Source organism: Phycisphaeraceae bacterium (assembly GCA_020639155.1).
Taxonomy (GTDB): Bacteria; Planctomycetota; Phycisphaerae; order Phycisphaerales; family UBA1924; genus JACKHF01.
Genome location: JACKHF010000001.1, coordinates 865,073 through 922,743, shown reverse-complemented (window position 1 = coordinate 922,743; position 57,671 = coordinate 865,073). Strand labels below are relative to the sequence as shown.

The 57,671-nt window shown below is 56.0% G+C and carries 49 protein-coding genes (1 of these 49 cut by a window edge); 34 read left to right on the top strand and 15 right to left on the bottom strand.

The genetic code is table 11. The features are described from left to right. The 3 genes from H6815_03990 to H6815_03980 all read left to right on the top strand — a co-directional run. Positions 1–1,839, top strand: partial view of a VCBS repeat-containing protein gene (locus tag H6815_03990; GenBank protein MCB9859591.1) — the 3' portion only. The gene continues 474 nt to the left of window position 1, outside the view; 1,839 of the gene's 2,313 nt are visible here — the last part of the coding sequence; its start codon lies off the left edge, out of view; its stop codon occupies positions 1,837–1,839. Positions 1,840–1,911: 72 nt separating this feature from the next. Continuing rightward, complete coding sequence (locus tag H6815_03985) at positions 1,912–2,814, top strand: hypothetical protein (protein ID MCB9859590.1); 903 nt, start codon at positions 1,912–1,914, stop codon at positions 2,812–2,814. A gap of 64 nt (positions 2,815–2,878) precedes the next feature. Then, the gene (locus tag H6815_03980) at positions 2,879–3,670 is read left to right on the top strand and encodes a hypothetical protein (GenBank protein MCB9859589.1); all 792 of its coding nucleotides are present in this window, start codon (positions 2,879–2,881) and stop codon (positions 3,668–3,670) included. Between the two features lie 118 nt (positions 3,671–3,788). Here H6815_03980 and H6815_03975 read toward each other — a convergent pair whose 3' ends face one another. Continuing rightward, positions 3,789–4,724: a PQQ-binding-like beta-propeller repeat protein gene (locus H6815_03975; GenBank protein MCB9859588.1), complete on the bottom strand. Its 936-nt coding sequence runs from the start codon at positions 4,722–4,724 to the stop codon at positions 3,789–3,791. 228 nt (positions 4,725–4,952) lie between these two features. On the opposite strand from H6815_03975, the gene H6815_03970 reads away from it, so the two are divergent. After that, positions 4,953–5,378 carry a hypothetical protein gene (locus H6815_03970; protein ID MCB9859587.1) on the top strand — a complete coding sequence of 142 codons (426 nt, stop codon included), beginning with the start codon at positions 4,953–4,955 and terminating at the stop codon, positions 5,376–5,378. On the opposite strand, the gene H6815_03965 is transcribed toward H6815_03970, so the two are convergent. Further along, a complete protein-coding gene (locus H6815_03965) occupies positions 5,367–6,173 on the bottom strand; it encodes a helix-turn-helix transcriptional regulator (protein MCB9859586.1) in 807 nt (268 codons plus the stop codon). The two genes, H6815_03970 and H6815_03965, sit on opposite strands and share 12 nt — an antisense overlap. A 480-nt stretch (positions 6,174–6,653) precedes the next feature. Here H6815_03965 and H6815_03960 point away from each other — a divergent pair, with 480 nt between their 5' ends. The 7 genes from H6815_03960 (at position 6,654) to H6815_03930 (ending at position 17,783) form a co-directional block, all read left to right on the top strand. After that, positions 6,654–6,971 carry a DUF3467 domain-containing protein gene (locus tag H6815_03960; protein MCB9859585.1) on the top strand — a complete coding sequence of 106 codons (318 nt, stop codon included), beginning with the start codon at positions 6,654–6,656 and terminating at the stop codon, positions 6,969–6,971. A gap of 134 nt (positions 6,972–7,105) precedes the next feature. After that, a complete protein-coding gene (locus H6815_03955) occupies positions 7,106–7,963 on the top strand; it encodes a hypothetical protein (GenBank protein MCB9859584.1) in 858 nt (285 codons plus the stop codon). Positions 7,964–8,200: 237 nt separating this feature from the next. Then, positions 8,201–9,652, top strand: coding sequence for a hypothetical protein (locus H6815_03950; GenBank protein ID MCB9859583.1), 1,452 nt, complete (start codon positions 8,201–8,203; stop codon positions 9,650–9,652). Positions 9,653–9,777: 125 nt separating this feature from the next. Further along, a complete protein-coding gene (locus tag H6815_03945) occupies positions 9,778–11,151 on the top strand; it encodes a hypothetical protein (protein ID MCB9859582.1) in 1,374 nt (457 codons plus the stop codon). A 307-nt stretch (positions 11,152–11,458) separates the two neighbouring features. Then, the gene (locus tag H6815_03940) at positions 11,459–13,438 is read left to right on the top strand and encodes an efflux RND transporter periplasmic adaptor subunit (GenBank protein ID MCB9859581.1); all 1,980 of its coding nucleotides are present in this window, start codon (positions 11,459–11,461) and stop codon (positions 13,436–13,438) included. Next, entirely contained in the window at positions 13,432–15,657 is a 2,226-nt protein-coding gene (locus H6815_03935) for a PqqD family peptide modification chaperone (protein MCB9859580.1), read from the top strand. The genes H6815_03940 and H6815_03935 overlap by 7 nt, the downstream gene beginning before the upstream one ends. Positions 15,658–15,683: 26 nt before the next feature. Then, positions 15,684–17,783, top strand: coding sequence for a prepilin peptidase (locus tag H6815_03930; GenBank protein MCB9859579.1), 2,100 nt, complete (start codon positions 15,684–15,686; stop codon positions 17,781–17,783). Positions 17,784–17,799: 16 nt separating this feature from the next. On the opposite strand, the gene H6815_03925 is transcribed toward H6815_03930, so the two are convergent. Further along, positions 17,800–19,008, bottom strand: coding sequence for an ABC transporter ATP-binding protein (locus H6815_03925; protein MCB9859578.1), 1,209 nt, complete (start codon positions 19,006–19,008; stop codon positions 17,800–17,802). A gap of 114 nt (positions 19,009–19,122) precedes the next feature. Here H6815_03925 and H6815_03920 point away from each other — a divergent pair, with 114 nt between their 5' ends. The 7 genes from H6815_03920 to H6815_03890 all read left to right on the top strand — a co-directional run bounded on the left by H6815_03920 (position 19,123) and on the right by H6815_03890 (position 26,852). Beyond that, complete coding sequence (locus H6815_03920; GenBank protein ID MCB9859577.1) at positions 19,123–19,437, top strand: hypothetical protein; 315 nt, start codon at positions 19,123–19,125, stop codon at positions 19,435–19,437. A gap of 35 nt (positions 19,438–19,472) precedes the next feature. Beyond that, complete coding sequence (locus H6815_03915; protein ID MCB9859576.1) at positions 19,473–19,775, top strand: FmdB family transcriptional regulator; 303 nt, start codon at positions 19,473–19,475, stop codon at positions 19,773–19,775. Positions 19,776–19,825: 50 nt separating this feature from the next. Further along, positions 19,826–21,253: a hypothetical protein gene (locus tag H6815_03910; GenBank protein MCB9859575.1), complete on the top strand. Its 1,428-nt coding sequence runs from the start codon at positions 19,826–19,828 to the stop codon at positions 21,251–21,253. Between the two features lie 120 nt (positions 21,254–21,373). Beyond that, positions 21,374–22,900: a hypothetical protein gene (locus tag H6815_03905; protein ID MCB9859574.1), complete on the top strand. Its 1,527-nt coding sequence runs from the start codon at positions 21,374–21,376 to the stop codon at positions 22,898–22,900. A gap of 5 nt (positions 22,901–22,905) precedes the next feature. Next, positions 22,906–24,468, top strand: a complete 1,563-nt coding sequence (locus tag H6815_03900) for a hypothetical protein (GenBank protein MCB9859573.1) — start codon at positions 22,906–22,908, stop codon at positions 24,466–24,468. A gap of 22 nt (positions 24,469–24,490) precedes the next feature. Beyond that, the gene (gene holA / locus H6815_03895; GenBank protein ID MCB9859572.1) at positions 24,491–25,498 is read left to right on the top strand and encodes a DNA polymerase III subunit delta; all 1,008 of its coding nucleotides are present in this window, start codon (positions 24,491–24,493) and stop codon (positions 25,496–25,498) included. A gap of 118 nt (positions 25,499–25,616) precedes the next feature. Then, the gene (locus H6815_03890) at positions 25,617–26,852 is read left to right on the top strand and encodes a hypothetical protein (GenBank protein MCB9859571.1); all 1,236 of its coding nucleotides are present in this window, start codon (positions 25,617–25,619) and stop codon (positions 26,850–26,852) included. A gap of 7 nt (positions 26,853–26,859) precedes the next feature. Here the strand turns inward: H6815_03890 and H6815_03885 are convergent, their stop codons facing one another. Beyond that, entirely contained in the window at positions 26,860–27,120 is a 261-nt protein-coding gene (locus H6815_03885) for a nicotinamide mononucleotide transporter (GenBank protein ID MCB9859570.1), read from the bottom strand. Between the two features lie 103 nt (positions 27,121–27,223). Continuing rightward, positions 27,224–29,275: a metallophosphoesterase gene (locus tag H6815_03880; GenBank protein MCB9859569.1), complete on the bottom strand. Its 2,052-nt coding sequence runs from the start codon at positions 29,273–29,275 to the stop codon at positions 27,224–27,226. A gap of 195 nt (positions 29,276–29,470) precedes the next feature. Here H6815_03880 and H6815_03875 point away from each other — a divergent pair, with 195 nt between their 5' ends. The 5 genes from H6815_03875 to H6815_03855 are packed head-to-tail and all read left to right on the top strand — an operon-like array spanning position 29,471 to position 32,903. After that, the gene (locus H6815_03875) at positions 29,471–30,616 is read left to right on the top strand and encodes a class I fructose-bisphosphate aldolase (protein ID MCB9859568.1); all 1,146 of its coding nucleotides are present in this window, start codon (positions 29,471–29,473) and stop codon (positions 30,614–30,616) included. Then, on the top strand, positions 30,616–31,695 hold the full coding sequence (locus tag H6815_03870) for an FRG domain-containing protein (GenBank protein MCB9859567.1): 1,080 nt from the start codon (positions 30,616–30,618) through the stop codon (positions 31,693–31,695). Before H6815_03875 ends, H6815_03870 begins: the two co-directional genes overlap by 1 nt. 30 nt (positions 31,696–31,725) lie before the next feature. After that, positions 31,726–32,160, top strand: a complete 435-nt coding sequence (locus tag H6815_03865) for a hypothetical protein (GenBank protein ID MCB9859566.1) — start codon at positions 31,726–31,728, stop codon at positions 32,158–32,160. 28 nt (positions 32,161–32,188) lie between these two features. Further along, a complete protein-coding gene (locus tag H6815_03860) occupies positions 32,189–32,677 on the top strand; it encodes a DUF1579 domain-containing protein (GenBank protein MCB9859565.1) in 489 nt (162 codons plus the stop codon). Between the two features lie 4 nt (positions 32,678–32,681). Further along, entirely contained in the window at positions 32,682–32,903 is a 222-nt protein-coding gene (locus H6815_03855) for a hypothetical protein (GenBank protein ID MCB9859564.1), read from the top strand. Between the two features lie 82 nt (positions 32,904–32,985). Here H6815_03855 and H6815_03850 read toward each other — a convergent pair whose 3' ends face one another. Further along, positions 32,986–34,182: a hypothetical protein gene (locus H6815_03850; GenBank protein ID MCB9859563.1), complete on the bottom strand. Its 1,197-nt coding sequence runs from the start codon at positions 34,180–34,182 to the stop codon at positions 32,986–32,988. A gap of 416 nt (positions 34,183–34,598) precedes the next feature. Between H6815_03850 and H6815_03845 the strand changes: the two genes are divergently transcribed. Then, positions 34,599–36,281: a trypsin-like peptidase domain-containing protein gene (locus H6815_03845; protein MCB9859562.1), complete on the top strand. Its 1,683-nt coding sequence runs from the start codon at positions 34,599–34,601 to the stop codon at positions 36,279–36,281. 98 nt (positions 36,282–36,379) lie between these two features. Here the strand turns inward: H6815_03845 and H6815_03840 are convergent, their stop codons facing one another. Together H6815_03840 and H6815_03835 are read right to left on the bottom strand one after the other, a co-directional pair. Then, positions 36,380–37,609: a PEP-CTERM sorting domain-containing protein gene (locus H6815_03840; GenBank protein MCB9859561.1), complete on the bottom strand. Its 1,230-nt coding sequence runs from the start codon at positions 37,607–37,609 to the stop codon at positions 36,380–36,382. A 265-nt stretch (positions 37,610–37,874) separates the two neighbouring features. After that, positions 37,875–38,123, bottom strand: a complete 249-nt coding sequence (locus tag H6815_03835) for a hypothetical protein (GenBank protein MCB9859560.1) — start codon at positions 38,121–38,123, stop codon at positions 37,875–37,877. 32 nt (positions 38,124–38,155) lie between these two features. Here H6815_03835 and H6815_03830 point away from each other — a divergent pair, with 32 nt between their 5' ends. The 4 genes from H6815_03830 (at position 38,156) to H6815_03815 (ending at position 40,860) form a co-directional block, all read left to right on the top strand. After that, complete coding sequence (locus H6815_03830; protein MCB9859559.1) at positions 38,156–38,731, top strand: shikimate kinase; 576 nt, start codon at positions 38,156–38,158, stop codon at positions 38,729–38,731. Beyond that, positions 38,731–39,813: an aspartate carbamoyltransferase catalytic subunit gene (locus H6815_03825; protein MCB9859558.1), complete on the top strand. Its 1,083-nt coding sequence runs from the start codon at positions 38,731–38,733 to the stop codon at positions 39,811–39,813. Before H6815_03830 ends, H6815_03825 begins: the two co-directional genes overlap by 1 nt. A gap of 62 nt (positions 39,814–39,875) precedes the next feature. Beyond that, a complete protein-coding gene (locus H6815_03820; GenBank protein ID MCB9859557.1) occupies positions 39,876–40,274 on the top strand; it encodes a hypothetical protein in 399 nt (132 codons plus the stop codon). A gap of 79 nt (positions 40,275–40,353) precedes the next feature. Continuing rightward, positions 40,354–40,860: a hypothetical protein gene (locus H6815_03815; GenBank protein ID MCB9859556.1), complete on the top strand. Its 507-nt coding sequence runs from the start codon at positions 40,354–40,356 to the stop codon at positions 40,858–40,860. 2 nt (positions 40,861–40,862) lie between these two features. Here the strand turns inward: H6815_03815 and H6815_03810 are convergent, their stop codons facing one another. From H6815_03810 to H6815_03800, 3 genes are all read right to left on the bottom strand, one after another. Next, positions 40,863–41,684 (bottom strand): pyridoxine 5'-phosphate synthase, encoded by an 822-nt coding sequence (locus tag H6815_03810; protein ID MCB9859555.1) that lies wholly within the window; start codon positions 41,682–41,684, stop codon positions 40,863–40,865. An 11-nt stretch (positions 41,685–41,695) separates the two neighbouring features. Then, a complete protein-coding gene (gene rny, locus H6815_03805) occupies positions 41,696–43,252 on the bottom strand; it encodes a ribonuclease Y (GenBank protein ID MCB9859554.1) in 1,557 nt (518 codons plus the stop codon). 488 nt (positions 43,253–43,740) lie between these two features. Then, positions 43,741–43,944, bottom strand: coding sequence for a hypothetical protein (locus tag H6815_03800; GenBank protein MCB9859553.1), 204 nt, complete (start codon positions 43,942–43,944; stop codon positions 43,741–43,743). 169 nt (positions 43,945–44,113) lie between these two features. Here H6815_03800 and H6815_03795 point away from each other — a divergent pair, with 169 nt between their 5' ends. The 5 genes from H6815_03795 to H6815_03775 all read left to right on the top strand — a co-directional run bounded on the left by H6815_03795 (position 44,114) and on the right by H6815_03775 (position 50,289). After that, positions 44,114–44,941, top strand: coding sequence for a hypothetical protein (locus H6815_03795; protein MCB9859552.1), 828 nt, complete (start codon positions 44,114–44,116; stop codon positions 44,939–44,941). A 196-nt stretch (positions 44,942–45,137) separates the two neighbouring features. Next, the gene (locus H6815_03790; protein MCB9859551.1) at positions 45,138–46,454 is read left to right on the top strand and encodes an efflux RND transporter periplasmic adaptor subunit; all 1,317 of its coding nucleotides are present in this window, start codon (positions 45,138–45,140) and stop codon (positions 46,452–46,454) included. A 9-nt stretch (positions 46,455–46,463) separates the two neighbouring features. After that, a complete protein-coding gene (locus H6815_03785) occupies positions 46,464–47,312 on the top strand; it encodes an ABC transporter ATP-binding protein (GenBank protein MCB9859550.1) in 849 nt (282 codons plus the stop codon). Further along, positions 47,309–48,547 (top strand): ABC transporter permease, encoded by a 1,239-nt coding sequence (locus H6815_03780; GenBank protein MCB9859549.1) that lies wholly within the window; start codon positions 47,309–47,311, stop codon positions 48,545–48,547. Before H6815_03785 ends, H6815_03780 begins: the two co-directional genes overlap by 4 nt. A 38-nt stretch (positions 48,548–48,585) precedes the next feature. Continuing rightward, entirely contained in the window at positions 48,586–50,289 is a 1,704-nt protein-coding gene (locus H6815_03775) for a TolC family protein (protein ID MCB9859548.1), read from the top strand. A 2-nt stretch (positions 50,290–50,291) separates the two neighbouring features. Here H6815_03775 and H6815_03770 read toward each other — a convergent pair whose 3' ends face one another. The 4 genes from H6815_03770 to H6815_03755 all read right to left on the bottom strand — a co-directional run bounded on the left by H6815_03770 (position 50,292) and on the right by H6815_03755 (position 55,997). Beyond that, positions 50,292–51,206: a hypothetical protein gene (locus H6815_03770; protein ID MCB9859547.1), complete on the bottom strand. Its 915-nt coding sequence runs from the start codon at positions 51,204–51,206 to the stop codon at positions 50,292–50,294. 292 nt (positions 51,207–51,498) lie between these two features. Then, positions 51,499–52,782 (bottom strand): hypothetical protein, encoded by a 1,284-nt coding sequence (locus H6815_03765; protein ID MCB9859546.1) that lies wholly within the window; start codon positions 52,780–52,782, stop codon positions 51,499–51,501. A gap of 35 nt (positions 52,783–52,817) precedes the next feature. Then, entirely contained in the window at positions 52,818–53,258 is a 441-nt protein-coding gene (locus H6815_03760; protein ID MCB9859545.1) for a hypothetical protein, read from the bottom strand. Positions 53,259–53,309: 51 nt separating this feature from the next. Next, positions 53,310–55,997, bottom strand: a complete 2,688-nt coding sequence (locus H6815_03755; protein MCB9859544.1) for a DNA gyrase subunit B — start codon at positions 55,995–55,997, stop codon at positions 53,310–53,312. Between the two features lie 485 nt (positions 55,998–56,482). Here H6815_03755 and H6815_03750 point away from each other — a divergent pair, with 485 nt between their 5' ends. Beyond that, on the top strand, positions 56,483–57,637 hold the full coding sequence (locus H6815_03750) for a response regulator (GenBank protein MCB9859543.1): 1,155 nt from the start codon (positions 56,483–56,485) through the stop codon (positions 57,635–57,637). Positions 57,638–57,671 lie beyond the last annotated feature (34 nt).

Here is a 57,671-nt window from a genome sequence, read left to right as displayed (position 1 = left end):
CTTGTTGTTGCACAAGGCACAGATACGTCCGGCTCTGTGACCGTGCTTGTGAACACAGGCGCGGGCAACTTTGGTACGCCGGTGACGTACTCTGGCGATGTTGGTACAACATATGCAATGCTTGATGACATCAACGGCGATGGCTTTGATGACCTTGTTTCGGTGAGTTCGGTACAGGATCGAGTACGAGTTCGTGTCAATAACGGCAGCGGCGTGTTTTCCCAGCAGACCACCTGGGACATCGGCGACAGTCTCTACTTTGTTGACACCGCGGATTTCAATGATGATGGCATAGTTGATATTGCAACAGCGGGTGAGCTGGGTCTGTACGTGAGCCATGGCCTCTTTGGCACCGGGTTATTTGCAGCTCCTGTGCAGGTGCCGGGTTTTGGGTATGCGACCGTTGCTGATCTGAATAATGACAGTCTGCCCGATCTGAGCTCTGTTGGGGTCGAGATCAACTTCAACAATCAGGGCGCGGGATTCCTGGCGCAAAAAACATACCTTGCTGGTGACAATCAACTCTCAATGGTTGCGGTCGATCTGAACAACGACGGGTGGAAGGACATCGTAACCGCGGATTTCGATGATGTTGGTCTGAGCGTGCTGATGGGCAAGGGCGATGGAGTGTTCACGGGTGTGACAAAGTGCTGTGAAGATCTTCTCATTGGCGGAAAGCTGCACGTTGTGGACATAAACAGTGATGGTCTTCTTGATATTGTAACGAGTCGGACAGATCCCTGGGGTGTTGTGGTGAAGTATGCAACCGATGAGTTAACATATGGAACGGAGTTGTTCATCCCAACATCTCAGGTATCCTATATGGATACAGGCGATATTGATAGTGACGGAGATATCGATGTTGTTGTCTCGCTTGTGGATGAAGGCCGAGTTGGTGTGTTGAAAAACACAGACGGAGTTCTTGCCTTTGATGACTCATATCCTTTGATTAATGGCATCAAGGATATACGTCCTTCACTGATTAGTATTGCAGACTACAATAATGACGGCTTACCAGATGTTTCAACGATTGCATCATTCGAGGACACATTTTATGTGCTGGAAAATGCGGGTGATGGAACACTGCTGTTTCCCACCACATATCCTGTGACACGCCCCAACTCACTCCAATCCTTTGATGTTGATAACGATGGCGACATTGATGCAGTAATCACCCCCAACGCAAACTTGCCGCTTGCTGTTTTTAAGAATGATGGCAACGGAAGTTTCAGTGCGTTTTCAGGAACGGCTTTGCCTGGTGTGTTTGGGGTGTGTACGCCGCTCGACCTTGACAACGATGGGGATATTGATTTAGTTGGCCCAAGATATGAAGGGGCTAACCTGTATTCAGTTGTTGCAGTACTGAATGATGGCACAGGCTTCTTTGAACCGTATCAGCAAGTCATCGTAGGGCCTCGCATGTTTTGGATAGCTGCTGGTGATCTTAATGGGGATGGCTGGACTGACGTGGCATTTGCATATCAAGAAGTTGAAAAGAGTATTGGTTTCATTCTAAATGACGGTACGGGGTCGCTAGCACAGCTTTCAAAGACTAGCTATGGTGATATGACTTCGATCTTGACTATCGCCGATCTAAACAATGATGGTGCCGATGATATTGTGGTTCGTAAAGACGGTTTGTGGCTTTTCTACAACAACTGCCCGCATGAATGCAAAGCCGATTGCGATGGAAGTGGAGTTCTCAGCATCTTCGACTACATCTGCTTCGGCAATGCGTATGCGAATCAGGATCCGTACGCCGACTGCGACGGCAATGGCAGTTTGAGCATATTTGATTACATCTGCTTTGGCAATGCGTATAGCACCGGGTGTCCTTAACTTGATCTCTGAGGTGGTTCGACCGTGAGGCGTGAAATGAAGAAAAAGATACTGGTTTGTGCTGTTCTGGGTATGGGTTGCCATGTTCATGCGCAGCCAGAGCCGATCTATGTGCTGACACTTGATTCGACGCGCACGGAGTTGTGCGGCTCGATCGATTACAACTTTCTGACGGGCAACGCGCACGCTGCTGCGAGGGATGCCATGCTCGACCCCGCGAACTTCGGCCCGGGCGGGATTGTTGAGAGGCCGATTGTGTTCCTGCCGCCGGTTGCAAACTTCAGGTGTGAGATACCCGCTGAAACAGATGTTCTTGTTATCCCCGCGAGCTCCTCAATGACGACGCTTGAGCTGTCTGAGGTGCGACTGTTTTCACTTCGTGGTGGCATCATCGCGTTGGGTGACACTATACCCGAAGAGCTGGACTATCGCTTTGACGGAAATGCTGTGGGACCGTTTGGTCCAGCAACCGGTACCATTACAACTGAGTTGCATCCTGTGATTGATGGTCCGTTTGGCGCCGTTTCGGGTTCTCTCCCATTGATGACGCATGCTGGGTTCACGAACACGGCAAGTTGGCTTGTTGCGCCACTTGTCTCCACGCCTGAGGCGATTGTGATTGGAGCGTGGACGCACAGCATTGGTCCTGGGAGGACTGTCATTGCTGGTGACAGCGAATGGTTGATGACGTTGTCTGAATCCGGCTGTGCAATGGGAAATCAGCAGCCCGAGGGCATGACGCTGTTTCTGAATGCTGTTGCCTGGGTTGCGCCCGATCCCGAATTTAAATGGACAATCGGTTGCAGCGACTGCTACATTGATTGTAATGGTGACTGGGAGTTGACGATCTTTGACTACATCTGCTTTGGCAACGCGTACGCAAGTCAGGACCCGTATGCCGATTGCGATGGTAATGGGCAGTTTGCCATCTTTGATTATGTTTGTTTTTTTAACTCATGGCAGGCTGGATGTTGATTATCCTCAATCCGGAACTGGGATATAGCACACGATGGCGGGACCTAACGACAGCATGCGGCGAATGATCGACCGGCTCGGGCAGAACGAGTCTGTGTTTGGTCGTTTTCGTGACTTTGGTGAACGTGTTGACGACATACTCTTCGGTGATGAGCAGTCGCGTCGACGTACTTTTCGTATCGGTGGGATTGTGCTCGGATGCATTGTGCTGCCGCTGCTCGTGTGGGGTGTGTGGTCGATTATCCCTCGCAGAACGCCGAACTATGACACCGGTCGCATCGACAAGTTGATGAACTTTACGCTGCTGACGAATGAGTTTAATAACCTCCCGATCCAGAAACGTCTGGAACTGCTCGGCACGTTGCGCGAGAGGTTTGAGAAGATGAGCGCGACGGAGAGTGTCTTGCTTGCATCATTTGCCGGTGGCATCATGGGCAAGGCACGAGCGCAAATAGAGGAGAACGTGTCGATGCTGATGATCGACATGTGGGATCAGTACGCGAACGGGTATGACAACGTGCCGCTGGAAGATCGCGCCCGGTACCTTGACACGTCGCTGGTGGACATGGTGCGTGCGATGGAAACGCTCGCTGGCGAAGAGTCCGGGATGAGCGACAACCAGATTGTGACAGAGATGCACGAGCAGGCGCAGCGTGATGCCAAGGCAATTCGTGAGGGCAAGGGGCCTCCGCCGCGCGCCATCGGCCGTCTGGCTGAGTTTTTCAATAACAACGTGCGCGTTCACTCGTCGCCGAGCCAGCAGATCCGCGGGCAGCAGATGATGCTCGACATGGTGCGCCATATGCGGGGACAGGATATTGCAACTGGCAAGCCGCTTAAGCCGGGTGGCGGATAAGGACTGGAAAGCAAGTCAGTGAAACAAAGTTAAAGCCGGCACACCGCTTGATGCGATGTGCCGGTTGTGTGTACGCACGACGAGGACGGCGTGCGTGGGGATTGAGGGACGGGGTTACTTACTTGCAACCAGCTGCGTACAGATTGCCGAACGCGATGTAGTCAAACACGTTGAGTGAGCCGTTGTGATCAAGGTCTGCGCGGGGCTCGTTGCTTGAGTACGAGTTGCCGTACTCGACGTAATCGAAGATATCGAGCGAGCCGTCGCCGTTCCAGTCTGCTTCGCACAGGTCGAGCACGGAGATGGTCATCGCTGCTTCCGGTGCTGCGATCGTGCCTGTTTGTGCGCCAGAGGAGACATTGAATGTGACCAGATCGGTTCCCGCACCAGTGGTAAGAGCTTCCCCGTTCACGATGTCGATGCCGTGCTGCACATTGGCCATGTTGAAGATGTTGTAATACGTGCCGGTGTTTGAGTTGACCGAATAGACGCGACCCTGCAGTGTGCCGAGGAGGAGCGTGTCACCAGTTGCTGCGGCACAGGTCACCTGCCCGCCACAGACGGTGAGCAGTTGGGGCTGCGACATTGACTGCGGCATGGAATACACGAAAGTGTCGATACCGCCGATGATGATGTTCCCGTTGTGCGCTGTCAGTGCGTTGACATCGTTGATGTGCTGGAGCGATCCGATCTGGGTACCTGTTGTCATGTCGTACTTGATGATCTTGTCTGACTCGGTGCCAACGAACAGATCTGTGCCGGCTGCTGTCAGCGCGGTGATGGGTTCGAGTACATTGAACGAGCCAACGAGCGCTCCTGTGGCGAGTTCGTACTGCATGACATTGCCAGCGGTCGTGCCTGCATAGAGCACATCGTCGATGAACGTGATCGAGGTGACTTCCTGGGATGTCTGCACGAACAGATCGAATGTAGCTGAGGCGTCGGCACGATAAATGTTGCCCGATGCGCCAGCGACAAAGATATCATCTGCGGTTGCTGTTCCAGCGAGCGTTGCAAGTGCAGCGACAACAGTGAGTCTGGAAATGGTCTTCATGTGTACCTCCGTGTGGTGTGGGTGAATCAGACGAGTGATGCCAGTATGTTCCCACATGGAGGCCGTTGTGGTTACCCACAAAAGAGAGGGAGGATGGCGATAACGATTTTCTGGGTCGAAAAAAGCCCCATTTCTGCCTGAAAGTCGCGATCGACCATATCGTTTTGATGGGATGAAAATCCGTCCTTTACTAGACTTATCAGGCAACATTGCCAGCAGTACAGGATAATGACATCAAGATCCGAAGATTCTCCGGCGACGTACATCAGGTTCCAGAGCCTGCGCGTGTGCGAACAGTCTCACAAGCCGATGGGCGTGTTTCAGGAAGCTTTTGAGCTGCGCGACTCGGGAGTGCTGACACCGGACGAAGAACGGGTACTTGAGGGGCATCTGTCGTGGCTAAAGATGCATCTGAAATCACCTGCGGTATTGCGTGACGACGGACATCATCGCGCGATCGCGTGGTTCCATCCAAGAGCAAAGGAGCCGATCCGTCGCGTACGCGCGATCATCGAGTTATTGCGCGAGTACGGTGTGTATGTCGAGCAGATCACAACACAGTCGCCCGGCATCGTCATTTACGAAGATGGTTGGCAGGTGGTCGCAAAGCCCTCACGGAAACGTTCGAGAAATCCGGATGAATCAGTTGGCTGACTCATCATCGGGGAAACGAGGGCGTGCTCTGCCAACGAAACGCGCGAGCAGTTCGCCCCGGCTGGACACACCAAAGTGACGGTAGAGCGCCACCACATACTCATGCACTGTGGTGGGTGAGAGTCCAAGTCTATATGCCACCTGCTTCTCGGAGTCACCATCGAGCAGGCAGTCGAGCGTGTCCTTCTGTCGCGGCGTGAGTCCGTTGGTGCCGGGCTCAAGAGCTGACGCGATGGACTTTCCGATCATTTCGCCGAGCGATGCGTGGATGAACTGGATGAGCCAGGCATCGCGCCGGGTGAACGGCTGCGCGCCGACGGGTCTGTGTAGCCAGATGGAGTTGAACAGGTTCATCTCGCGTACCGCAGCGATGGAGATGATGTAATCGTCGATGCCAGCTGCCTTGTGGAACTCGTTGAATGTGACAGAGTTGTACCACACGCGCTCATCCCAGAGCTGGTTGCGCCTTCGGGTGACAATGGGTCCGGTGAATCGAGCGAGTTGATCAAACTCGGGCGTTCGTGTGACCGGCATGACAGAGGTGTACTCCTGCCATGATTTCTCATCGCGCTTTGTTGCCCACCCCTTGCGGATCGACCCGAGGGGGATGGGTTTGCGATCCGGCGAGAAGTGCTGCATGTTGCCGCCAATGGCAACCTGTGCATGGACCATGTCCCGCATCGCGTCGAGTGCGTGGTCCAGCCATGAGCGCGCATCAGCCCCGTTCTCGACGCATTCGCCGATGATTCTTGTGCATTCACGCACGTCGCGAGTTGTGATGCGCTCGTTCCGCATGTGCCGGATGACTCCCAATCGTCGGATACAGAATGCCACAGAAGTCGCGTCTTTGCTACCCGAACCATACACGAAAATCGAAGCAGAGGATACAACGACACGGAAAATCTGGATCAAAGAGGAAGAATGTTCGTTCGAGAGCAGCGGTATCGGGCGTCGGTCGCAATCGAAATCCCCTGCCAAATAAGCAGGCCCGACATTGCTGGCAGGACGGCTGATGGGAACCGACTGCGGTTCTACGCCGAACAGGTCCCTCAACCAGAGCCAGCCTCGGGCTGCTGGGCCAATCGGTTGACCTGATCGCGTAGGTGTTGACATGGTCCCGGTTGGCACAACCATTGCAGATACACAGACCCCGCCCGCACGCTGTGGGCTGCGCACACCCCCTGTGCGATCATTCAGACCCGTTCACCCAGACCCGCAACCCGATTCGCGCTGACGTGAACAGAACCTTTGCAGAGACGGAAGGAAGTACTCAAAATGGCAGATGAACAGAACCAGCGTCAGGTCCAGGTGCGCATCGACGAGTCGAAAATGCAGGTGCACTACGCCAACACCGTTCGCACATCGACCACCGCAGACGAGGTCGTCCTCGATTTCGGGCTCAACGTGCCGATGCAGGGCCCAGACAATCAGCCCGTGATGATGTTCGGCGTTGCCAGCCGCACTGTCATGAACTGGCAGGGCGCAAAGCGCCTCGCGATGAGCCTCGCTCAGGTTGTTCGTCAGTATGAGGAACGATTCGGCGAGATCAGCCTGCAGGGGCCGGTGCCGGTTAGCGCTGGCAGCAACGACTGAATGTCGATTTCCAGCTTGGCTGGGGAGATAGAGAGAGTGAGCTTCGCACCCGGCAGCAGCGATGTTGCTGGGTGCTCTTTGTTTTGCGCGATCTTGGCTGACATGCAACGCCACAATCAGATACATTGTGTCGCATGAAAACTGAGGAAACAGAAAACGTATCTGCTGCAATGGCACCACCGGACAACGGAACCGAGCCGCTGGTCTACACGGGCCAAGCGCCGTGGCTGGCAAACATTCCGATCCGGCTTGTTGTTGGAGCGGTCGTTGCAGGATTTGCGGGCACCGAGATCTACAAGGCAGTAAGTACAAAGCTGCCTATTCCGTGGTTGTGGATCATTGGTCCCGCAGTTGTGGGTGCTGCAGCAGCGTGTCTTGTTCCGCGTCCGCGATGGATCCGTGCGCTGCGTATTGAGTCGGGGGAGATCGGGATTCGAGATTCCAGAAATACACGTACAGCGTTGCAGACGGATGATGTGCTTCTTGTTGCTGGCGTGAAGGGGCCGAGCTTTGATGGCGGCGATCTGGTTGCACCGCAGTCTGTGCATCTCATGACAACACAGGGCAACTTCAGGATCAAGCTGGGCTATGACGGCGCAAAGCACTGTTACGACAATGCAATACAACACTGTCATCTTGCTGCGCATCTTGATTTCTCCGGCACGCTGCACAAACCGGACTGGATGGAGGCATCCGAATCGCACGCAGATACACAGGCATGGATGCAGGATGTGCGATCGATGGTCAAGTCTGCTTACCGCAGCATGATCTCACAAGCGTTCGGCGCGATGTTTGCGCTGGTGTTGCTTGGCTGCGGGTTGATAGCTGGCGCAGTTGTGATGGGGATGCAGCAGTCGGGTTCATCATCGCATCGTGGGCCAATCAAGCTGGGAATCCTTGGGTTCATTGTTGTGGTTGTGGGGTTGGGGCTCGCAGGATACGTGTTCTCGCTTCAGCGCCAGAAGAGCCGGCTGCTACGCGAACTGGTGTAAGTTAGGAACATCCTGCTGTATATACGTTTCCAAAGGAGAGCGGCCAAGGATGGTGAGAGTTCAACTGCTGCCACTGTTGAGAGTGCAGAGGTACGCAGAGAGTCGTTGGTGCCGGATGAACTTGGCTGGCAATACGATTCAGTTTGTCGTTGGAGATTGGCCGTGTCAACATTGCCGCAGCAATTGTGGAACCACAGGATGGCATCTGTGCAATACCTGTGCATGAGGATTTCATTGATGTGCTGTCGATTTTTTACATTGTCGCTCGTTCTGCTGTGTGTGCGCGCTGTGACAGCTCGGGCTCACATCGCTTCACCGGATGAGCAGTTGCGATCCGCGTATCAGCAGGTCAGGCTCGCACAGATACTCTTTCCGAACTACGCGTCTGATATGCGAAGAAAGAACCTGCCGGCTTCGATGGATGACATCAACACGTACTTGCTTGAGGAAACCCTTGATCCATCGTTGTTCGATTATATTGCGTCCGACAAGATTATTTATAAGGATATTCCGCGTTCTGATCTGGTCGCGATAGTTCACATGAAGTTCGACAGAGCCATCCATTTTCCAGAAGATCAGAGGGGGCCCGAAAGAGATCTTGTTGTAGTTGGCTTTGCAGATGGGAGCGTAGAGATCTTTGATATTGGCGTTGCGCGCGTGATCGTGCGTGACTCGAAGCAGGCGCTTCTATCAATGACAGATGATGCGTCGCTGCCCGAGTCGTGGATTGTTCAGGACGATCTCGCAATGATGCACGAGGCATTTCAGGCGTATGCAAAGGATCACGAGCAGCTTATGCCGGCTTCGCTGGGAGAGTTACTGGAGTACATCCCACAACAGGAGGGATATGCAACACCGCGGGAGCGTGCAAGTGCATTTGTTATGCCAGCCGTACGAGCATTGGTTGAGATTCCAGACAATCCCACCTCCGAATGGATTGATGCGCACACGTCATATGTGTATCTCGGTCATTCCACCGTACCATGGAACAGGATCGTAAGCCCTGATGACACCCTGATTGTGCATGCAAAGCCCGAGTTCGCAATTGACTGGCTGAACACTTCGTTCACACCAATGCCAGTCGTGCTGGCGCTGACAGCGCACGGAGACACAAGAATGTTCGGCGTTGACTTTGTGAAAGCAAAGGCAGACGAATCGCGCATGTTTCTTGCTGTCGCAGCTGATGAGGCAGAGCACACGGAATATCTGGATGTGTGCCAAGATCTGAACCTGCTCTTTGAAGCAGTGATGAGATACACGGCTGATCACAACGATCGATACCCCTCGAATTTGCGCGATGTGATCGCATACCTGCCCGAGGAAGCTGGCGACGATGACGCCTCACGCATGAGAACATTTCTTCCGCCAAGCAGGTCAACAGATGAGGTGGTCAGGGGCAAACTTACGGAGGACTGGGTTCGCCAGCACTGCCGATACCGTTTTATTGGAAACCCTCGCATCTTTGTACCGGATTTTCTGGAGCAGAGTCAGGAACTGCTGTTGTACTCACCGAAGGATGAGACGTTCCACGTACTTGTTGAGAGTGCTGATGGCACGCCTTCTCAGGTCGACTGGCTTGTCGTCGCATCTGCTTATGGACTCGTCATGCCGTATCCGCCGGATCAGATCGACGAGCGTGCCAGAGAATCGCGAGAAGCGCAGAGAGCGATAGAACGGGCAATGAAATAACAAAGATCATGGTTTATGGGAACCTGCTGTTCAGCAGAATGGAATAGTGACACATGATTGGTACTCGTCAAGGAATGCAACAGATTTGCTGGTTTTTGTTTCTCTCGGTGGCAGCGCCGATTTGTGTGTCAGCACAGCCTATCCGAGAGCAGTCCGTTCAGGCAATGGTTGCAGCACGGAACGCGATGATGGCACTGCACATGTACGCGCAGGAGCATGACGGCACGCTGCCAGCGTCTCTGGATGATCTTGCTCGCTACGCAAGACCGGGCGAGCTTGATGACAGCGCATTCAAATACCTCGGCAATGACAAGATCACGGTCGAGCAGTTGCTGGACATGAGCACGCTGGCTGTGATTCATCTTGATCTGTCGCTCGCGTTTGATCTTCCAGCGGACGAGTTTTCCGTTGGTGGGCTCTCTGTGCCTGTTGCGTATGCTGATGGGCATGTCGAGATGCACCCGCCGGAAGTTGCACGGTGGATCATTGATGACTCCGCAGCTGTGTTTACAGCGCTTGCGGATGGCAAAGAGCTGCCCGAACGCAGGCAGATGCTTGCCGATCTTGCAATTATCCACAAAGCTCTCGTCGCGTACTGCGTGAACCACGACGGGCACCTGCCCGGTTCGCTTGGCGAGGTGTTTCCGTACGTGCCTGATTCGCCGCGCCACACAACGATGACAGAGAAGGCTTCTGTGCTTCTGACGCCGTCGCAGCGAAAGCGTACCGCGCTGCCGCTGGAGCCAACTGCAGAATGGATGGATCGGAACACATCATATATGTATCTTGGATCGGCTGAGGTTGTGCTCGACGACATTGTCGATCCGCGTCGTGTGTTGCTGGTGCGCACGAAGGACAATCTTGCGATCGACTGGTTCACGCGTGAAGGCAAACCGATGAAGTTTGTTGGCGTGTTGCACGCGGCCGGGAACGTTTCGATAACTTCGGTACCGTTTGCGCGCGCTCTTGGTGCAGAGTCGAGTGAAGTGCTCGGCGCGATTGTTGATGGCGAGGGATTGCCGGACTATTACGACGCATTCCATGATCTGCGTGTGCTGACAGGCGCAATCAAGCGATATGCGGAACTGCATGACGGCTTCCTGCCGGCACATCTCGGTGATGTGGTTGATGCGCTGCCGGATGACCTCTCAGCTGAGACGCGCCACAGCGTGTTCGTGACAAACCAGATGATGCGCCCTGGGTTTTTGGAGGAAGAACTGACATCGGAATGGGTCCACGACCATTGCTCGTATGTGTACATTGGGGATCCACGAGTGCAATACAGCGATGTGCAGAAGATGGGCGTGCAACTGCTGCTGCACTCGCCGCTCAATACAGTGTTTCCATTGCTGCAGGAAGATGCGAATCTTGATCCCTCGCGCATGGATGTAGTCCTTCAGGCGATGCCTTCAGGGTGGGTCCTGCCAGTGGATGCCGAGTGGGTTGTGCAGAGCGTGGCAGAATCACGCCAGGCGATCAGGGAACTTGCAGAGCGATAACGCCGGGGATGCACCGGGATTTGATACGGAAACGGGCGAGATTCGCGTTTTCGGGCTGTTTGCATTGCCTTGAGTGCCGGGAAGGCGCATGATGACGGACAGTTGGTATCTGTTCTGGAACCTGAGCCGGTGTTGGGCGTATTGTGTGGTACCGGAAGTCAGCGAGGCGGTGTCGCTCCGAGCGACCCATGCCCTGCGCTGCGTCAGCACCCCCTGCTGACGGGGCCGGAACGATCAGTTACACATCTTCGTTGCACGCAAGAGCGTGCTCCGTATGTTGTTGTCACAGTCCATCGCGAAAGGCATCATGACGCAGTCGCAGCCAGAGACAACCCCAGCTTCCGGTTCGCAGATTGCACGGACCCAGCATGCACCAGCGCCATTGCGTGGCGGGTCTGCGCGGGCGGATCGATTCGCAGCCTTTCTCAGCGATCTTCTCAGATTCCAGTGCGCCACAGTGGGGAGTCTCGGTGGTGTGATATATCTCCTGCCGACACCACAGCGCGCAGGCGGCATCGCTGCACGCGCAGTGACTCCTGGCGTTCCTGCGGATCTTGCAACCTCACTGGATAATGCACTGCAGACCGAGTCACCCCTTCGTGCAAGACTGATCGATATTGCGCGTGCAGCATCCACAGAGGGCAACGACATTTCAACGGGTGTTGTCGAGCGCGTCGCGCTTCCAGCACGTGCAACGGGTTTATACCAAAACACAGATACTGCGCATGCCATCGCATGCCCGCTCGTTGCTGGCGGAAAGCGCGAGGGCACGGTTGTGCTTCTTCTGCCGCAGGATGTGCGCGACCCAAACGCAGCACTCCGTTTGCTGCAACTGACGTGCGCCCGATTTGAAACCTATGTCTGGCAGCAGCAGGCCCTCGGCGAGACCGAGCACAAGCTCAAGCTGCGAGAGACACTTGAACTGCTCGATACCGCGAACCAGGGACGCGACACATCGTCCATGGGCGCGCTCATGTGTGAGGAGATTCGCAGGCGTTTCGGCTGCACGCGTGTTTCGATCGGTCTGGTCAGGAACGACCGCATGCGCATGGTGGCTGTATCTGGATCGGACGATGTTGATCGACATGCAGCCGCTGCCGAAGCAATCGAGCTGACCATGGAGGAGTGCGCCGATCAGGATGCAGAGATCGCCTACCCCGTCCCCGAAGAGGTTGAGCACGATCCGTCACAGCGGCGCATCACTCGCGCAGCGGAACGTCTGAGCCTGTCCTTCGGGCCCAGTGCGGTGTTGAGCCTTCCGCTGCGTGTCGAGGGTGATCTGATTGGTGTGATGGTGCTGGAGCGCGAAGCACGCGATCCGTTCCCGGCTGGTGCGATTCCGTTGCTGCGTCTCGTGGCCGAGTTTGTCGGTCCGGCGTTGTGGACACGCAGGCTTGCTGATCGTGGCATTGCTGCTGTTGCGCGTGATCGCACCACCGAGTTGATGCGCGCCGCAGTTGGTCCGAGACATACTATTGCAAAGATCATTGCGACGACAGCGCTGCTTGCTGCGGTTGTGCTGGCACTGCCGATTGTTCCAAAGCGCGTGCCTGCAAAGACAGAGATTGCGCCGAGCGTCTCACGGACCATCGTGCCGCCGTTTGTCGGGCATCTTGCGGATGTGCTTGTGTCGCCCGGCGATCGCGTTGAAGCGGGGCAGGTTATTGCGCACATGGATGTTGCAGATCTTGAGTCAGAGCGCACCCAGCTTGAATCGCGTCTAGCTGGCGCGCAGACGGATCTGGAAGCGTCCCGGTCCGACCGTAACTTCGCACGGGAGCGTGTGGTATCGTCTGAGATCAACGAAATGCGAGCAAATCTCGCTCGCACGCAGCTTATGCTTGATCGGGCCGAGATCGTGTCGCCGATCTCTGGTGTTGTCGCGCGAGGTGACCTTGAGCCGTATGTTGGCGCACGAGTTGAACCGACGCAGCCGCTCATGGAGATTGTGCAGGAGCAGATCTCAGCGGATATGCGTGTGGATGAACGCCAGATTAACTCGGTGCGTGTCGGCCAGCATGCAGCGTTGACAGTCAAGGCACGCCCCGGCTCGCGGGTAGAACTTGTGATTACAAAGATGCGTCCGATTGCAGAGCCCGCGAACGGTGCAAACATGTATCTGCTTGAGGCGGAACCGGTGGATCCTCCGGACTGGCTGCTTCCCGGAATGTCAGGCACATCGAAGGTCCGGGTCACAGACGAGAACGATCGCACCGTCCGCACGAACGGGTGGTCCATTCTGGTTGGCCCGCTCATTGATCGCGCACGCATGTGGCTGTGGTGGTAACGCAAACAATGTGGGAAACTGCTCCAGAACCAACCTTTTCAGATCTGTGGTATCGCACAGCAGACCTCCGTCCGCGCATCAGTCCGCACGTGCGCATTACGCGCCAGCATCAGGGACCTGAGATCGCGTATATTGCTGAGGATCCCGCGACGAGCCAGTACGTTCGTCTGAGTGAATCGGCATATTTCTTTCTTGGCATGCTCGACGGCAGACGCACGGTGGATGAGGCGTGGGAAGCCGCGTGCGAGCAACTCGGGCAGCACGCGCCGACACAGCATGAGTGCATCCGTGCGCTCGCATCGATGCAGATGTTCGGGCTGTTGATCGGTGATGCGCCGCTTGCGCCGGACATGATCGCCGAACGACGCGCACGATCGCGCAAGTCACGGTTGCAGCGGCGGACCGGCAACTGGATGTTCTACTCCATCCCTGTGCATAATCCGGATCCGTGGCTCAGCAAAGTTGCGCCCGCACTTCGGCTTATCTACTCAAAGTGGATGCTTGTGATCTGGTGCGGACTTATGGCAATCGCACTGGCGCTCGTATTGAATAATGTCGATCGCGTCTTCGACGGGCTTAACGGCGTGCTTCGTCTTGATAGAAACGTGTTCTTTATGGCGACGATTGCATTTCTGCTGCTGCGCGCGATCCACGAACTCGGACACGCCTCCGCGTGTAAAGCGATGGGTGGCCGATGCACCGAGATTGGGCTGCTGCTGATTGGCGGCATTCTTCCGCTGCCGTATTGCGATGCCTCAAGCTCGTGGCGATTCCCGGAAACACACAAGCGTGTGGTGGTCGCTGCTGCTGGCATGATGGTCGAGATGTTCTTTGCTGCTCTGGCAACGATTGTGTGGGCGACGACTTCTGATGCGATGGTTGCGTCGTTTGCGTACCACGTCATGCTGGTCGCAAGTGTCACAACTATTCTCTTTAACGTGAACCCGCTGTTGCGATATGACGGGTACTACATGCTCTCGGATCTGGCGGGCACTCCGAATCTTGCGAACCGGTCAAGGGACTTGTGGAAGTTCCTGACAGAGCGGTACCTGCTCGGGCTCAAGGGCATCCAGCCGCCGCGCGTGCGCGATGCTGCAGAAGCGTGGCTGATGGGCGTATACGGTGCGCTCTCGATTCCGTATCGCATTTTCATCGGCGTCATGATCATTGTTGTTGTGTCGAACCAGTTTCTGACAGTGGGCATTGTGCTCGCTCTCGTGCTGTTCATCATGATGCTCGTGGTACCGGTGCTCAAGGGCATCGGGTACATGGTGGGTTCGCCAAAGCTCGTCGGTCGGCGTGCTCGCGCATTTGCGATTGTGGGCTCGATCCTTGGCGGTGCGGGCGTGCTGCTCGGGCTTGTTCCAGCGCCAGCTTCGGGGTATGCGACGGGGACGGTGCAGCCGAGAACAAAGTCACCGGTGCGTGTGCAGGAGGCGGGGTTTGTCACACAACTCCTTGCAACACCCGGTTCGTACGTGACAAAGGGTCAGCCGCTGTTGCAGATCGAGAATCCGGACGCGGCAACTGAGCTTGCAATGACACAGGCAAGACTGGAGCGTGCGGAGGCGGAGCTTGACGCGGCTCGTCGCAAGTCAGCAACCGAATATGAACGTGCGTTGCGTGTCCACGAGCAGCTTTCGGCTCGCGTGCGACGCTATCAGGATCGTGTTGCATCCTTTACTGTTGTTGCAGCGGAGGACGGCAGGTTCATCAGTGCCGAAGGACAGGATCGCACGCTGGCCGACAGCGTTGGTCGGTACGTCACGCCTGGAATGCTGGTGGGATGGGTTGTTACAGAAGACAGCGTTGTCGTGCGAGCCTATGTGCCGGACCATAACTACGCGCACATTTTTTCCGAGCACGAATCGCTTGAGCGCGCATCATTCCGGGTGCGTGGCAGCGCAGCAGAAACCCACTTCGGCGAGATTGTGCGTCGTGTGCCGGCGGGCGAGTACAGTGTCGCCGAAGAGTCCCTCACAACGATCAATGGCGGAAGTGTGCAGACAGATCCCTCCGATCCCCGGGGGAAGCGCACGTTGGAGTCATACTTTGTTGTCGAGATCGTGCCCGATGACGCGGGTATCTCGGTGTACCCCGGACAACGCGCACGCATCAGGTTTGCGCTACAACCCGAACCGCTGGGATTGCAGTGGTGGCGGACGCTGCATCGATATTTCGGCTCACGCCTTGGCAAGCCGCCAGTGGATGCTTCCTGAGTTTTCATCGCAAGGAGAATCGCAGAGTGCACGCGCCGAGCGCGCCATCCCCGCTTGACCTTCCCGTGCGTTCAAAGCACGACGGCAGCGATCGTCTGTGGCAGAGTCTGTCAAAGCCGTTCGTGCGCGAGCAACCGCTCACCGGGCTTGACAAGGTGGCGCAGCGCGCTCGTGGTCGATTCTCCCGCACGACATCGACAGGCAAGCTGCGCCAGCGTGCGACTGTGATCGATGCAGACGCTCGCAGACTTCGTGCTCTCTCCGAAGGTGGTCTCGATCAGCATGTGCTGCAGGTGAAGGAAGCTGCGATCACGCGGCGCGATGATGCCGACGCGATCGATGCTGCCTATGCCGCAATCACAGAGGTCGTGCGCAGGCAGATCGGGCTTGAGCTGCATATCGAGCAGATCATGGGGGCGCTCGTGCTCGCGTCGGGTCGCGCAGCCGAGATGGCAACGGGTGAGGGAAAGACCGTCACCGCGATTCTTCCAGCAGCACTCGACGGCTGGTCGCGCAAGGGTGTGCATGTCTGTACGGTCAACGATTATCTCGCGCAGCGCGATGCACACATCTGCTCGCCAGCATACAGCAGACTCGGTTTGACGGTTGGCGTGCTGCTCGATTCGACGAAGCAGGAGAATCGCAGGCGCGCCTATGAAGCGGACATCACATATGCCGCCGACAAACAGTTGATCTTCGATTTTCTGCGCGATCGATTGAGAAGCCCGGTCAGCGCCCGGCTTGCACCGCTGCTTGCGACACAGATCACGAGCGAGCGGGCGCTCGATCCGCTTGGGCTTGACCTGACAGATCGGCTGCATGACGAACTCGGCGAATCTGATACAAACATCGACTGGGACAAGCGCGTCGTGCAACGTGGGCTGTACGCTGCGATTGTTGACGAGGCGGACAGTGTGCTGATCGATGAAGCGATAACGCCAGCGATCATCAGTCTGCCAGCCGGCGAAGGGGCCGAGACAGAAACCGTGCAGTTCCCAATCGCTGCACAGCTTGCGCAGATGCTGATCAGGGACGAACACTACACCATCGACGAGCGATTCCGTCGTGTGCAGTTGACGAGTGCCGGACGGGACAGGATCGCGGAATGCTCGGGTATGCTGCCAGCCTTCTGGCGAGGACCGCGCAGGCGCGAGGAACTGCTGGTGCAGGCGCTGTCTGCTCGCGAGATATTCCATCAGGGCGATGACTACATCATTCGGAACGACGACATCTGCATCGTGGACCGCTCAACCGGTCGTGTGCTTGAGGGCAGACAATGGCAGCTCGGCCTCCATCAGGCTGTACAGGCGAAGGAAGGGCTCGAAGTCACAGCTGCGAATCGCACGAGTGCGCGCATCAGCTACCAGCAGTTCTTCCAAAGATACCAGCGACTGTCCGGAATGTCAGGCACACTGTGGGAGGTAGCGCCAGAGTTGTGGGAGTACTACCAGTTGCCAATTACAAAGGTGCCGACGCACAAGCCGGTGATTCGCAGAGAACTCGCCGATCGTGTACATCTTTCCGAAGAGGACAAGTTTACAGCGGTTGCAAACCGTGTTGAGGAGTTGCACGCGACGGGCCAGCCTGTGCTTGTGGGTACACGCAGTGTCGAATCATCGGAAAAGCTCGGCGCAGCGCTGTCGCAGCGCAACATCACATGCACGATTCTCAACGCAACACGAGAGGCTGAGGAAGCTGCGATCGTAAAGAACGCTGGTCAGCCCGGTGCGGTGACGGTTGCGACGAATATGGCTGGTCGAGGAACCGACATTCATCTAACAGACGAGACGCGCGAGCTTGGCGGGCTTGTTGTGATCGGCACGGAACGCCACGATGAGCGCCGTGTGGATCGCCAGCTCTTTGGACGATCGGGGCGCCAGGGTGACCCAGGTGTGGCCGAGATGCATGTGTGTCTCGACGATCTGCTCATTAAGCAGCACGGGCCCAAACCTCTCATATGGATGTGCAGGCGTCAGCTGAAACGCGGGATTGGCAACACGTGGCTGACGAAACTGCTGTGGCAGATCGCCCAGCGGAGTGCGTCCGCTCGTGCTGTGACCATGCGCACTGAGCAGGCCAAGACAGAAGCGTGGCTTGATCTTGCAATGCACTCCATGACGAAGTAGACAACGCTCTCCTCGTCTACGACATCACAAGATGCGTTTTGTTCGATCCGGTAAGGACGGAGGACTGTCCGACCAGCACCACGTCATCTGGATTTGCTGTGACGAGCACCCGCTCTCCCTCGGTCGGCATGGTGTGCGGCGATGGGTTCAGCTGCGCGATCTTTGCAATAACACCGTTGCTCAGTTTCACGTCGTGGTGCGCGATCTCACCGAGATAGGTTGTGTGCTGAAGTGTGCCGACAAGTCCAATCGTGCCGGGTACGGGCTCGGGCGTTTGCAGCGGCTCGACAGAGAGCGCCTCGGGTCGGAGTGAGCAGGTGACGCGAGCATCCGGCGCAAGCGTCTTGATAGAGCACGCCGCATCAGTGCTCGAACGCAGCAGCCCTGCTGGCGTGCTCACAACTACACCTGAGTCATCTACATGCTGGACGCGCGCGTCGATGAACGTTGTCTCACCGAGGAAGTCGGCTACAAACTTTGTGCGAGGCCTGCGGTAGAGCTCGCCCGGCGCACCAATCTGCACAATCTTTCCACGGTCGAGCACAGCCATGCGATCGGCCATCGACAGTGCTTCCTTCTGATCGTGTGTGACATAGATCGTCGTGATGCCGGATGCCTTGCACACACGCCGGATCTCCGATCGGAGCTCGATGCGAAGCTTTGCATCGAGATTTGAGAGCGGCTCATCGAGCAGAAGCACACTGGGACGCACAACAAGGGCTCGTGCGAGCGCAACGCGCTGCTGCTGGCCACCGGAAAGCTCGTTCGGCCTTCGCCCCGCGAGTTGCTCAAGCTGCACAGCCTTGAGCGCGTCATACACGCGTGTGTCTCGTTCCGCTGCTGGAACCTTGTTGATTTTCAATCCGAACGCAACATTCTGTTCAACGGTCATGTGAGGCCAGAGTGCGTACGACTGGAACACCATACCCGTGTCACGCTTGCGCGCAGAAACATGCGTGACATCCTGATCAGCGAAGTGGATCGTGCCATCGGTTGGCTCGATAAACCCCGCGATCATGCGGAGCAGGGTTGTTTTGCCACACCCAGATGGACCGAGCAGAAAGAAGAGTTCGCCGGGTTGAATGTCGAGATCAATGTGATCGACCGCGAAGATCGCGCGGTTTCCCCTGCCATACTGCTTGGTGAGATTGCGGATAGTGATCGGCGTGGAGACAGCGTGTGTTGTCTCATGCGCGGGAGAAATCGGGGCCTGTGGAGCGGTCATCGTGGTCATCGGACCACAGGGTAGGAGTGTTTTCGAACCCGCAGCCGATCGGGCGATATAGTGTGGTGCTGGCACGGTATATGAAGAATCTGTCAGCGTCACGGGGAGTATTCATTGGGATCTCGGCAGATCGCACTCAGCAAGTACACCGACTCGGGCGAGCCTGCCTCGCTTGGCTCAATCCGCGTGATCACGGAGATGCTCGCACCCTTCAATACTGCGCCGGACACAGACGATCCGTCCGGTGAGTCGGGCACAGTGTTCTTTCATGGTCCGGGTCTTGTCATCCAGGTGCCAACATTTTCTGATCAGATCATGCAGGCCATGGTGACGCTGACAGACGAGGAGTTTGCGTGGCCGGTCCTGATGCAGATACGCCGTGCAACAGGCTGGACATTCCTTGACATGGAATCCGGCCAGAAGATGTAGCGTGCCCTCATCAGGCCGTTATGAGGAGTAATCTCATGCCGATCTACGAGTACGAAGTTCTGAACGACAAGGGCGAACCAACGGGTGAGACATTCGACTATGTTCAGTCGATGAAGGATGAACCGCTGACGAAGCATCCGGAAACAGGCAAGCCTGTTCGGCGCGCAATCACCGCACCGAATGTTGCTGGCAAGTGGTCGGACATGAAAGCAAAGTCCACGCTCAGCAATGAAAATCTCTCGAGGCTCGGATTTACAAAGTACGAAAAGAAGGGTGATGGCTACATGGAGCGCACCGCTGGTAGTGAGGGGCCAAAGTCGATCAGTCTCGATGATTAATACCTGCCACGAACCTTTGCACATCTTTTCCTGTATACTGCGACAGACGCATGAATCCGGCACTGCTTGTCACGATTGGTCTGTGGGTTGCTCTCTTTGGACTGGCTGGTGTTGTCTGCGCGCTATTTCTTGGCAGGCAACCTCCCGTGAGACAGACCGGCACGCCCGTGCTGTGGTGCCCGGGTCCGTCGCGAAGGTCGCTTGTATCACGCATTATCCGCTTTGGTCCGTTGCGACCTGGGTGCTGGTATGACCTGACGGAGGTGCCGAAGGATCCTGATGGATTTGTAGTGTGCCCGGAGTGTGGCCGGGAGCTTTCAGCAGGAAATGTGAAGGCATTCGTACGAAGGAAACCACGTTGGCGCATTCTCCTCGTGTGCGCCCTGTTGAGTGTATTTGGTGGCGTAACGATGGGAGCGGGCTTCTTCCGCCAGCCATCGTGGGAGCAATCAACACCAACATTCGTGCTGGGATTGATCTTTTTTCCACAATCGGTAAAGAGTGATGCGCCATCAAGCATGCAGAAGCGCGTCTTTGCTGAACTCGAACGAAGAGCAGATCAGCACTGGAGCTTGCCAGCACGGCTTGTGCTTGAGCCAAAGCTGAAGTATCTGGTGCGCACGATGCCCGATCTTGAACCACTTGATCTGATGGTCAGCAGGCTTGGCACGAATGGACGGTTTCTCTATAACGATCTGGTCAGACGCGTTGACAAGGATCTCTCAGATCCGTCCATCGCGTTCTCCGTAACAATGGTTGTGTCGCGCTGGCTGCCCGCGATGCACAATCCAAGATTGCTTGATGATGTTGAGCGATGGCTTGATAACGCGATTGCAAACGGAGCGGAGTTGTGGCTTGTCCGTGCGGCAGGGGAGTGTCTGGCATCGATGCATGATCCGCGCGCGATAGATATCCTCATCGAGAAACGAACACTCTGGTCGGATCCGCCATTGTCTCAGGAATGGCCGAGGCACATCGTGAACATTCTCATGAGAACATCATCCGTTGCATCTCTCGATGCAAATGCGATTGAGGATGCGTTTGATGACATGCACTTTGTCCGCAGTTCTGGTATCGATGCCGACACGATTCTTGCGATTGTCAAAAATGGAACATCACCCGAGCAGTTTCTCGATGACCAGATGGAGTGGTTGGAGCAGGGAAACACAGAACATCTCGAACTTGTGGTGATGCTCTACGAGACGGGAAGGCTGGAGCGCAGCCAGGTCGATCGTGTGATCACATGGCTCAAGTTTGATGACGATCGTCTCTGGGAAACCGCTGCCGACGTGATCGAGATTGCTGCTTCCAAGGCAACTCCCGGCGACCCCAGCACGCACCCCTTCGCAAAGGATCAGCGTCAGCAGTACCTCGCCCAGCTTGAATCTGTGGTGTACAACACAACTGATATGGACAAACAAAGGCGTCTGTACCGGACGCTGGAACTGCTGGATAGAAGCATGATGGCTCCACCCTGATTGATGTTGCGGTCTTGATACCGCTTTGTTGCTCCTGTAGAAAGGCAGCGATGCCTGCTGTGGAGAACGACGATAACGAGATACCAGTCTCTGCTCGGATGCACATCTACAGTGTGCGGAATGTGGCTGAGTGAGATCACATCCTCCACCTTTGCGTTCATTGGAAAGGTCAATCTGCCATTTTCAATGGTTTGTGCGCAGACCGCAGGTTCGATGTCGCAGATCCTTCTGGTGTGCATGTGGGTTGTACCCTTCGCTCTTTGCGCTGCGTGCGTGCTCGTGGTTCTTGGTCGCAGACCTCCCAAGCGTGAAGGTCAGCGCACCCGATGGTGTCCCGGCAAGCGATGTACAACTCGATTGATGCGCATAGTTCGGTTCGGTCCATTCCGTCCGGGGTGCTGGTATGACCTGATAGATGCACGTGCTGATGACGATGGCAACATCACCTGCCCCGAGTGCGGCCGTGTGCTCGACGCAAGCAAGTCGAAGCTGTTCCGTAGGCGCAAACCGAGATTGAAACTGGCAACAGCGTGTGTTGTGCTGATGATGGGAGCACTTGGGACAAGTGTGTATGTTGTTGCGACATCGCCATCATGGGTGAAGGTGCTGCCCGATGTTGCGCTTGCGGTGATGTTCAATCCTGAAAGCATCGCTCGTGGATCTGCGTCTCAGATGCAAAGAACATTAATGCAAGAGATCGAGCGGCGAGCGATGTACCCCGCGTCGCGAGCCACCAGATTACTTCTTCATCCAAAGCTCGAGCGTCTTGTTCGTGCTGCAGACAGCCAGGAGGTCTTTGCGGGAATCGTGCAACGTCTGGATTTACGAGGCGAGTTTCTTGCCGACGAGTTGATCGACTACATCGACAGGACAAACCCCATGAGCATCAGCCCGTCGTGGGCGCAGAACACGGTGTACTGGTGGCTCACGGGCACGCGATCGCCGAAAGTGATCGATGCAGCGGAACGCTGGATGCAATCAGTTCCAACAGGCGCAACCGAGCGGGACATGATTGAAGCCACCGGCAAACTGGTAGTGTGCGTGAAAGACAATCGTGCGGTCCGATTTCTGCTCGATATCAAGCCGAGATGGGATGCGCATGGAATGTCACGTCAATGGCGGTTTATATGTGCACAGTGTGTGTTGTTCAATGCGCCACTCCCGCCAGATATTGCTCCAGATGTCATTGCTGCGCTCAGCGAAGACGAGAAGGATCTTGATTTTGTGGATATTCGATGCGCCATTAAAATGATCAAAAGCAATAAGACAACAGAATCTTTTTGGATTGACGGTATTGCTAGCGGTATGGTCGAGGCGAAAGTGTGGGAAGAAGAAACCCAGTGGATTGTACGGAGTTATGCAATGCCGCAGCGCGTAGCAAACACACTTCTGGATCTGGTGCATAGTGAGCAGGAATCGGAGTGGAGGTACGCAACAAACATACTGCATCGGTACGCATTCATACTAACTGGCAAATCCAGCGTGTTCCGTATGCACGATCATCGATGGCTTACAGCAAAGGAAAGAGATCGCTATATCAACTCATTGGAACATGCTAAAAATAAAACATCGGATGAAGCAAAGATTGAAGCTATTGATAGTGTATTGAACGAGTTCAAACAAATATTCATTCTTCCACCAAGGTAAATAAGATGTTGCTTGCGGCAAACTATATCCAACTTGTTCTTGCGAACTTGGCTGCACCGCAGGTCACCAATACGCCGGCTGCGACCGCGAACCAGCCAGCGGGATTGCCATTGATCGTGACGATCTGCATCTGGCTGCTGGTGCTTGCACTGGTTGGCTTGGTGTTCTGCCTCTTCTTTGGACGCAGGCCACCAAAGCGTGACGGTCAGCGCACGAAGTGGTGCCCGGGCAGAATATCTACATCAAAGGTTGTGCGATTGATTCGGTCCGGTCCATTCCGTGCCGGGTGCTGGTACGACCTGACAGATGCGCCTGTGGATGCCAACAGCAATATCACTTGCCCCGAGTGCGGTCGCGTGCTTGACGCGCGCAGGTCGAATCTCTTTCGCAGGCGCAGGCCGAGATGGAAACTGGCGTTCGCATCTGTGTGCGTGCTGCTTACGAGTATCGGCACAGGTGGATATGTTATCGCGCAGTCGCCGCAATGGGTGAAGGTGACGCCGACGTTTGTGCTGGCGATCATGCTGGATGTGGATGAGATGGCGAAGAAAAAAACTTTTCTTACGCTGTTAGCCGAGCAACAAGGCTCTCTCTTTGATACTCAAGCAAGCAATCTGGCGTCGCAGATGCATGGAATGCAGGTGTCCCGGTTTCAACAAAGTGTGTTTGATGAGTTGGTTGTACGTGCAGTGAAACCGCTTGATCTTCCGACGAGAACAATCCTGCATCCAAAGCTTGAAAATCTCACGCTTACTGCGAAAGGGCTTGACGATGTTATTGCTATCTCCGGAAGGCTTGGGCCTCGATCCGAGTTTCTCGTTGAAGAGCTTATTGTCAGAATAGATGCAAGTCTTGAACAGTCTTCCTTTCTGGAGTTTGGTCTCTTTGGTTTTTCACAGCTCATTCAGTGCACAGAGTCACCGAAACAGGTTGAAGCGTTTCGGCGTTGGCTCTTTGAAGCAAAGAGCTCGATGGACGCATCGTCGATTCAAAGTAGTGTGATATTGGCTCTCTCCTGGATACCGAGTGAGAATGCCTTGGAGTTGTTGTTGGAAAGTAAGAATGTGTTTGAGGGCAGCTTTGGTTGGCGATCGGCGGTTGCACAGTGTGCGATGGTAAACTCGCCATTGAGTCAATCGCTTGAAGAACGTGTACGACGCGCAGTCTTTGGTGAGGGCACTGCACCCTATGCTTCTGAAACACTTGATCGTGTTCTTCGTTCTGGTTTGACTGTCAATGAGTACTTTTGTAGGCAGATAGAACTGGCAGAGGCGGGCAGAGCTGCGCAGTATTATGATGTAGGAATCCTTTTTTATTTGCGGATCGTGTCATTGGAAAACATGGATCGTGTGGTTGGATGGATCCATAGCGATGATCCATTGCTCTGGAAGTGTGCGCTGCGATGCTTGAATACAATCGCCCATGCTGGTCTTCAAGGACGGCATGCTCTGATGAAGATTCCTCCTGAACGATTTAGTATCTATAAGGCGGAAGTTGAAAAAGCCATTGACTCGCTCGAAACTGGCGAGAAGCGACGCAAGTTAGTGAATCTGCTGAGCGAGATGTAGGCGCATTGCCATACACTTCTCCATGGCCCGAAAAGCGTCCACCCAATCATCCCCCCCAGCCCAGCCAAGCACTGCGCATCGAGTTGTCATCCTCACCGGAGCGGACGAGTTTCTGCGCAGGCACTACACCACGGTCTATCGCGAGCTTTTGGAAGCAGAGCACGGCGAGGTCGAGGTGCTCCGCTTCGATGGCGAGCAGGCGCAGCCGGCCGAAGTGCTCGACGAGCTGCGATCGTTCGGACTCATGCAGCAGTACAAGCTCGTTGTTGTTGAGAGTGCTGACAAGTTTCTCGCTGAGGGCAACCGGGCTGTCATCGAGCGCTACACGCAGCAGCCGGTCGAATCGGCAACGCTGATCCTGCGTTCGGGCGCATGGCGCCCCGGAAATCTCGACAAGATGGTTGCGGAGGTTGGTGCAGTCATCAAGTGTGAGCCGTTATCTGTTCCCGATGCGACACGCTGGGCACAGGGCAGAACACAGAAGCGTTATGAAGCGAAGCTGGACGACGATGCTGCGCGCGCGCTTGTTGATCGTGTCGGTGTTGATCTTGGCAGGATTGATGCGGCGCTGGGTAAGCTGGCGATCGGTGCTGGCAAGGGCGGGACGATCACGCGCGAGATGGTCAACGACATGGTCGGCGTGTCGAGAGAGCACGATTTCTGGTCGATCCAGCAGTGGCTGATCGGCACCAAGCCTGAGATGGCACTGTCGCAACTCCGTGAACGCATTGATCAATCGCCCCGTGATGCAGCGGTTCCGATCACGTTCGCGTGCACGGATCTTGCGCGCAAGATCCATGGCATGACAGTTGGACTCAAGCAGGGCGACAACCCGCGCAGCTTGGCTGGAACACTCAAGCTGTGGGGACCGAGCTTCGATGCGGTGCTCAGCGCATCGCGCCGTGCCGATCCCGAGAAGACCCTTGCGCTGCTCAATGCTGCCACACGAGCCGATCAGCACCAGAAGTCCGGTGTTGGCGACAGCACGAGAATACTCGAGCGTCTTGTGCTCCAGTTCTGCGCGTTGTAACACACCTGTCGCTTTGCCATATTGCATCGGAACGGTCCGAAATGCCGATACACTGCGGGATTCGCGGGCATCGCGCTCGTTTGTGCGCGCTGCTCAGCGATCAGAATGGAGCGGTGCGATGCGTTTGATGAAGCGTTGTGTGTGTTCTGGTGCGATATGCGGTGCGATGCTGGCAGGCGCTGCCGGATGCGTGCATGGCACGTATAACCGGAACTATCAGCCGAACAAGCGTGCCTACGAGCAGCAGGGCAATATCAATCGCGACGATTTGACATACACCCAGCGGTTGATCCAGCGCGAGCAGCCGATCCAGAGTGCGGGGCTTGAAGCGGGCGACGACAGCGCTTTCGGCGACACGCAGAACTCCATCCAGGAGCAGGTCAATGCTGCAAACGATTCCGGGTTTAACGCGGAGTTGTTCATGCGCGAGGGTAGCGTTCGTCCACAACTCGAAGCAAACACCCCAGGCCACGAGGCGGCAGATCCGCAGGCGCCCTTTACTGCTATTGCAGATGCGGACTCCGGCGTGTATCTTCCCGATGGCATCCGCAGCAATCAACCGCAACCAGTCGGGAACACGTCCAGCACATCAGGTGGAGTGCCTGAATCCGCATCCCCGGATCGCTCAACGCTTATCGTGAATCTGTTCGATGCAACCGCAACCCAAGCGCAGCGAGACGAGGATCCATTTGCGAAGATGGTGCCTGTGGCGCTGCTAGGCCTTGATGAAGAAACAACGCAGAACGCGATCCAGTTGAATCCAAGTACGCTGAACAATCTGACGCCCGAAGAACGAACGATGCTCGACGCGTTGCGCACCGTGGGGCGCTCGATGATGGTTGAGAACGTACTTGACCGTTCGCCCGGCTCGCTCGCAAGGACGCTGTCGTCGATTGCGCACGACCTGAGCGCGAGCGAACCGATCTCGATTTCAGATGCTGCAATGTGCACGCGTATCTTCGGGTACGGCAGGTATGAGTTGCAACCTGGCAACCGATTTGTTGCTGGCAGACCCAATCGTGTGAGCATCTACACGGAGCTTGAGAACTTCGGCACGCGCGATGCACGATCGAACGATCCCGGCGTGATGCCGGGCGACACCATAGCGACCGAGGTCTCACAGACCATCGTCCTGTTTTCCAGCGGAATCCAGGCATGGAGCGTCCCGAAACAGTCCGTTGTCCTTCCTGGTAAAAAGCCGCAACGGGACCTGTTCCTGCGTCAGGTGATCGATCTTCCGGCGAATCTCACGATCGGAAAGTACGAGATGAAGATTATCGTGCGGGACGAGACCGATGGTTCCGTTGCTGAGACGATCCTGCCGCTGGAGATCGTGGCAGCGATGGGCGGGTGATTGACTGCTATGCCGGTGCCTGAGTTGGTGATTCCCATCGCAACCAGCCGCGCAGGTTCAGCCACACGAACACACCGTTGGCGACGACGCCTGCGAAGCTGCCCACGGTGAAGTTGAACACCAGCCACGCGACCGACGCGAGAATCCCAAAGATAAACCCTGATCTGCGTTTGCTCCCGAGATGGTGGTAGCACAAGAAGTTCATGGCCATCGCGATCCAGTCGATGCCGTGATGCTGGATGATGGATTCGGTAAGCCATTCTGGCATGATGCGCTCCGCTATTCAGGTACAGGTTGTGCGATGATATTCATGCAACGAAAAACCCGGGACAAAAACCCGGGCGGTAGTGAATCAATATTTGTAGTGTTTCCTACCTTGCGCTAATCAGCTCCGCGTTGCCCTTCATGAACGGATGTGCCTTGTGTCCGGATTCGTCGTATGTCCAGGGGCCAATAGTTCCGTCCATGTGAATGAGCAGAGCTGTGTCGTCGTCGCGTGTGAACCTGCGCTGCAGCGGGAACTGCGACGAGTGGTACCGCGCGGTTGTGCTAACGCGCACCTCGTCGATCTGTCCGTTGAAGAACGACGTGCCGTCGCCATTGCGTGTGACATCGGCACCTATGAGCAGCGGCAGATTGTTTGTTCTGCGTGATGCGTGCGCATCCTGCGATGCGATGAGGTTCCCATCAAGGTACAGACGCACCTGATTCCCATCGTACACGCCAGCCATGTGGTGCCACGTGTTTGTGGTGATGGATCCGCGTTCGCCAGCAACGTCAACATACGCATCGCCAAGGAAGATGGAGAACGATGGAGTGCCGTCGGACACAAAGAACCCGTACTCGGAGTTCTCCGTCTTTGTGACAAGGCCCGTGCGTCCCTGCATGCGGCGCGGATTAAACCAGCATTCCAGCGTGATTGGGCCGTCGGGCAGCGCGATGTTTGCGCTGGGTACTTCAAGGTAATCGCCGTTCCCGTCAAGCGTGCATGCCAGTTCTTCCGCCTTGCTTGGCAACGGTGCTGGCATGTCCAGTGTCATCGGGATCGACGCATGGATCGTCGGAATCGTGTACCGGAATGTCGGCGCGAGGATGTCAGCGTCCACGACAAACTCAGCGATACGGAACGTGTGATCCGCAGCGTGCGCATGTCGACCGATGTTGTACGCGAACTGCGTTGTCGCGCCGGGCTCGATCTTCGCGTGCCGATGATCGGGTGCAAACACCCAGCGTGAATCCGCCGAATCCGGGATGACCGTGACCTCGATCGGATAGCGCGTCGGATTCGTGATCTTGACAGCGATGTCGTCAGAACCAGAGCCGGTGCGATCGAGCTCGATCATGCCCGCGACAGGAAGCTGGCGCGTCGCGAGGTTGTATGCTTCATCAGCAAACTCGCCGGTGATCTCGCGGACGTTCTGCGCTTCACCCACCGGAACGGAAGCCATCGCCACCTGATCTTTGCGCACGGTGATGATGTTGTACTGGTGCAGCCAGCCGGTGTCGGGCACCACCTCACTCTGTCCGCCGCCAACCGTCGCAAGCGAGACATACTCGATCCCGTCCTTCGGGTCGTAGCGCATGCGATGGATGTGCCCAGCGAAGACGGCTGTGACGTTGCCTGCCTTGACGAGCTCCTCGTGTACCTTGTCCCAGTCGTCGCCGTAGCTGTTGCGCAGCCAGCGCGGATGATGCAGGAACAGGAAGACGTGCTCAGCGTCCTTCGCCTGTGTAAGCATGGACTTGAGCCAGTCGAACTGCTCCTGGCTCATCACCTGCGATGCCGGATTACTGATGGAACGCTCGCCCGTGTCGGGGTTTCCCTCGTCGGAGTAGAGCACGATGAAGAAGCTGTTTTTGTGCTCAAACGCGTACCACAACGGGCCGAAGTACATCTCGTACTCGGTCTCGTGTTCCTGCGGAGGTCTGCCATCGCCGCGCCAGTAGATGTCGTGGTTGCCCGCGACCGGGAACCACGGACAACGCAGCTCGTCCATGATTGCTTTGTACTCGCGCATCTGCGTGATCCACGGCCCGGTTGTGTTGTATCCCTCGACGAGATCGCCAACGGTCATGACAAGGTCCGGCTCAAACAGATTCGTATCGCGCACCGCATCAGCGAGGATATTCACGCCGTCCGCCGGTCCACCGGTGCGATCACCGAAGACAACAAAGGTGTACGCGTCCTTCTCCTCGGGCAGGGGGAGCACGATGTCGCTGATGCGGTTGGTGAAGAACCGCGATCTGTGCTCGCCGTCACTCCCCGGCATCACCACCTCGTGCTTCGGGTTGTGATGGTGGGTGTGCCGATTGTGGATGAGGTTCGGCGTGAGATCGTTCGGCTGGGCAAACGCCGGACCAGCGATCGTCAGCAGAGACGCGATCGCAACGATGTGATTCGTGCAGAAATGCTTGGCTTTCATATGCCCAGTGTAGAGCAAACAGCCCATTCCTGTGGGCTTTTTTCGCTCCGAGGACTAGGATGGATGCCAGCGCTCCGCGTCTTTCGCGCGTTCTGAATCGTGCGTCCGCTGATGGCTGGACTGTGTTCGGGCAGGTTCTGCAGCGTCCCCAAGCCACACGACGGAGAGACATCGATGACAACCGCGACTTCCACAATGACAGCCGCTCCCATCAACCGTACCTGCTGCAACACAACAGACTGCTGCAAGCCAGGCACGGACATCGCAACGCTGCTCGGCGATCGCGCAACCGATCTGCTCGGCCACACCTCAAACGCCATCAACAAAGCCGATCTCCATCTCCCCGGGCCGGACTTTGTCGATCGCGTCTTTGCAAGCTCCGATCGCAAGCCCGCTGTCCTGCGCAACTTCCAGACAATCCTGAACACGGGTCGCCTGGCGGGCACGGGGTTCGTCTCCATCCTGCCCGTCGATCAGGGCATTGAGCACTCGGCTGGTGCCTCGTTTGCGCCGAACCCCATCTACTTCGATCCAGAGAACATTGTGAAGCTTGCGATCGAGGGCGGCTGCAACGCCGTCGCTTCGACATACGGCGTGCTCGGCGCTGTGGCGCGCAAGTACGCGCACAAGATCCCGTTCCTTGTGAAGTTCAACCACAACGAACTCCTCACCTATCCAAACCAGTTCAAGCAGATCCCGTTCGGCACGATCACCGAGTGCTTCGAGATGGGCGCGATCGCGGTTGGCGCGACCATCTACTTTGGGTCGGATGATTCCACAAACCAGATCCAGTACGTCGCGGAGATGTTCCAGCACGCCCACGAGCTGGGCATGGTCACCGTGCTGTGGTGCTACCTGCGCAACAACGCGTTCAAGGTTAACGGCGTCGACTACCACACTGCTGCTGATCTCACCGGTCAGGCAAACCATCTCGGCGCAACCATCCAGGCGGACATCGTCAAGCAGAAGCTCCCCACGCTCAACGGCGGGTACGCTGCGCTCAACTCGGGCAACTCCAGCTACGGCAAGTTCCGCAAGGAGGTCTACACCAAGCTCGCAGGCTCAGACGAGAGCGGCAGAGGCGGCCACCCCATCGATCTGTGCAGGTATCAGGTTGCAAACGGGTTCATGGGGCGCGTGCCGCTCATTAACTCCGGCGGCGAGTCCCACGGCGCGGGCGACATGGCGGATGCTGTCGCGACAGCCGTCGTCAACAAGCGTGCTGGCGGCATGGGACTGATCTCAGGGCGCAAAGCCTTCCAGCGGCCTATGGCAGAGGGCGCAGCACTGCTCCACGCGATCCAGGACGTCTATCTGGATGATTCTGTCACGGTGGCATAATGGCACCTAAGACGACGGCACAGAAGATGTATTGCACTCGTCATTGTGAGAGTGCAAAAGAGTTATTAAATGAACTTGAGAAGCTTGTTGATACTTCAGCTACAAGTGCGGATTCGAGCGTTGCGCCTGATTGGGTATTTCGCGGTGAGCGAGATGCAGCATGGTCATTGCAACCAACAGTTTGGCGTGGCAAGTTTGACATAAAACAAGTGTGGCCAAATTTTTGGGAGCAAGCAGAGACATATTCGAGCACTTTTATCAAGGAGAGCACGAGCATCTATAGAAAATCTGTGAGGGCACAATCACTGCCGCCCGAGGAACTCGAGCGAAAGCTGCAAAGCCATCAGCATGCTCTGACGCACTCGGTTGCTGAACTGATGGCGCTATGTCGGTTCTCTGAAGAACTGAATGATATCGGGCTGACTGTGGCACGCCCGGTTAGATTTAGTGATGTTCAATCTCAGATTAGTGACTATACAGTTTGCCATTCACTAAACATGATAAGAAATCATTTATTTTGGCCTTTGGATCAAGAACTTATAAATGGCCACTTTGCAGGCAACTTGTCGTTGCAGTATCTGCTTGAAATATCCTGCATCGCACGGCATTATGAGTTTCCATCTCGACTCTTAGATGTAACTTCAGATATCAGAATCGCTGCATTTTGGGCAGCATGGTCACACAAACAGTTTTCTGTCGAACACAAACCAAATAGTAATAGTTGCTTGTCGATATTGGCGATCGACCTAAAATCAGTACGAAACAATGCTTCGCATGAGATTGGGGTGGTAGAGGGAACAAGAATGCATAACCCATTCATGCATGCACAAGATGGGTTGTTTTTGTTCAGGCGGTTCGCGGAATCATACTATACAATACATAACAAGTGGCCGGATCTTCAAGAAGTCCTGCCCGACAATAACGTTATTAAATTTTCTTTGAGTACGGATCATGTAGACGATTTGTTGCAAATGATCTCAAATCGACGGATCTATCTGCCACGATTGATGCCGTATCCTGGCAAGATAGTTGAAATGATGAACACGTTGTGGAAAAAGCCACCAGCTACAATCGAGTAAGCTGCAGGTAATCGTGTTGGAGTGAAACGCATGCCCAAGAAATCCTCCAAAGGCACAATAAACGACAAGCAGGCCACGGTCTTCGGTGGCATCATGCTTGTCGTCCTGATCGCGCTCGCGTTCATCTTCAGCGATCAGATTCGCGGCGTGCTTGATCGCGTCGCAGCGGGTGTGAAGAACTCCGCGAACTCATCTATCAAGGTCGCGTCCATTGAGACCGTCGAGAGCATGCGCGTGATCAACGGCGAGCCGGACTATGGCATCGAGGTGACGTGCGTTGTCTCGAACGAGTCTGAGTCATCGCGAGACATCACAATCACAGCGATGCTCTCGTCGTCCGAGGGCGAGTGGGAACGCGAGCAGACGCTGCGGTTCAATGCGAACGAATCGAGGAATCTCTCGTACTTCTTCCACGAGCCTACCGTCAACGCAACAAACCTGCAGAGCAGGGTGAAGATCAAGTAACACCGCCAATCCCAACATGGAGCACACGATGGAGTTCCCGAAAGCAACACCAGAGCACGAACTTCTCACAAAGATGGTTGGTGAATGGACGTTCGAGAGTGAGGCGGTCATGGGACCAGACCAGCCACCCATGAAAGGCACCGGCACCGAGAGTGTGCGCAAGATCGGCGATCTGTGGGTTGTTGGTGAATGGGACGGCATGATGCCCGGATGCGACGTCAATATGAAGTCCATCATCACACTCGGGTACGACCCGATGAAAAATCGTTTCGTCGGCTCGTTCATTGCATCGGTCATGACGCATATGTGGTTGTACGACGGTTCGCTCGATAGCGCGACGCGCACGCTGACGCTTGATACCGTGGGCCCGAGCTTTGACGATCCCAACGTGATGGCAAAGTACCAGGACGTGGTGCGTTTTATCGACGACGATCATCGCACGCTGACCTCGCGCTTGCAGAACAACGACGGGTCATGGATGGAGTTCATGAAGATGACCGTGACGCGCACGAAGTGATCGCGTGAATGTCTTTGAGTTTCTCTTTGTTGCTGGTTTGGTAGCGTTTCTATTGTGGGGAGCGAAAGCGCTGTCACAAATGATCGGGTTTCCGATCGTTTACGACATTGTTGCGGGTATTTTCATACTTGTATTTGTGCTCTGGATTGTTGGGCCCCTGGTGTATCAACATCAACACAAAGCGAAAGCTCCCGATCGGAAACGCAGCATAGACGACGGGCATTGATGGTCGCATGCGGCTCCTGCTCTGTCATCGCGCATTGGAATTGCCGGAATCGTTGATTGTGCGCTTCAGAGAAGACAGAATGTCATGGACATCCGTTTGCATAGGCATTCCCGAAGCAGATGTAGTCGAATACGTTGAAGAAGCCATTCTTGTCGCAGTCGGCGTACGGATCCATGCTCGCGTACGCGTTCCCAAAGCAGATGTAGTCGAAGATGTTGAGCACTGCGTTCTGATCGCAATCCGGAGCGCACAGGCAACTGATATCGAGCAGGGCAAGATTGCCAGCAGGGTTTCCAAAGGCAGTATCGAAGGTGCCAGCAAGAATGATCATGCCGTCCCATTCCAGCATATCAATAACGCTGCTCGTTGGTGTGGTTGATGAACTAATGCCGCCAAAGATCGACTGCCATGCTACCCCGTCCCACAACAAGATGCCTTCCTGAAATCGACCTCCAGCCAGCATGACATCTTCATGTGAGTGGAACGCGTAGGCAGACTGTGTGCTACCAGGCAGTTGCTGGACATTATGCCCATCGAACGTGCTGATAGGGAGAGCGGTGCCGCCAAAGAAAAGCTTTGATTGATGCGTGCCGAGAGCAGTAATGTTTGTGAAACGAGGTATACCAAAGCCGGGATGTGTCCAGTACTCACCGTTCCATTCTGCGATACCATTCACCTTCACACCACCAGTATTCCATAGCGATGCGGAGCCTCCACCTGCAAACAGCTTGCCTTTGTACTCACGAAATATGTTGATTGTTGAGTAAACAGACCCTCCTTGTGCAGGGACCCATGCTTGATTTTCCCACTGCCAGAACGAAGTTACTTCTGATTGAAGATCGCTTGATGCGACAAAGAATCGCCCCTGATATTGTAAAAAGCAGGTCGCGATTCCAAGCGGTGTCGGTACAGGCACATAATGCCAGCTTGTGCCGTCCCAACGCCATGTTTCGGCGAGGAATCCACTGACGAGACCCGATACGAACAGATTGCCTTCATACACCCCAAGGCGCTCGACTTGTGGAATCGGCGATCCAAACCCGATCTGATGCCACAGTTCGCCATCCCATAGTGCAAGACTGGCGATCGGCTGCTTCCCAACGGATGTGAATGATCCTCCAACGACCAGCATTTCGTTCTGCGATCCATCATTGTCAGGATCCCAAATGCCGAGTTCGTACACAGTTCCATTTGTAGAGAAATCTTGCGGTATTGGCAGGGCAGTGGATGTGCAGTTCTGGGCTGCAGCGCTGCAGCAGAACAGTGCAACGCATGACACGTGTGCAATCGTTTTCACAGTACTCTCGGCTGGCATGGGTGCGGCTTTCGGTACGGGTTTCCCGCCACCCTGTTTATACTGCACACAGTTGAACGTGGTTGCTCTATTGATGATGGGATTGTTCTGACACTGAAAATGCACAGAAACAATCACAGTGTTCGGCTGTTATTGGAAGTGACATGTGCGCTGGGCACACTCGTATCCGCATGTGTGGAGTCTGGAGATGCTCCCCTTGTACAAAGCCCAACATCGATTGTGAAGCCCATCGGTATGGCCCGCAGGACTAAGTTATAGGACAATGACTGATTGGCACATTATGTGCATCAAGAGCATCTGAGAGATGTACATGTACGCATGGCACCGCGTCAGAGGCTGCCAGCGCGGCAGGAACATGCTTTCTTCGAAGGAGTTGGCATATGAAAAAATCGTTCTTCCAGGCTCGTCACACCCCAGAATCGCTGCTTGATACAGCAGTTGCTCCGATCAGACACACAACCAGCTTTGCTTCCAAGCTCACGTGCGGGCTGATCTTCGGGCTGACCTTTGGTGTCGGTCATGGTTTTGCGTCGGGCGTGGCAATGGGCAATGCAGTCGCGCGGAGCGTGGCCGGTGGTGTCAACGCGGGCGCGAATGCTGTCTTCACACGCGGGAAGACCCGTGAAGCAGATGTCGAGCAGGGTGTTGTGGTTGCTGAGCCAGTGCTTGAACTTGTCCAGCCGGACGTGGCGCTCGATCCAGAAACAGATCGCGCAATCGAACAGGCCCAATCACTCTCCAAAGCATTCCGATACGTTGCGAAGGTGGCAGAACCTTCTGTTGTCCATATTACGACATACGAGCAGGTACAACTCGTCCGCCGCAGCATGTGGGGGGCAGAACCGATGGGTACGCGAAGGCAGCAGGCTGGGCTTGGCACCGGCGTGATCATGCGCACCGACGATCAGGGTGGGTATATCGTAACAAACAATCATGTTGTTGGTACCGGTGATGATCTCGTTGTGCATCTGTACGACGGCAGAGATGTGCAGGCACAGTTGGTTGGGCGCGATCCGCAAACCGATCTTGCGGTGGTGCGCATTGATGCAGATCGTCTGACATCCGCACAGTTTGGCGATTCGGACGATCTGGAAGTGGGGGACTGGGTTGTTGCGGTTGGGAATCCGCTCGGACTCGACAACACCGTGACATCGGGCATTGTCAGTGCGAAAGGACGCGCGGGTCTGAATCCCGGTCAGTTGCGCAGCAGAACCGCTGAGATGAATACATATGAAGATTTCATCCAGACCGATGCTGCAATCAATCCGGGAAACTCGGGCGGGCCGCTGCTTGATCTGCGCGGGCATGTGATGGGAATCAACTCGCAGATTGCGACAACAGGACGCGGGTCCATTGGGTTGGGGTTTGCCATTCCAAGTAACATCGCGCAGCCGGTGATGGAGATGATCATCTCGGGCGGCACCGTTCGGCGTGGGTACCTCGGTGTGAACATGGGCGCTGAACTGAGTTACGCCGAAGCGATCCAGATGGGCATTCCAACGTACGACAGCTCGGGTGGCGGTGTTGCGCTCGAACGCGTTGTGCAAAGTGGTCCAGCGGATAGTGCAGGACTGCGCAATGGTGACATCATTGTGAAGTTCAATGGGAAGCCCTCGCCAACGGTCAACAGACTGAGGAATCTCATTGCGATCACGCCTCCGGGACAGAGCGTCAGTGTTGAGTACGTGCGAAACGGCGCGCTCCGCACAACGTCTGTGCAACTCGGCGATCTACGCATCGCATCGCTGAAAGAAGTCGGCGCAATCGATGTGCCAAACCTTGGCATGTGGGTCATTGAGCTCCCGGATAGATTGCCCATTCAGTTGGAGCGTGATGGTGTGAACGGCGCTCTTGTATACGAGGTTGAGGCAGGCAGTGCCGCTGAGCGAGCAGGGCTTCGCTCCGGCGACATCATCGAGCAGATCGACCATCGAGCAGTGCAGTCGGTCAGCACCCTTGTGTTTGCTGCAGATCGACTGAAGAATGGTGAGGCGGCGCGTGTTGGCATTGTCCGGCAGGAAAGCGGCGAGTACCTGCGCGGATATGTTGATATCACGCCGTAAGCTGAATCGAAGACCTTGATACAAAAAGGAAAGCGGGCTCCGGGTCGTGTTGACCAGGAGCCCGCAACGCGTTCATACGCGCTCAGGAGAAAACGTGTTTACGGGCAACCTGCGGAGTATGCGTTCCCAAAGCAGATGTAGTCGAACAGGTTCAGCACGTTGTTGTGATCGCAATCAGCAACCGCGTTGACCTGTGCAGCGAAGTAGCTGCCAAAGCACACATAATCGAAGATGTTCAGTGTGCCGTTCTGATCGCAATCAGCATAACAGGTGCTTTCAGTCAGGTTTGCGATGAATCCACGAACGTCACCCGCAGCATTTGTCGCAGAGCCAACGATGATCTTGCCGTCGCCGGTGATTGCAGTTGCGCGGGTCAGAGTCCAGCTACCGATCTGTGAACCCAGACCATACTGGCTGACAAGGACACTCTTGAGGTTGCGTATTCCATGGGTCGTGTCCCAGATGAAAGCCTCGTTTCCGTTTGAGGTCAGCCCCTGACCAACCACAACAGAACCGTTGTCCGACACGCCCCACGCCTGGCTGCCATACAGGCCGCCTGCCAGATCGCCGAGCCCAATCATGCCGGAAGATTGCGACCAACGGAATGCTTCCTGCCCAAGTGCAGTCAGGCTGACACCAACGACGACAGAGCCGTCAGGATTCACAGCCAGAGCATCTGAGTCATACTCAAAGTTGGAAAGAAACCCAAGCCCGACCATACCCGCTGACTGTGTCCAGCGGAATGCTTCCGTGCCGTTGATGCCCGCGGATGAGCCAACAATTACTGCGCCGTTGGCGGAAACGGCTGTGCCGACCGAGTACACCTCACCGCCCGGAAGATCGCCAAGTCCGACGATACCGGTTGAGGAGGTCCAGCGGTACGCCTCGAAGCTCTGCACGCCGCCGGTGATGTACCCGGTGACAACCGCACCTGAGTCCGACATATCACCCGCAAAGCTTGAGTTTGGTATCGTTGCGTCGAGCGTGATCATGCCGGTCGCTTGTGACCAGCGAAATGCCTCCTTGCCATTGGGACCGTTCGCCGTTCCCGTGATAACCGAGCCGTTGGAGTTCACGCCCGTGGCTTCAGAGTTGAAGATGCCACCAGCCAGATCTCCAAGCCCGACAACCCCGCCGGATTCGGTCCATCTGATTGCTTCGAATCCATTGCTGCCGCTGCTCTTGCCAACAACAACCTTGCCATCCGCAGAGATCGCCAGAGCAGTGCTGAAGCTGGTCCCGCCAGCAAGATCACCGATCAACTTGAAAGACTGAGCAGTTGCCGAGCTTCCAGCCAGACCAATGAGCAATGCAGACGCGCCAATCAAGCGGCTCTTCCGAATGCTGTACGAACTGAACATGGATCTTTGTCCCTTGCGTCACGTGAGGGTTCCCGTGCTGCACCGATGCAGCGCGAGGTTGCCAGCCCCCGAGGCTGAGATGTGTGACGCGCCCATCTCATCCGCTGGCGAAGCGGCGAGTGTAGGCCTTCCCAGTAAAAGTCAAGTCTAATAACCAGACAAAAGCCGATAACTGGCGCAGAAACTGCGCAAAACCAACAGATCGCGCAGAAAATGCCGGAAAAACCCTGCATCAGTTTGGGTGGACATCCTCATCAGACACCTCGATCTCCTCGATCGTCGTTCGACGAACCGTGATCTTCTGCCCATTCTCATGCCGGGTGGTTTCCTCGGTGTCACGACGAACCTCGTGAGTCTGCGACTTTGGCTTTGCTGGAGTTCTGATCCCGTGGATGATGTGCCCGAAGAACTCGCCGAGATTCCGCATGAGTGGCTTGGTGCCACGTGGCGTGTTGGTTGATTGCTTCGGATCATCGCCCATGCAATCAGTGTAGTAGGTTCGTATGCTCCATCGTGACATCACCCAGTTCCATCCGGTCGTCCCTTGTGCTCATCGGCCTGCGCGGGTGTGGCAAGTCCACGCTTGCAAAGTTGATCGTAAAGCAGTTCCCGATCCATCGCTCGGTTGATCTCGATGACGTGGTCAAGCAGCGGATGGGTGCTGTGACCATCGCTGATGCGTGGCGCGACCATGGCGAGGACGTGTTCCGATCCCACGAGCGGGATGCGCTCGCCGAGCTGTTGCTCGAATCAAATCTGGTTCTTGCGCTTGGTGGTGGCACGCCCACCGCGCCGGGTGCAGCCGATCTGCTCCGCGCAGCACAGTCGGCGGGCAGGTGCTGCATCATCTATATATATGGTGATGCCGGATTGCTGCGTCAACGTGTGCTTGCATCAGGAACCGCCGATCGGCCGGCACTGGTGGGGCAGAACCCGCTCGACGAGATCGACCAGGTGCTCTCGGCGAGGGATCCGCTGTATCGCTCGCTCGCGTGCGAGATGGTCATGGCCGACCAGCCGATCGAGGAACTGGTCAGCCAGATCGTCGATATCTGGCACGCATGGGATCGTGCGATATCATCAGCCTGATGACTACTACCTATCCGCACGACATCTTTACGCTCGCCCGAGCCTTTGATCCGAATCGCAACGTCGATACAGAGCAGAATCTCGAAGCGGTGGGGGGCGAGGGATCATTGCTGCAGCTGCGCGGCATGACACCCGGTGCGATCCGAACGCTGCTCGTCAGGGCGCGTGAGTTTCTGCCCTCTGTGCTCGATCCATCAATGCGACCGCAGATGCGCAACGAGCATCTCTCCAGCATGACCGTCGCGCTGCTGTTCTTCGAGCACTCGACGCGCACGTGCAACAGCTTTGCTATCGCAGCCGATCGGATCGGCGCACGGTATGTGAACTTCTCAGCAGCAAACTCGTCGACCAACAAGGGCGAGACCATTGTCGACACCGCGCGCACAATCCGCTCAATGGGAGCCGACGTGCTGGTCATGCGCGCCTCGCAGGTGTGCTCACCTCATCTTGTCGCAGCTCGCACGCAGGCACCCGTCATCAACGCGGGTGATGGGGCGCACGAGCACCCGACGCAGGGACTGCTCGACTCGCTCGCGCTCGCGAACGCGCTCGATATCGACAACAGGTTCGATTTCTCGGGCAGGCGCATTCTCATCGTGGGCGATATCCTGCACTCGCGCGTTGCGCGATCAGCAACCCACGCGCTCACATCGCTGGGCGCGCACGTCACACTCTGCGGCCCGGAAGCAATGGTGCCGAAGTCGCTCGAGTCTCTCGCGCCCGGGCAATGTGATGTCACACACGATCTCGATGCACAACTCGGGCGAGCCGATGCGGTGATGATGCTCCGTGTGCAGTTCGAGCGTCACATCGACGCGAAGAGCCATGACCAGAGCGAGCGCGACGCGTTTGTGAGAGACTACACCGCGGGATACTGCCTGACAACGGAGCGTGCAGCACGCATGAGGCCCGACGCGTTCGTCATGCACCCGGGGCCATTCAATCGTGGCATCGAGCTTGAGAGCAGCGTCGTCGACGGTGGAAGGTCGATCATCTGGCATCAGGTTAGTTGCGGCGTGGCAGTACGGATGGCTGTGTTGGAAAAAACGCTCGCACACTCCCTCGAAACGGGTATAAAATAGAGGGAAGTTCTGTTCCCGCATGGTGCGCGAACAACACGTACTCCAGAACAAGGAAAAGAAACATGAAGGTTCTATCGCGCATCGCTGCTGTTTTTGTACTTCTGCTTGGTTGTGTAACGACCATACCCGGTTGCGACGGTGGGAATCCGCATGATGCTGTAGCTGAAAAGATGTCGTCGGCAATGAATGAGTTTGCATCGATTCTTGCGACAGTGAAGGATGAAAAATCGGCAGAGTCGGCAGCGACAAAGCTCAAGCCGCTCGGAGAGAAGATCAAGAAAATTATGGACGAGGGAGACAAGCTTCCCGAGCCGAGCGAGGAGCTGAAAAAGAAGTATGAAGCGCAGTTTGCGGGTGTGCAGAAGAAGATTATGGATGAGATGATGCGCATTGGCACGCAGGTTCCAGCAGCCATGCCAATTCTTTCCGACGCAATGGATGCAATCGGTGGCATGAACTGATGAATATATAAACGATGCCCGCCGCATACATGCGACGGGCATTTTTTCAATGTTGGTTTATGCTGGTAAGGAGCATGGCATGAAAATGCGCGTTGGTCTAACTGCAATGTGTGTGCTTAGTGCGGCAATAGCAGGTTGCGAGAAGAAGCAGGCTGCGACAGGAACAGCAACCCAGTCGAACAATCAATCCAGTTCCGGCAATACACCTCCAGCAGATGATGCATTGGCTGCGCTGATGGACCATGAAATCCCGCACGTGTCTCTGGCGGCGCAGGCGTCGGTCATGGTCAGGGATGTGGCTGACGCACTTACTGACATCACGAATGTGGCGCGCGCAGAGGATCAGCTTCCCACGCTCACCATGTTTCGCGACGAGATGAAGAATCTTCGCGATCGCGCACGCGCTCTCGGTGATCCCTCACAGGATGCGCTCGATATTCTCAACAACAAACTCGGCCCGATGATGATGCCCGAGATGGAGAGGCTCGAACGCGAGAGAACACGCATCAGGAATGATATATACGACGCCTATGAACTGGTTAACGAACTCGTCGATGAGTTTGTCCGCTCGTTTCAGTCGATCTGAGTCTATCGCGCAGCAGCACTGATTGTATCGACCATCTCGCGCACTGCTGCGCGCATGCCGATATAGATGGATCGTGCGACGATCGAGTGCCCGATGTGCAGTTCCTCCATGCCCTCGATACGTGCAACGGGCCCGACGCTGGCAACCGTCAACCCGTGTCCAGCATTGAGCTGCATGCCAAGCTCGCGAACCAATGCGCCCGCATTCTGCAGTGTGATCAGCTCCGCGTGCGCGGGCCCGGTGTGGAGTTCGCCGCCCGTGTGTGCAAACGCGATGGCGTACGGTCCGGTGTGCAGCTCGCACGCATCAAAGCCAGCGTCTGCCGCTGCGCGGATCTGTGTCTCATTTGCATCAATGAACGCGCTGGAACGCACGCCGACGGTCTGCAATCTGCGCACGATGCGCGCAAGCCGATCACGCTGGCCCGCGACATCCAGTCCACCCTCGGTCGTCACCTCCTCGCGCCCCTCGGGCACCAGCGTGCACATGTGCGGGCGGGTTTTTTCTGCGAGCGCAACCATGGATTCGGTCGCAGCCATCTCGAGATTGAACTTCACGCGGACTGTTTCGATGAGGCGCTCGATATCACGATCGCGGACATGCCTGCGATCTTCGCGCAGATGCGCGGTGATGCACAACGCGCCGCCGAGTTCCGCCTCGTGTGCAGCGCGGACGGGGTCGGGCTCTGCGTGCGCAAACGGACTCGCGCCGGTGACGTTCCCGTCGAGCTTCGCATCCTTGTATCGCGCGTTACGGACGGTCGCGACGTGGTCGATGTTCATCCCCAGGCGGGGGCCGAGCGTGTCTCCGCGAGCGTGTGTCATGTACAAGCGTATCAGCGTGCGATCTCGATCGCGCGTGTCTCGCGGAGTACGGTGACCTTGATCTCGCCAGGGAATGTCATCTCATCGGAGACACGCTTGGCGATCTTCGACGCGATGAGATAGGCCTCGTCGTCGCCCACCTTCTTCGCATCGACCATGACGCGGACCTCGCGGCCTGCCTGGATAGCGTGCGCCTCCTCGACGCCGTCGTACGAGAGCGCGATGTTCTGGAGTTCTTCAAGGCGCTGGACATAGCGTTCCATAGACTCGCGTCGTGCGCCGGGGCGAGCGCCGGAAACCGCGTCGGCAGCCATAATGATCGGCGTGTAGAAACTCGTTGCGGGGATGTCGCCGTGATGGCCGCCGATGACGTTGAGCACGGGTTCTTTTTCGCCGTGGCGTGCAGCGAACTCCATGCCGATCTTGGGATGGCCACCCTCCATCTCGTGGTCCATTGCCTTGCCGATGTCGTGCAGGAATCCGCATCGGCGTGCGAGTGCGCCGTCGAGCCCCAACTGGTCGGCGATGATCTGCGACAGGTACGCGACCTCGACCGAGTGGCGCAGCACGTTCTGCGAGTAGCTCGTGCGGAAGTGCATCTTGCCCATCGCTTCGATGATCTTGGGATGGAGCCCGCGCACACCCGCCTCGTTCGCTGCTTCCTTGCCGTATTCGATGATGCGCTCGTTGATCTCGGATTGCACCTTTTCGACAACCGACTCAATGCGTGCCGGGTGCATGCGCCCGTCCTTGATCAGGCGTTCGAGCGATTCAACCGCAACCGCCTGGCGCACCTTGTCAAAGCACGACACGACGATAACGCCCGGTGTGTCATCAACGATGATGTCAACGCCCGTGACTTTCTCGATTGTGCGGATGTTGCGTCCCTCGCGCCCGATGATGCGACCCTTCATGTCCTCGGACGGGATTTCGACGGACCGAACGGTTGCTTCTGAAACAGTCTCGGACGCGTAACGCTGGATGGCTTGCAGCGTGATCTCGCGTGCGCGCTTGTGGGCTTCTTCCTCCGCTTCCTCATTGATAGCGCGGATGACCTTGCCGATCTCAGCCTTGCTCTCGTCCTCCACACGTCGAAGAAGTTCGCCCTTTGCTGAATCCTCGGTCAGCCCAGAGATATCCAGCAGTTTCTGTCGCTGCTCCTCAATGGTTTTGTCGAGATCTTCGTGCTTCTGTTCCAGCTGCGCCTTGCGCGAGGTGAGCTTCTGCTCGTCCTTCTCCATCTTGTTCTCGCGTTGGAGAAGCTGGTCTTCCTTCCGATCGATGGTGTCCTGCCGCTTTTCTGCTCTGCGTTCCTGCTGGCGAATGTCCTGGCGAACCTTCTCCATCTCCTGCTCGAACTGCTCACGTTTTTCGAGCGATTTCTTTTCAGCATCAAGCTCGATCTGTCGTGCAGCGGTCGTTGCATCGACCTTGGCGCGTTCGACGATCTCGCCAGCCTCTTTCTTTGACTGGCTGATGGACTTCACGCCAACAAACCGCGCAACAAAGACGCCAACGATGAGGCCAACGAGCAGCGTTGCGATCGCAACCGCCACAAGATATTCCATTGCAGCACCGAGCACAATCGGCATGTTAGTCAGCATTGAAGATGCAACCATGATCCACCCCCGTCACGCTGGGCATGCGAAAACGCGCCCGCTTGTACCGTGCGATGCGGTGCTGGAAAACTCACAATGGTGGATGACGATCAGCTGAAATGATCGATCGCGATAGCTGTACAACAATAACTCCGCGCAGACGGCGCGGCAGGCGTGATGCTTGTGGTTCGCTCTGTCACTCGATCTTCTGCTTCGTCTTGTTGGAACAAAGCCTCACATATCGAAAGGAGCATGTCACGATGACCATCAATCGGCTCGGGCTTGCCCGATCGACGCTGCCAGTTGGACCGTTGCAGCGAAGCGATCAATGATGCACATCACACACAAACTACATTGTCACGGAAGGAAACCCCTTCCGACACAGCACTTGCAAACCGCCAGAAACGAGCGTCCTGTACGGTTGTGGATCGACCATGACACGATTTCGTGGCCACCGGTCATCTGCGCTCCCAGCGTCGTGTCATCGCCGGGCGATTGTCCGGATCGTTCAGAATCGTCTGTGCCAGCAGTTCCAGCAGGCTGGATAATACTGGCCACCATTGCTGAGCTTCATGACCAGCGACTGCTGCATCGGGATCACCGATGTAGTTGCTGCACGGGCTCACATTGTTGAAATCGGCCGGACGAACACTGCCCGGCACGTTTGGAGAGTGTACGCTTGGGCTTGGGGTTATGTGCGGAGTTGGACAGGGAATCCGATGAGATTCGTTCCCAAATCGAGGCCAACTTCGGCCAGCCGAACCGATACAAGGCTCGGACGTAATCCCAGCTTCTCCTTCGTGGACCCAACAGGAACGAGGAAACAGATCCATGAGCCGTCAGACGCTTCCTTTCTTCAATCAGTCATTTCGCCGATTTGCCTCTGGTTCAGCCGGATTTGGTATTGTGGCTGCTAGTCTGGTCGCAGCGATTGCTCTGACTGGGTGCAGCACCATGCCCTCGTGGCAGGAGTCCAAGATTGTCCCGATTGAGGGCGAGGAAGCTGCTGGACCGATCTCCGTTCGGGTGGACAATGTTGCTGGCGACGTTCGAGTCAGAACCAGCCGTGACATCACGCGACCAGTGGTGAATGTTCGACCACGTGCGACCGGTGATATCGGCAGGAGTGATCCTGAATCGCTGGTCACAATGTCTGCGCATTCGTCGACCAGCCAGGGACTTGTGCTACAGATCGTGGCAGTTGCCGAGCCGGGGTACGAGAATCTTGTTGCTGCGGACATTGATGTCTGGGTGCCTGCACTTGTTGATATTCAGGTGCGTACAAGTGCGGGAAGGGTCCAGGCAGTTGGAGCAACCGGTGCGGTTGATATTGAAGTGGGCACGTCTTCAACACCCGGTGGCAGTATCGACGTACGAGCTGCTGACGAACTCGTCGAGTCCGTCAGACTCATTACCACCGATGGCAACATCCATCTTGCCATGCCTCCCGGCTCCACCGGTGCGATCGAACTGACTTCGCTTGATGGGAACGCCGAAGTGCGTGCCGCAAGCTCACCTGTTTCACGGGTCACCGCGAGCAAGGGACGCTGGTCTGGTATCATCGCGCAAGGCAGAAATGCGATCCAGGCAACGACGAATGAAGGCAATGTTCGTGTCATTGTCATGCCGGATCCGGTGAGCTATATGCCATCGAAGTGAGTCCCAGAATCTGGGAACAATCCACTGCTGGACCGGTATTTCCAAGAAATATCCAACCAGAAAAACCTATTGATCCCTTTGCCGGTATGAACCGGACCCGTGACTCAGCGGACTTGATATACCATGACAATGGAGAAGCTGCCTTTGCTTCGCTCTCGAATGAGCGCCCCTGACTCTCGCTCGGAAGGAAAGAAACGTGCTCAAATGGCTCATTGGTATCGCGGTTGTGTGCCTGCTGTTTGTTGGTGGCGGTATTGCGTTTGTGATCAGTCAGGGGGGCCCGGAAGGCATTGCGAAGAAGTTCCAAAAGGAAAAGGAGCCGACGCGAGTCATTGTTGAGGATGCAGAACGAGGTGATCTTGTTCGCATGGTTTCAGCGCCCGGAACGATTGAGCCGGACGTGAAGGTCAACATCGGTGCGCAGGTCTCGGCAAAGGTGCTCGCACTCCCATTCAAGGAGGGCGACGACGTGAAGGCAGGCGATGTGCTCGCGCGCCTTGATGCCGAGGATCTGCAGGCACGTCTCGATGCAGCCGAGAGCAGATTGCGCGGTCAGGAAGCAAGTCTTGCCGGCGCAGAAGCATCGCTGACACTCGCAAAGTCTGTGCTTGACACAACGCTTGATCTTTACGAAACAAAGGATGTGCCCGGCACAGATGTCGATAACGCGCAGGCGCGATACGACCAGGCACTTGCAACAATCGAGCAGATCAAGTCGTCGATCGATGGTGCAAAGGCGGATATCGCAGAACGCAAGCGCGACCTTGCAAACGCGGTGATCACCAGCCCAATCGATGGCACCGTTGTTCGAATCAACACGGAAGTCGGCGAGCAGGTGCTTGGTACATTCAACAATCAGGGATCGGTGCTCATGCAGATCGCCGACCTGAAATCCATGATCGTGCGTGCACGCATCGACGAAGCCAACATCGAGCAGGTGAAGGAAGGTCAGGATGTCACTGTGTATCTCAACGCATTTCCTGACCGCACCTTTGAGGGTCACGTCAGTCTTGTGAAGCTGGAGCGGCAGATCTACCGTGACGGCACAGCATATATCGAAGCGGAAGTCACGCTGAAGCTCGAAGAGGGTGACCGATTCCCAACCGGCCTTGCTGCAAACGCAGATATTCATGCCGAGACATTGTTCGATGTGATCAAGGTGCAGACACAGTCTGTACTCGATGTGCGTATTGATGAGTTGCCCGAAGATGTGCTCAAGAACGCAACGCACATCGATAGAACGCGCACGTTTACACACGCGGTGTTTGTCATGGAGAACGGCAAAGCGAAGCGCAGACCGGTCGTGATCGGCGCGAGCGACCTCACGCACACCGTCATCAAGGCTGGTCTTGAGCAGGGAGATCGTGTTGTGGTCGGGCCCTACAAGGCGCTGCTCAATCTGAAGCACGACGAGGACATCCGCGAGCGTGGTGTCGAGGATGAAAAGTCACCAGCGGACGATCAGCCATCAGAACTTGCTGCCAACGGAAACACAGAATCCACACCCAAGTAACCCATTGTCATGACTATCCGCATTCGCGAACTCGAGAAGGTGTACAAGCTCGGTCATGAGCGCGTTGTTGCATTGGGTGGTGTTGATCTTGATGTCAACAAGGGCGAGTTTGTTGCGATCATGGGCCCGTCAGGCTCCGGCAAATCAACGCTGATGAATATCCTTGGATGTCTCGATCAACCGACGATGGGTACGTACGAACTCAACGGACGCATGACCCACAAGATGGGGCCCGGCAGACTCTCGTGCGTCCGCAACGAGGAAATCGGGTTTGTGTTCCAATCGTTCGAGCTGCTCAATCGCCAGACTGCATTGACAAACGTTATGCTGCCGATGCAGTACTCGCGCAAGCACTGGCTGACTGCGCGCAAGCGCGCCAAGGCGGCGCTTAAGCGCGTCGGACTTGGTGATCGCATGAACCACAGGCCGAACCAGCTCTCAGGTGGTCAGCGCCAGCGTGTTGCTGTTGCACGCGCGCTTGTGAACATGCCATCGATCGTGCTTGCAGACGAGCCCACAGGAAATCTCGATACGGCGACAACTGAAGAGATCATCGGTCTGTTCAAAATGCTCCACGACGAGGGGCAGACTGTTCTCATCGTGACGCACGAGGAGGATGTTGCGGGGCGCGCCGAGCGAATTGTCAGGTTGCGTGACGGGAAGATTGTGTCCGACAATCCAACGAAGTCCGACCCGATGCACCTGCAATGGGTCAAGGCGCACGCGCAGGCCGCGATTGCACAAGCCGAAAAAGAGCTTGGCGAACCATCCGCACATCAGGATGCGAACGCGAACCATGTTGCGGATGCTGATGTTCATGTTGGAGCATCTACAGCAGAGGAGGCAAAGACACGATGAATGCCCTCCGTCTTGTCTTCCAGTCCATCGTCTTTGCAATCAAGCAGATCTTTTCACACAAGATCCGCTCGCTCCTCACAACACTCGGCGTGATCATCGGCGTGTCCGCGGTGCTTGCTGTTGTCGCTGCACTGTCTGGCCTACGGCAGGGCATTCTTGATGAGTTCGAATCTTTCGGTGTGAAACGTGTGTTTATCGATGGCACACGCCCTCGCGAGTTGCGGAACAAGATCAGTTGGCGCGATGTGCAGCTGACCGTCGACGAGGTCGAGGCGATTGTCGATCGATGCCCCAGCATCACCGAGATCTCACCGATCTATCGCGTCAATGGAGCAATCGAATACAACGACATGAAGCTCGAGGTTGGTGCGACCGGCATCTGGCCACAGTGGCACGACATCGAAAACCGCCAGATCATTCTCGGTAGACCCTTCAACTCGATCGATGAAGCTGAGCGTTCCAGCGTGTGCGTTGTGAACGACAAAGCTGTCGAGGAGCTTCTGCTTCCGACCGATCCCATCGGCGAGATCGTGCTGATTGCCGAACGCAGATTCAAGATTGTTGGTGTTGTCGAGACGATTCAGACGTCCGGTATGTTCGGCGGCGGCGATTCAAGCGCCGAAGTGTATATGCCGTTTGCAACAGCGCAGAATCTGAATCCGGACGGCTGGGTCAACATGGCATGGGCGCAGCTCAAGTCAAAGGACTATGTGGAAGATGCAAAGGCAGAGATCCGCGCCGTGCTGCGACAGATGCGAAATCTCGGTCCAAACGATCCGGATACCTTTGATATTGGTGTCATCCAGCAGTTCATCGACCAGTTCGAGCGCATCGCAGCGGGCATCCTTGCTGCAGCATCGGGCATTGTCGGCATCACGCTGCTTGTCGGCGGTATCGGTATCATGAACATCATGCTTGTGTCTGTCTCGGAGCGCACGCGCGAGATTGGACTGCGCAAGAGCCTCGGTGCCCGCCCGGAGATCATCCTGCTCCAGTTTCTGATTGAAGCAATTGTTCTTTGTCTTGCAGGCGCTGTGGTGGGACTGCTTGTTGCGCAGGGTCTTGTGTTCCTGATCACCAAGATTCCTGATGCAAACATGGAAGGTGCTGCGATCCCAAGCTGGGCAATCGGTGTCTCTGTCGGATTCTCTGCATTCATCGGCATCGTCTTTGGGATGTTCCCTGCGATCAAAGCTGCGCGTCTGAATCCCATCGACGCACTCCGTCACGAATAACCAAACACCCAACCTGTTGCGCAGGAGCTGTCCCCGCAATGCACCAACGCACCTTTGTCTCTCTCGCAACCTCTGCTTCATCGCTCGTGCTGCTTGCAGGATGCTCATACTTCCAGTCGTCGCCATTTGATTATGCCGAACCGATTGATGCCGAGCGGTTCCGTTCGATAGAGACACTGTCACTCACACCGGCGCAGGACCAGATGCTCGATGCGCAAACGCTCGAGCTGCGCAGCAGGTTCGAGGGGCGCGAATCAGTCGACATGGCGCTCGAAGAGGCGCGCGCGATCGCGCTCTCTCGAAATCTTGATCTACAGGTCGCGATGGTCAATCCGGCGATCGCCAACGAGTCACTCTCTGCCGAGGAAGCAGCGTTCGAAGCCGTGCTCAGCGCAAATGGGACCTATAGCAAGACAGACTCACCAACATCATCATCTCTCAACGATGCGCAGGCTGAGTTCACCCAGTTCAACCCGAGTGTGTCCGTGCCACTACGCACGGGCGGCCGTGCGACGGTCTCTCTGCCCATGACGCGGAACGAGACGAACAACTCGTTCTCGACACTCAACCCCGCGTACACAGCGGATCTTGGTCTGACCTTCTCCCAGCCGTTGCTGCGCAATGCCGGCAGATGGATCGCGACCTACGGCATCCGCATCGCGTCGTACAACCACCAGATCTCGCAGGCGCAGACAAAGCTCCGGATTATCGCGCAGCTCGCTGCTGTTGACCGTGCGTACTGGAGACTCTACCAGATCAGGCAGGAACTCGATGTTCGCCAGCAGCAGTACGAACTCGCGGTAGCACAGCTCGAACGAGCAGAGCGGCGCGTGCGAGCCGAGACCGCAGCGGAGATTGAGGTCACGCGCGCACAGTCCGGTGTCGCATCCAGCCTTGAAGCGATCCTTGTCTCAGAAAACGCGGTCCTCTCGCAGCAGCGCGAGCTCAAGCGTCTGCTCAACGCGCCGGGGCTGGACGTTGACACGTCCTCGATGGTTGTTCCGACAAGCGCGCCCGATCCCGTGCGCTACGACGCTGATCGCACCGAACTCATGCAGATGGCGCTGGCAAATCGCATGGAACTGCTCGAAGAGGAACTCCGCCTTGCGCAGAACGCGGCGGACATCCGCTTTCTTGAGAATCAGGCTGAACCAAGCGTGAGTGTCAACGCCGGGTACAACATCAACGGCCTCGGTGAATCACTCGGCGACGCGGCAGAGATCCTCGCAGAGAACCATTTCGAGGACTGGAATATCGGGTTCAGCGCGTCCGTCCCGCTCGGCAACGAAGCTGCGCAAGCGAACCTGCGCAGCGCAATCCTCTCACGCATCCAGCGCATTGCGACGCAGGAGGACCGCCGACGGACCATCATTCAGGAGGTCGCGGGCGCGCTCGACTCGCTCGAGTCCGACTGGCAGCGCATCATGGCAGCCCGCCAATCGGTCATCCTCAACCAGCGCGCGTTTGATGGCGAGCAGCGCCAGTTTACGAGTGGTCGCTCAACATCAACAGACGTGCTCGACGCGTCGAGCAGGCTCGCAGAAGCAAAGCTCACCGAGATCCGCGCGGTCGTTGATTACCAGATCACGCAGATCAATCTCGCGGTCGCGACGGGCACGCTGATGGGCTCAGCCCGCGTGCGTTGGGACTCGGTCGAATCGCCGCAACTCGACGGCTGGTGGCTGTTCCCCAAAGCACCAGAAGGAACAATCGATGGAACCCCGAATCCACAGCCAGATTGAGCTCAGTTTCCGCCACTCACCATCGTCGACTGTATAAGCATGTCCTGCTCTGTGAGTAGCGCGCCGCTTGGATCCATAATGGCGTAGAAGGATTCCTCGTCCTGCGGATCGTTGAACACCAGTTGTGGTCCGTCGAGTCCGTCCTGGATCGACCACGCGTCAGCGCGATCAAGCAGGAACGTGTGCTGCTCCACGAGCATATCGCACACCTGCATGTTGATCTCGTGGATCCTCATGATTGTCTTCGGTTGGAGGTTCACCATGAGTTCCGCGGTGAAAAACTCAGCACGCTCCTTTGATACACCCTCAATAACGGCTTTGCGGGTCAACGTCTTTGGAAGATCGTTGGCGAAGAGGAAGATCGCACGGCTTGTGTTAAAGAGTTGTTTCTCTACAGAGACGAGCTTGTTGAGATGATCAGTCTCAAGATACTTCTCAATCGGAGCGCCGAGGAGTTCGTCATGCTCAACAGTCGCGCGCACGTTGGCATCGACCAGCGTCTTCAATGAGCGCATGCTTTCAGCAGCAGCAAGGAAACACGGCTTTGCCGAGTCCGGCGCGATCGCTGCGCACTTTTCGAAATACGCCGCGTCACTCGCGAGAGAACTGGTATCTGTGACAATCTCACCACTTTCGTACGTCTCACGTATCGCCTGCAATGCCAGATCATTCTCGGCCTGCTTCTGGCTCAGCAATGTTTCGAACTGCGCCTGACGCTGGGCGTTCTCTGGCAGGACGGTCGCAACACCATACGCGACACCACCGACGACGGATGCGAGCATAATCCACAGGGGGAACTGCGACTGGCTTTGTTTGCGTTTCTGCTTCCGGGATGACTCAAAGCTTGTCAACGACGTCGCATCAATCAGCCCATTCGAGTTGCGATGTCCGTCAGTATTGCCAAACTCATCCATCATCTTTGCCCCCTTGGAATGAACCGATAAAACAACAGCAGAACTCGTTTCAGATTGCAGATAGATCGTGCCGACCGCTCCCAGAACAACGGCTTCTATCCTGCTGTAGAGGTATCGTGCCCTCCCGCATCGTGCTTTACCGCAAACGGTGTGAAGGATGTCAGCATTCATACTGCGCTCGGTACTTTGTGCGCATGCGCCGAAATAGGTATGTTATTACCCAGCTGGGTTCACTCTGAATTGGTCACTGGTTCCGATACCCGTCGAGCTATCGAAGTATTTCGGCGGATGACGCTCAGTTTTCCCCACTCGACAGCAACAATCGCATGAGCCCTTTCTGCTCTGCCTCGAGCGCTTCGGTCGGCTTGTATATAGCCCAGTAGTTTGCTTCATCTTGTGGATCGTCGAACACAAGATACTTGTTGCGTTTGATCGACCACGAGCCAACATGATCGAGCAGGTACCTGTGCTGCTTGACCAGCATGCTGTACACCTCCACGTCTATCTCATGGATTCGTACGATCGTCTGCGGCCGCATATTTTTCATAAGCCGTGCGGTGAACTCCTGGGCATCGTGCTTGTCCATGCCGCGAGAGATCGCATCATCACGCAACGTATTAGGGGCGGCGCTGATGAAATCTACCAGCACCTGGCTTGTGTCGGCAACGCGCTGTTCTGCGGCAACGAGCTTATTGAGATGATCGATGTCGAAAAACTGCGCAATGGAGACGTTACCAAGATCCTGATGTGCAAGTGCAGCGTGCATCTTTGCATCGACGAGTATGTCCAGTGATAGAGTCATGTCGGCAGCTGCAAGTGCGAACGGTTTTTCCGATTTGGGCACCAGAGTTGCAAGCTTCCTGAAGTAATCGACCTTGTGATCAAGCGAAGTAAAGGCAGTGAGAATCTCATCGCTCTCAAGAGCGTCCAGCAACGCTACGTTGGCCTGGTCGTTCTCGGATTGAAGTTGTGTGTGCAGCGCGTTGATCTTGCGAGCGGTCTGATCCGCAGTGTAAGACTGAATGGTAGGGAGGCACGCGCCATAGCACATGAGCAGCGAGAGCAGCACGCCCGCAGCTTTATCGAAGCGCTTTGCGAGAACCTTTGCCAGCACGAGCAGGACCAGTGTGATCAGAGCGATGGCTGCCACGTAGGCGGCATAGCTGGACCAAGTAGTATCAATGAGCGATGAGGAGTCACTCAACGTATCCAGGCGCGTGATCTTCGAGACCATCCACACGAGCATAGCGACGACTGTTATCATTATCGACCATCTGGGTAAGCTTTTCGGTGCATGAGCGGGTGCCGTCGTGGCGTGCGCCCCAGCATCGTTCTGCCCATTCGCGTTGCCCTGTCTGTCGGTATTGCCAAACTCATCCATCATCTGCCCCCTTGGAATAAACCAATAGAACAACAGCAGAACTCGTTCCAGATCGCTGGCAGATCGTGCAGACCACTCTCTGAACGACGGATTCTGCTTTGCAATGGACGTATCGTGCCGAGTTGCGCAGGGCTTTATGATGAACGGCTGAATGCGCGCGAGCTTAACACAGCACTCGGCAGTTTGTGCGCAAATCATATACCTGCTACGAAGTATTACAGTTATGAGTGGCTTTAGTCTGGTTGATTTATCTCGCGTACTAAGTCCATATATCCTTGTTGTTGAGTAGATTTGCTTTGAGAAGGAGTTGTGGATGAGTTCCCATTGTTGTGCCAGCGATTCTCAATTAATCCGAGTCGTATGAGCCGGGATTCGATTGCGCCGCGAGTTCTTTTATGCTTCTTTGCAATAGCGCCAACCGGCAGATTAAGCCCAAAGTTTTTTACCAATAACTGCTCTTCTTCCTTTGTCCACGGATTTCCTGCGGCTTCAGGCAGTTCTGCTCTTTTTATATCTCGCTTTTCCTGCTGCTGTAATGCAGCTATTGCACAATAGAGCGCACGGACAACTTGCGGATGTTGACATGGGTTTGTTTCACTGAGAACTTCACCTGTGATTGGATCAAATCCGTCAGCAAGTGGTCGAACATAGTGAAGGGCTTCTTCTGCTTGCATACCGCATGCTAACAAGGAGCTCGCATTTCTGCAATCAGGTGGTTCTCGTATTTACACATCCAGATTCTTCACCTCGAGTGCGTGGTCCTCGATGAAGTTGCGTCTCGGTTCGACCGGCTCGCCCATCAGTGTCGCGAACATCGTCTCCGCTTCAGCAGCCTGCTCCATCGTCACACGCAGCAATGTGCGACGCTCGGGGTCCATCGTGGTCTCCCACAACTGCTCCGCGTCCATTTCGCCAAGACCCTTGAACCGCTTGATTTCCATGCCCCGGCGACCAATGTCGTGCAATGAATCGAGGATCGCTAGCATGTTTGGTGCTTCGACGACCTTCGATGTCGAGCTGCGCTTCTCGGTGTTGGTTTCCGCGGGCGCTTCCTCGTCGTCAAAGACACTCTCTGACTTGGCTTGCTTTGGTTCCGGCTCGGCGTTTCCCGACTTGTCGATGGACCACGCGAACTTCGAGGGCAGTTTCTCACCCGTGACAGATTCTTCCTGAGTGAGTCCGAACGTGTCGCGCGTGATGCCGTATGCTGCGAGTTCGACAAACAGACGATCAAGCTCACGATTCTCGTGCAGCTCGCGCAATGTTGCAACCTTCGCCATGTCCACGGGCTGATCGTCGGGCACGTCGTCAGCAAACACGAGCGCGTGCTCCGCGATGCACGCGTCGGCTGCATCACGCGACCAGAACACCTCTGTGTGTCCCTGCCACGACAAACGATATCGCGGCAGACGATGGCTGCCCTCGGGGTCATTGTTTGCCATCGACAAGAGATCGATGAACGGTGTGCCTCTGCGTTCGGCGATGTTGACCAACTCACGGGTGCGGTCGAGCAGTTTGACGAGCTTAACAGCGTCGTCGCCCGAGATGGTGCGTTCTATCTTGTCAGACCCGATGTCGCCTCGGATCAATAGCGACGCGCCATCAAGCCCGAGCTCGGTCAGGCGCGAGTTCATCTCGGCGTTGTCACGCACGTAGAAGCTTTTGCGCCCGCGCGTCACCTGGTACAGCGGCGGTTGCGCGATAAACACGCGACCGCGACGGATTAGTTCGTGCATCTGCCTAAAGAAGAATGTCAGCAGTAGTGTGCGGATGTGTGATCCGTCAACGTCCGCGTCGGTCATGATGATGATCTTGCCGTACCGGAGTTTGGAGATGTCAAAGTCCGGCCCGATTCCGCATCGAAGCGCCTGGATCATCGTGCGGATTTCCTCGTTGGCGAGGACTTTATCGAGGCGCGCCTTCTCCACGTTGATGATCTTGCCCTTGAGAGGAAGGATCGCCTGCGTGTCGACGTTGCGTCCCTGCGTGGCGCTGCCGCCCGCGGAATCACCCTCGACCAGATACAACTCAGAGTCGTCGCCCTTGGACTTGCAGTCGCGCAGCTTGTGCGGCATCGATCCGGAATCGAGCGCTGTCTTGCGCCGGGTGAGCTCGCGCGCCTTGCGTGCTGCCTCGCGCGCCTGCGCTGCGACAATGCCTTTCAGGCACAAACGCTTTGCTTCGGACGGATGCTCGAGCATCCAGTCCTCGAGCGCTTCACCGAGCGCGCTCGAGACAAACCCTTCGATCTCGGGGTTGAGCAGTTTCTCTTTCGGCTGGTTGTTAAATGTCGGCTCGGGAAGTTTGACCGACACGATCGCGATCAATCCTTCGCGAAGATCATCGCCCGTCGGCGTGGGATCTTTCTCCTTGAGTATGCCTTCCTTGCGCGCGTAGGTGTTGATCGTGCGCGTCAGCGCGACCTTGAATCCCTGCCCGTGCGTGCCGCCGTCTGTGTTATTGATGTTGTTCGCGAACGTCAGCAGTGTTTCGTTGTACCCGTCGTGGTACTGCATCGCAACCTCGACGATGAGCGTGCGTTCGGGCTCTTCCTTGCGCACAAACACGGGCGAACTCACAGCAGTCTTGCCGGTCATCAGATGCGAGACATATTCCAGCAGCCCGTTCTCCGCGAGGAAGGTCTCTGACTTAATCTTGCCGTCGGCATCGACGCGCTCGTCGGTCAGCTTGATGGTCACGCCGGGGTTCAGATACGAGAGCTCGCGCAAGCGGTTTGCCAGCGTGGCATACGAGAACTCAGTCACGGGGAAGATCGTTGCGTCAGGCCTGAACACGATCTTCGTGCCCGTCTTGCGATGCTGCGATTCAGGGACATCGCGCACAACCACGAGTGGTTTGGTCACAACGCCCCGCTCAAACCGGATCGCGTGGACCTTGCCCTCGCGCGAGACCTCGCAGTCGAGGTATTCTGACAGCGCGTTCACACACGAGACACCGACGCCATGGAGACCGCCCGAGACCTTGTACGCCGAGTCCTCCTGGTTGAACTTGCCGCCAGCGTGGAGCTTTGTCATGACGATCTCGACAGCGCTCTTGCCGTTGATGTTCGGATCGTCGTCCTTCATCGCATCGACGGGGATGCCTCGGCCGTCGTCTGTGACGGAGACCGATCCGTCGACCTGGATGGTGACAGTGACGGTCGTGGCATGGCCGGCCATGGCCTCATCGATGGAGTTGTCAACGACTTCGTAGACGAGATGGTGCAGCGCGTTGATCCCCGTGCCGCCGATATACATCCCCGGGCGCTTGCGGACCGCTTCAAGTCCTTCGAGCACCTTGATTTGCGCGCCTCCATAGTCACCACCCTTTTTCGTGTCAGTTGTCCGGGAGGCTGCTGCAGGAGCATTGCTTGCGTCAGGAGAGAACGTGTGACCGTGGGTGTGGTATGGCATAGGCTGAGAATCTTCTGCCTGCAGGGAGTGGGTTCGCTAAAGAACCGCGACACACTGCAAGGGTGTGGGGCTTGGCCAATGCTGCTCGGAAAACCCATGGCATTGGCCCGGAATCGACTGAAAAACCGATTCAAATCATAGGTGTCAATCGCTGAAAAGGCCCATTTGATGTCAAGAGATGGTTTTATCGAGGAGCAGATGGGAGGGAGCGAGCTAATGAGAGAAACGGTTCGCTTCCAGTTCCGACTTCCCGTCAGACCTTTGTCCGATGATTCGGTTTTTTATTCAAGTCGGGTGCATAACTTCGAAGTCAGCAGACATGTCTTTGCATAGGCTCGATTTAGGGGGGATGACCCAGCTCACAGGGTGTACTTGAGCCCTTTTTAGGGAAATTCCGTAATCGCTAATCTGTCTTAATGCAATCGTCAATATACCGAAAATGTGAAAAAGGCCGATTCCGGCCTAGCCGATTCTGGTGGGTGCGTATGAAATCACCGGTCCGTGGTCATCCAACGCCTTTTCCAGGCAACGCGTTCCAGCGTGCCGAACTTATCGAATTGTTGAAATCCCAGACGTCTGCTGCTTCCGCGTCACACTTCACGCGTGCGGATTACAGATATGCAGCTAACTCGATCGAGGTCGCAAAGTTCATTCATCCTGGCGGCGGCGTTTCGAGAGCCGAGGTGCTGTTGTACAACCTCAGCGCGTCGGGCGGTGGTGTTGTGTATAACGGCTACCTGCATCCAGAAACTGAATGCGAACTCACACTAAAAAAGTTTCGGGGCGGAACCGCAGACATCAAGGGTGTTGTCCGCTGGTGCGACTTTGTGACAAAGCAGTTCCACATGGTCGGGATCAAGTGGGATGAGCATATCGATATCAGAGAGTTCATAGATCCACGCAAGATTACCGAGTTAGGCACGACAGGTGATACGGCATTACACGAAACGCTCAAGGGCAGAGTGCTGGTCATTGAGGACGACAATCTCGAATGCAATCTAATTCGAATGATGTTGTCGGAAACCGAGATGGGACTTGAGATAGCGCAAGACACAGGCGCAGCGTTCGATCGAGTGCGCGCAAACTCGTACGACTTGATTATTACTGACAGCCAGATCGGATCCAAACAGCGTGCTGTTGATTTCATGCCGAAACTCCGTCATGAAGGGTTCGCTGGACCAGTTATCGCGATTGCCCGCGATAACCTGCTTGCATCCATTGATGCGCTGCGTGATGCAGGCGCGAGCGAGATTGTGTGCAAGCCGTTCCAGAGAGAGGAACTGCACGATGCGATTCGTCGTGCACTTCGCGAGACTGCCGATCCAGCAAGCGGGTCCGCGCCAATTTACTCTTCAATGAAGGACTCGCAGAAAAATCTGAACTGGATCATCCAGTATGTTGATACAGTTCACGCAAAGGCGAAGGCTCTTGAGACGGCGCTGCGCAGTGAAGATGTTGATGCGGCAATGGAAATCTGCTCTCAGTTACAGGGGACCGGACAAAGCTACGGGTTTGCCATTCTGAGCGAAACCGCCCTTGCTGCTCTGACAGCTCTGCGTGCTTCTTCATCGTGTGCTGAATCCACCAAGGAGATTCGCAAGACGATCCGCATTATCGAACGACTCGCTGTTGCCGAATAAACAACAGACGGTCTCGAAAGTCAGGACGATCACT

Coding starts and splice junctions, on each gene's coding strand:
- H6815_03985 (MCB9859590.1), top strand. CDS start 1,912: ATGGGTTGCCATGTTCATGCGCAGCCAGAGCCGATCTATGTGCTGACA.
- H6815_03980 (MCB9859589.1), top strand. CDS start 2,879: ATGATCGACCGGCTCGGGCAGAACGAGTCTGTGTTTGGTCGTTTTCGT.
- H6815_03975 (MCB9859588.1), bottom strand. CDS start 4,724: ATGAAGACCATTTCCAGACTCACTGTTGTCGCTGCACTTGCAACGCTC.
- H6815_03970 (MCB9859587.1), top strand. CDS start 4,953: ATGACATCAAGATCCGAAGATTCTCCGGCGACGTACATCAGGTTCCAG.
- H6815_03965 (MCB9859586.1), bottom strand. CDS start 6,173: ATGCGGAACGAGCGCATCACAACTCGCGACGTGCGTGAATGCACAAGA.
- H6815_03960 (MCB9859585.1), top strand. CDS start 6,654: ATGGCAGATGAACAGAACCAGCGTCAGGTCCAGGTGCGCATCGACGAG.
- H6815_03955 (MCB9859584.1), top strand. CDS start 7,106: ATGAAAACTGAGGAAACAGAAAACGTATCTGCTGCAATGGCACCACCG.
- H6815_03950 (MCB9859583.1), top strand. CDS start 8,201: ATGTGCTGTCGATTTTTTACATTGTCGCTCGTTCTGCTGTGTGTGCGC.
- H6815_03940 (MCB9859581.1), top strand. CDS start 11,459: ATGACGCAGTCGCAGCCAGAGACAACCCCAGCTTCCGGTTCGCAGATT.
- H6815_03925 (MCB9859578.1), bottom strand. CDS start 19,008: ATGACCGCTCCACAGGCCCCGATTTCTCCCGCGCATGAGACAACACAC.
- H6815_03915 (MCB9859576.1), top strand. CDS start 19,473: ATGCCGATCTACGAGTACGAAGTTCTGAACGACAAGGGCGAACCAACG.
- H6815_03910 (MCB9859575.1), top strand. CDS start 19,826: ATGAATCCGGCACTGCTTGTCACGATTGGTCTGTGGGTTGCTCTCTTT.
- H6815_03905 (MCB9859574.1), top strand. CDS start 21,374: ATGTGGCTGAGTGAGATCACATCCTCCACCTTTGCGTTCATTGGAAAG.
- H6815_03900 (MCB9859573.1), top strand. CDS start 22,906: ATGTTGCTTGCGGCAAACTATATCCAACTTGTTCTTGCGAACTTGGCT.
- holA (MCB9859572.1), top strand. CDS start 24,491: ATGGCCCGAAAAGCGTCCACCCAATCATCCCCCCCAGCCCAGCCAAGC.
- H6815_03890 (MCB9859571.1), top strand. CDS start 25,617: ATGCGTTTGATGAAGCGTTGTGTGTGTTCTGGTGCGATATGCGGTGCG.
- H6815_03885 (MCB9859570.1), bottom strand. CDS start 27,120: ATGCCAGAATGGCTTACCGAATCCATCATCCAGCATCACGGCATCGAC.
- H6815_03880 (MCB9859569.1), bottom strand. CDS start 29,275: ATGAAAGCCAAGCATTTCTGCACGAATCACATCGTTGCGATCGCGTCT.
- H6815_03875 (MCB9859568.1), top strand. CDS start 29,471: ATGACAGCCGCTCCCATCAACCGTACCTGCTGCAACACAACAGACTGC.
- H6815_03870 (MCB9859567.1), top strand. CDS start 30,616: ATGGCACCTAAGACGACGGCACAGAAGATGTATTGCACTCGTCATTGT.
- H6815_03865 (MCB9859566.1), top strand. CDS start 31,726: ATGCCCAAGAAATCCTCCAAAGGCACAATAAACGACAAGCAGGCCACG.
- H6815_03860 (MCB9859565.1), top strand. CDS start 32,189: ATGGAGTTCCCGAAAGCAACACCAGAGCACGAACTTCTCACAAAGATG.
- H6815_03845 (MCB9859562.1), top strand. CDS start 34,599: ATGAAAAAATCGTTCTTCCAGGCTCGTCACACCCCAGAATCGCTGCTT.
- H6815_03835 (MCB9859560.1), bottom strand. CDS start 38,123: ATGGGCGATGATCCGAAGCAATCAACCAACACGCCACGTGGCACCAAG.
- H6815_03825 (MCB9859558.1), top strand. CDS start 38,731: ATGACTACTACCTATCCGCACGACATCTTTACGCTCGCCCGAGCCTTT.
- H6815_03820 (MCB9859557.1), top strand. CDS start 39,876: ATGAAGGTTCTATCGCGCATCGCTGCTGTTTTTGTACTTCTGCTTGGT.
- H6815_03815 (MCB9859556.1), top strand. CDS start 40,354: ATGAAAATGCGCGTTGGTCTAACTGCAATGTGTGTGCTTAGTGCGGCA.
- H6815_03810 (MCB9859555.1), bottom strand. CDS start 41,684: ATGACACACGCTCGCGGAGACACGCTCGGCCCCCGCCTGGGGATGAAC.
- rny (MCB9859554.1), bottom strand. CDS start 43,252: ATGGAATATCTTGTGGCGGTTGCGATCGCAACGCTGCTCGTTGGCCTC.
- H6815_03795 (MCB9859552.1), top strand. CDS start 44,114: ATGAGCCGTCAGACGCTTCCTTTCTTCAATCAGTCATTTCGCCGATTT.
- H6815_03785 (MCB9859550.1), top strand. CDS start 46,464: ATGACTATCCGCATTCGCGAACTCGAGAAGGTGTACAAGCTCGGTCAT.
- H6815_03780 (MCB9859549.1), top strand. CDS start 47,309: ATGAATGCCCTCCGTCTTGTCTTCCAGTCCATCGTCTTTGCAATCAAG.
- H6815_03775 (MCB9859548.1), top strand. CDS start 48,586: ATGCACCAACGCACCTTTGTCTCTCTCGCAACCTCTGCTTCATCGCTC.
- H6815_03770 (MCB9859547.1), bottom strand. CDS start 51,206: ATGATGGATGAGTTTGGCAATACTGACGGACATCGCAACTCGAATGGG.
- H6815_03765 (MCB9859546.1), bottom strand. CDS start 52,782: ATGATTTGCGCACAAACTGCCGAGTGCTGTGTTAAGCTCGCGCGCATT.
- H6815_03760 (MCB9859545.1), bottom strand. CDS start 53,258: ATGCAAGCAGAAGAAGCCCTTCACTATGTTCGACCACTTGCTGACGGA.
- H6815_03755 (MCB9859544.1), bottom strand. CDS start 55,997: ATGCCATACCACACCCACGGTCACACGTTCTCTCCTGACGCAAGCAAT.
- H6815_03750 (MCB9859543.1), top strand. CDS start 56,483: ATGAAATCACCGGTCCGTGGTCATCCAACGCCTTTTCCAGGCAACGCG.